Genomic DNA, 57671 nt, shown 5'->3' with positions numbered 1-57671 from the left:
GCGGTATCTTCCTCACCGGAATCCTCGATGCCGCTTTCATTATCACCGTCGTCATCGTCGGACTCGCTAACAGCCGACTCATTCTCTGCATCCGACTTGTCGCCGACGTTCGACTCATCATCCGCGTCCGACTCCTCGCCAGCTGATTCACCATCGGCGGATTCCACCCGCTGCGTGGTGGGTTTCTCGTCGGCACGGGAAGCAACAGAATCGTCCTGCTCAGCTTCACGCGAGCCACCACGCTCCGAACCGTTCACCTCACGAGGCGACGTACTCCTGCCTCGGCGTATGCCGATCACCGCCATCGTGATCACCCCCACGGCAAACATCCAGCCAGCAGCGACCGCGCCAGTTAGCCAGGGAGTTGGCCCAGACCACCCGTACGCGCCGACGACGCCGCTGTTCAGCCACGCGGCAACCATTGCAACGATCCCCGCCGACAGGGCAGCCACCCCAACAGTCCCATACGGGGAAACGACAACACGTCGCTGGCTCAGGAATCGTCGATAAACAAGAATGGCGACCGCAGCCGGAATGAAAAGTCCGAGCCATGCGCCAGGGAAAACATCGCCAGGCATCGCGGCAAGTACCGGCACCGGAGGCAGCTCCGCGCGCGTCGCCGTGAACAAGCTGACCTGCGCCGCACCGAAATTAGCCTCGGCACCCGCAAGAACACTCGCCGACGCTAGAGCCATGTTCGGGAAATAAGCAATCCACAGCAGGGTCAGGCCAATTTTGCCGCCGACGCCCGGCGCGATGGAATACGCGTCCGTAAAGGCCGACCAGTGGGCAATAAGGCTAACAATCACAACAAGCGCGCCGATACCGCCCATCGCCGCAAGGAAAGCCATGCCCAGGCGGAACGCGTCGACAGGCCACTGCGGCACGCCGTAAAAACGCAGCAACGCCCGCCACAAACGCTTGCCCATCCCAAAAATGATCGCCAGTGCGTTGAGAGCGAACGTCGACAAGACCGACATCCAGACCGACGGCACGTTCACTGGAAGGACCGGCTGCGCGTCCCACAGCATGGCCAGCGCGGTTAGCGTCAGCAAGATAGGAACGGCCAACGAACAGCCGACGAGCATGCGCACGTCGCTGACGCTGATTCGCTCTCGGACGACAGACCGGATTCGGAGCGCTATCCACAATGCGTAGCCCAGCGCGGGAAGCAGCGGTAGAAGGCCAAGATCGGCGCCGGACATCGAGAGCGGCGCGAGATTGAACGTCAACCACAGGGATGCAATGGTGGCCGGAGCTGCGACGAAGGAAAGGTCCAACGCCAATAAGATAATGAGCGCAACTGCGATGATGACGCCGATCACGGAGACATGGGTGGCGGCAATTCCCGGCAGGAATTTCCTCAACCGTGTAGTAAACGAGCCACCCGCGGCGCTGCGAGCCGCGCTACCGCTCCTCTGCCACCATTGAGTCCAGCGGTTGAGTCCGAAACGCCGTCCGCGGGGAGATGCCCCGGCGGCACCGCGGTCACTTCCCGACCCCCGACGGCCATCGTCCGGGCCGGCACTTGTGGTCCGAGCACCCCGAGTACCTCGCGCACCCGCATTTTTCTTTCCGGCGGCTGCTGCGTTGTCGAGATTCCCCGCGCCACGCCCCCGCGATGCTCGATCCTCATCTGTTCGACGTGAGCCACGCGTTGCACGAGCTTGTGGACGTTGCTCGCGAACATACTGTTCGGACGCGCGAGGCGCCTGGTTTGCGCGCGAATCGCCAGCGGTTGACCGCGGCCTGGAGGAATCACGATGCGCAACGTCGTCAAACGAAGGGCGACTGGATTGATGTGACGATCGCTCCGCACCCGTCTCCGACTGACGCGATGAGCGGTCGGGGCGATGCTGCCGTGAGGACGATGGGGAGTCCCACGTCAAGCGCTGCGCATCTGTGCCGCGGGATCGGCGGCCATTCTTCCGTGACCGCCCATCCCCCGGACGTCGAGAATTCGATGGGGTGGTATTTCTCACTTGTCTATCCTGACACCTTCCGCGCGTGGGGCACATGAGGCACTCCGGCTTTCGGGGCTATAAACCCAAAAAGTCCAGGCCAGCTGAGACAACTGTAGTCGCCTGTGATTAATGTTCCCACCCGTACCAAATCTGTGACACATCACATAATTCGCCCGTGGTACGAATCCGTGTTCCGGCGCTCACACCTCGGTGAGAAAAAGATGGAAAACAGCTTGCCGCGACGCTAGCCGTTCGTTACTATTTCGTTCGGAGATTACAAAACGATTACGCTTACCTGTTAAAACAGTTAAGCAGTAGGGTCGATGTGAAACACACAGGAGCCAGCCGAGTGCGTGGTGCGGCTGGCCACCATTTTTGCTTGAGAGGTGTACACGTGCGGACGAATCGAGGCAGCCATTATGTCGGGACGCATCGCCGCCAGACAACTCCTAAGGCCAGCCGGGTAGCCTCGGTCGCCGTTGCAGCCGGTGCGTTGGGCACCGCGGGAGCTGTCGGCGCAGGAGCCGCCACCATTGGCCATAGCGATGGTGTCCGGTTGGTCGCCAAGGACGCCGACGCTACACCTTCTGAGGCAACTGCTTCAGAGTCCTCGCCTCAGATTCTTCAGCTTCCTCAAGCTAAGCCGGTTGCGAATCTGCACGACCAGATCGCGAAGACCGTTGAATTCAATAAGCAACGCCTTGCTGCCGATGCTGCTGCGCGAACACCTGAGCCCGCTGCACAACCTGCTTCAGCGGGTCCCGTTAGCAACGCCATCATGAATGCTCTCGGGATTGTTAAGCCTGCTCAGGGCATTCTGACCACCGGTTTCGAGATGCGGTGGGGAGCCTTCCACAAGGGCATTGACATCGCCAATGTGCTGGGCACCCCCGAGTACGCCGTCATGGATTCCACCGTTATCTCTGCAGGCCCTGCTTCTGGGTTCGGACAGTGGGTTCGTCTTCGTGCCGACGACGGCACCGTGTTCGTGTACGGCCACATGGAAACAATCAACGTCACCGTCGGACAGCGCGTCAAGGCTGGCGACGTTATCGCCGGGATGGGTTCGCGCGGGTTCTCCACCGGATCACACTGCCACTTCGAGGTCCACCCCAATGGTGGCGAGGCTATCGATCCGCTGCCATGGTTGGCCGCGCACGGAATTAACCTCGGCCCGATTCAGCGCTAACGCTAGCTTCCTTCACTCATCGCTGGTCCCCTTGCGGATCAGCGATTTTTTCGTCGCGGAGCCGATGTATTCGGGCCTCCCCCGGCCGGCCGGTGCAAAATCCCCCTCCCTGTAAGAGCGCCACACAGACGCTCTTAAAGCTTCTCCATGGGAACGTTGCCGATCAGCATGAGCCGGACAGTGCCTTCCTTCCCGAAATTGATCACCACGCTGGTGTGCTTCCCCAAGCCCGAGACTGATTCCACAGTCCCCAACCCGTATTTATCGTGATTGACTTGGTCGCCGACCTCGAGATGAAGCGCCGACGCAGGCGTGCCCGAACGACGATCCGAAGACGAGCTCACTCCACGCCCCGCACCCCGGCGGCCACTAGCACCATGACCCGACGACCCGGCGCCGCCATATTGAGAGCGATACCGAGAGTTGCCCCGCCGATACCCGGAAGCCGATTTATCTGGCCATCCCAAGGACCAGTCGCCGCTATCCCAGCTTTGCTGAGGTTCCTCACGTTCCCAGTGGATCAGTTCCTCAGGAATCTCCGCAATAAACCTCGATGCGGGGTTATTCACCGGCTGACCCCAAGATCCCCTGGTCACAGCTCGAGAAATATACAACCGACGCTGCGCACGCGTAATACCCACATAGGCCAATCGCCGTTCTTCTGATAACTCTGACGGATCACCCAGTGCTCTCATGTGCGGGAACTGCCCGTCCTCCCAACCAGTGAGGAATACGACCGGGAATTCAAGACCCTTCGCCGTGTGGAGCGTCATGAGGGTGATAACGCCGTTATCTTCATCAGGAATCTGATCCGCATCAGAGACTAAGGAAACACGCTCCAAGAACGCTTGCAAACTCCCTGGCTGAGGTTCGCCCTCCTCTAGAAAACCTTCGTCACCTGCAGCAGGATCTATTCCTCCGCTGCTACCGACGCCATCACTGCCGACGCTGGAACCATCCACCGCGTGAGCTACTGGGGCACTCTCCGATGCGGTAGCGCTAGGCATGCGTTCATAAGCCAACTGATGCGCGGCTTCGGACGCGAACTCACGCGCAACAGAGACGAGCTCCCGGAGGTTATCCAAGCGGGCACCGTCCTGCGGATCATTCGAGCCCTCCAGGCTTTCCAGATAACCGCTACGTTCAATGACGTCATTCACAATCGCGCCCAAATCCGGGATACCCAGATCGTCACCGTCATGGGATACCAGCTGGTTATCGGCGGTATCGTCGCGCAATCCGTCCATCATCTCGACAAAACGGCCCACTGCCTTGTTCCCGCGCGACCCTAACGCCGGAATGTCCCCGTCGGCAGCTGCCCGCAATGCAGCACCCATACTGACGCCGTGATCTTCCGCGTACAGAGAGAGCAAAGACAAAGCTCGATTACCAATTCCTCGACGCGGAGTGTTTATTATCCGTCGCAAGCTGACCGAATCGTCCGGATTATCCAGAACCTTCAGATAAGCAATGATGTCTCGAATTTCTTTGCGCTCATAGAATCGCGTTCCACCGACCACCTTATACGGAAGACCATTGCGAATAAAAATATCTTCCAATGCTCGCGAGGCGTTATTTGTGCGGTAGAAAACAGCGATATCACCATAGTTAATGGTGGAGTTATCAACTAACTGATCAATCTCACGTGCCACAAATCGGGCTTCATCGTGCTCATTGTCGGCCACATATCCGACAATTCTTTCGCCCTCCCCCAGTGCCGTCCATAGGGTCTTTTCGCGACGCCCAGAGTTTTGGGAAATCACAGCGTTAGCAGCAGAAAGAATCGTTTGGGTGGAGCGGTAATTCTGTTCGAGCAAAATCGTTTCTGCGTGGGGATAATCGCGTTCAAACTCTTCAATGTTGCGGATCGTAGCCCCACGGAAGGCATAAATTGACTGGTCAGCATCGCCTACGACACATAACTCGCTCGGCGGAATCGCATCCCCATCGGAGCGCTCGTCCCCCACTAGCGTCGAGACCAACACATACTGAGCGTGGTTCGTATCCTGGTACTCATCCACCAACACATGGCGGAACCGTCGTCGGTAATAAAGTGCCACTTCCGGATACTCTCGGAAAATACGAACAACTTCGCCGATTAAATCATCGAAATCAACCGCGTTTGATGCACGCAGACGCTTCTGATACTCGGCGAAGATCTGCGCCACGGTCTCATTAAACGGATTCTTATCGTCTTCGGCGTCGGCGAGTGCTTCTTCGGGAGTGCGTAATTCATTCTTGAGATTGGAAATCGCCGACGACACTGTCCGCGCCGCAAAACGCTTCAGGTCCAAATTCATATCGCGGGCGATCATCGTGAGCAGCCGTCGCGAATCATCACTGTCATAAATAGTGAAGTTAGTATTCAAACCAGGAATAAGATTGGCTTGCGCACGAAGAATACGGACGCACATGGAATGGAAGGTCGACACCCACATACGTTCCGCAATCGGACCAATAAGATCAGCAACGCGTTCCTTCATTTCCGTCGCCGCTTTATTAGTAAAGGTGATAGCCACGATATTCCACGGCGCTACCCGACGAACACCAATAAGGTAAGCAATCCGACGGGTAAGAACCGCTGTCTTTCCCGAACCAGCCCCCGCGACGACGAGCAACGGAGAACCCTCATGCTCGACCGCCTGCCGCTGCTGCGGATTAAGTCCTTCCAATAGCTGCTGTGGAGTCAATGGCCCACCATCCGGCAAGCGAGTGGAAAGGCTATCGTTCATAGTGCGTATCTCTTCCTAATAAAATCTGTCTAGCTCACGGCGAGTTTCAAAGCGAGTCGTGCTCGTGAAGTACGGGACAACCAGCTTCACGCGCTCGCACTCCAACCTACAACCCAGGTATGACACAATAAGACCCATGACTGAGCCTCGCGATTCTCTGTCTACGTCCAGCGAGGTCACTAGCGGAACTAGTGATCCGTTATCGAACGAACGTATCCAGGAACTAAGAAAAGAAATAAATCAGCTGGATAACACGATTATTTCTGCTATCAAACGCCGCACGGAGATCTCGCATCTCATCGGACAATCGCGAATGGGGTCGGGCGGAACTCGCCTCGTACACACGCGCGAAGTCGCGATCATCAACGAGTTCCGAGAGGAGTTGGGGACAGAAGGCCCTGCCATCGCGTCAGCACTTCTTCGCATGGGGCGGGGACGGCTGGGCTAAATCCCGGCATCGAGGCTGATTATCATGGCCACCTATCATGGCCGATTATCCAGCCCGCAGCATGTCAACCGCTTGCCCGTGGAATTGCCGATTCGCGACTAGCATGGCTCAGGGGGCGCACACGACCTCAATGCGCCACAGTTATCGTCGATAAGAAGGATTTTTAATGAATTCACCATTGCCAGATATCACCGCGACCGACGAATGGTCCGCACTGAAGGACAACGCGAAATCAATCGAGTCAACGACGTTGCGCGATTTGTTCGCCAATGACCAGGATCGCGCGAAGAAACTCAGCTTTTCCGTAGCTGACCTGCACGTTGACTTGTCCAAAAACCTTATTAACGACGACACCCTCAAGGCATTGATCGCTCTCGCGAAGAAGGCGGACCTTGAGGACCATCGCGACGCTATGTTCAGCGGGCGGCATATCAACTCGACGGAAGACCGAGCAGTGCTGCACACCGCGCTACGCCTTCCTGCCGAAGAGTCCTTGCACGTGGATGAGCAGAACGTAGCGGCCGACGTACACGACGTCCTGGCGCGGATGCGTGATTTTGCGCATGCCTTGCGTTCCGGCGAATGGCTGGGCGTCACCGGCCACACGATTAAAACTGTGGTGAATATCGGCATCGGCGGGTCTGACCTCGGCCCGGCTATGGCAACGCAGGCTCTCCGCAGCTTCGCCACCGCGGGAATCTCGGGACGCTTCGTCTCCAACGTTGATCCGGCTGACTTCACCTCAAAGGTCGCTGACCTTGATCCCGCAGAGACGCTCTTCGTCGTCGCGTCGAAAACCTTTACGACGCAGGAAACGCTGGCCAATGCGCATGCGGCGCGTCGCTGGTTCCTCGAGAGCCTCCACCTGGAGGACGGGACCGATGAAGCAAATGATGCCATCGCCAAGCACTTCGTTGCGGTTTCGACGAACGCTGAAAAGGTTTCCGAATTCGGCATCGATACCAACAACATGTTCGGATTCTGGGACTGGGTTGGTGGCCGCTACTCGGTAGACTCCGCCATCGGGCTCTCGCTCATGGCCGTGATCGGGCCCCAGAACTTCATGAGCTTCTTGGAGGGCTTCCACGCCGTGGACGAGCACTTCCGGAACACCCCGCTGGAGAAGAACGTCCCCGTTCTGATGGGTCTCCTCGGTGTCTGGTACGACGATTTCTTGGGCGCGCAATCCCACGCGGTACTGCCATACTCCCAGGACTTGGCACGTTTCCCTGCCTACCTCCAGCAGCTGACGATGGAGTCGAACGGCAAGTCCGTCCGTATCGACGGCACCCCGGTCACCGCACCAACGGGCGAGATCTACTGGGGCGAGCCCGGAACGAATGGCCAGCACGCCTTCTTCCAATTGCTCCACCAGGGCACTCAGCTGGTACCAGCTGACTTCATTGGGTTCGCTACACCCAACGACGATCTCCCCACGGCGGACGGCACGGGCAGTATGCATGATCTGCTCATGTCGAACTTCTTCGCGCAAACGAAGGTTCTGGCTTTCGGAAAGACTGCCGACGAAATTGCCGCGGAAGGCGTGGATCCCAGCATCGTTCCTCACAAGGTCATGCCGGGCAACCGCCCCACGACGACGATCTTGGCTCCTGCTCTCACACCGTCTGTGCTTGGCCAGCTGATCGCTTTGTACGAGCACATCGTCTTCACCGAAGGCACGATCTGGTCTATCAACTCCTTCGACCAGTGGGGCGTCGAGTTGGGCAAGAAGCAGGCCGGCGAGCTTCTCCCCGCAGTCACCGGAGAGAAGGGCGTCGATACCGGGGATGCCAGCACAGACTCTCTGATCTCCTGGTACCGGGAAAATCGAAAGTAGATTCCGCCATATCATAAGCTAGGGCTAAGCTATGTGGGCACTCAGGTTAGGCTATGGCCTGATACTGTGCATAGAGATATCGCATAGACATCTCGCGACTGACCACTGATGTTCACACTTGACTGATTTGCGCCCTAACTTATGACTGTTACTCATTCACCGGCGGCCTCGCCGACGCCGACGTCCGCCGATGGCTCACCCCAGCCACCTGGTAGCAGCAAGGCAGGCCGACGCCTCTATGTGCGTCGGATTACCGGCCTGGTTGTTTTACTCGTGCTGCTTGCAGTGTGTTTATGCGCTGCGATGGCACTGGGGTCACGCAGTATTCCCTTACCCAAGGTATGGGATGTCCTCAGCCATTTCTCGTCATCATCCGATGCCTCAAATAGTGATACCGATACGCGGGTGATCATTGACCTCCGCATTCCCCGCGCCCTTCTTGGGGTCATTGTTGGGATGGCACTTGGATGCGCCGGGGCATTGATTCAGGGACATACACGCAATCCGCTTGCAGATCCCGGCATTTTGGGGGTTTCGGCCGGAGCGGCCTTCGCGGTGGTCACGAGTTTCGCATTCTTCGGAGTAACCGGAAATGTCGCGACGACGCTCTGGGCGTTCGGTGGAGCAATCACTGCCACAGCCTTGGTGTTCGGCTTGGCCTCTGTGGGCAAGGCGACGGCGAGCCCCTTGAACTTGGTTCTCGGCGGGGCCGCGCTGGCCGCCGTCTTGTCGTCATTAACCAGCGGTTTGGTGTTAACCAACAACGACAACCTGAATCGCATGCGTTTTTGGACGGTGGGTGCGATTGCCGGCCGCGATATGAACGTCGTGATGGTGTCCGCCCCGGTGATCATCGTGGCGCTCATTGCGGCCTTCGCCACCGGCCCTACTCTCAATCTTCTTAACTTGGGTGACGACGCTGCGACCTCGTTGGGAGTTCATGTCGGGCGGTCCCGAATCGTCGGCGTCGTACTTATCGCGTTGCTGGCCGGAGCAGCGACGGCTGCGGCGGGACCCATCGGCTTCGTCGGATTGGTGGTGCCCCATGTTGTCCGTTCCATCACGGGTCCGGATTATCGCTGGATATTGCCCTATTCGGCGCTGACGGGGGCTGTTCTTGTGCTGGTGGCCGATATTGTGGGTCGCCTCATCGCACGTCCGGGCGAAGTGGAGGTCGGCATCGTCCTCGCGTTCGTCGGTGCACCGTTCTTCATTTATCTCATCAGCCGTAACAAGGTGGTGGAAGTATGACGACACCGCAGCAGAGCAAGGTTCGTTTACCGCACCACCGGAGGGCGTTTCGGTGGGGTCCCGTGTCCGGCGTGCTGTCCCCTCGCCCATTACTGGTGTGCCTCGCGCTCGTCATAGCTGGGGTATTCCTCTTCGCTGTGGCGATTGGTATCGGCGATTTCCCCATCGCCCCCATGGACGTCTTGTCCGTCGTTTTTACGGGTGGCGGCTCACGCATTGAACAACTGGTTGTGTTCGAGTGGCGAATGCCCCGCGCACTATCCGCCGTAATTGTTGGTGCAGCCCTGGCACTCTCTGGTGCGCTCACGCAGTCAGTGACCCGCAACGCCCTGGCCAGCCCTGATATTTTGGGCGTGACATCCGGTGCCTCTGCAGCTGCCGTGACGGTCATTGTGCTGGGTTCGGGTAGTGGCTTCGCCGGGTGGCTTGCCGGAGCAGGCATCCCGGCCGCTGCATTAATGGGTGCCCTAGGCACGACTGTTCTCATGTGGCTCATCGGATTCCGTGGCCGTCAGATGGATATTTATCGGTTGGTTCTGTTGGGCATTGTGGTCACTGCGCTGCTCAATTCGTATATCCACTTCCTCATGATTCGTGCCGAAACAAGCGACGCGGCAGCTGCCAAATTCTGGCTGACGGGCTCCCTTTCTTCGGTGACCTGGAACCGTTTGCGGCCGGTGATGGTCGTCCTTGGAGTTTGCATCATTATCTGCGTCTGGATTTCTTTTGAGCTTCGCGCATCACAATTAGGTCCCGACCTGGCTTCCTCCTTGGGCCAGCCCCGACGGCTGGTTGATGCAGCGATCCTCGTCGTGTCGGTGGTGTTAGCTGCCTTTGCGGTGTCCGCCGGTGGTCCAATTGATTTCATCGCCTTCGTCGCGCCCCAAGTGGCGATGCGTTTAGCCGGCACTTCTGCCCCACCGTTGTTTACCTCAGTCCTCACGGGCTCGGTGCTTTTGCTCCTGGCCGATATTGCTACCCAAACGATTCTTCCCACGGAGCTTCCCGTCGGTTTGCTCACCTCAGCGATCGGTGGCGTATTCCTTATCTACCTCCTTGTCCGCACGTCACGAAAGGCCACGGTATGAGCCACACCATGAATTCATCATCCAGTGCGTCAGGCTCCACACCCGCGCAGCCCGCAGAAAACTCGACGCCGCGACACGAGGGTGTCCCATACTTCGTCGATGCTGCCCCGGCAGGCTCGCTGACCTTGTCTGGTCTGAGGGTCTCGTACGGGGATCGCAACGTTATTCCCAACTTGGATGCGTCCATTCCGGGTGGAGCCGTCACCACCATTATTGGACCCAATGGTTGTGGTAAATCCACTCTGTTGAGGGCTGCAGCTCAGCTGATTTCCTCCTCGGGGTCAATCATGCTTGACGACGTCGACGTCCGGTCGCTGCGTCGAAAAGAGTTAGCACAGCGGATTGGTGTGCTACCCCAGTCACCCATCGCTCCCCCAGGCGTCGTGGTCAGCGACCTGGTCGCCCGAGGACGGCACCCCCACCAATCCTGGTTCCGGCAATGGTCGTCGGATGATGAAGAAGAAGTAGCGCGGGCACTTGAACTCACCCACGTCGCCGATTTGGCGGACCGGCCGGTGTCGTCGCTATCAGGCGGGCAGCGACAACGAGTGTGGATCTCTATGGTGTTGGCTCAGGACACCGAGGTGTTGTTCCTGGACGAGCCGACAACCTACCTTGACCTCTCCCACTCGATTGAAGTGCTGAATCTGGTCACCGAGCTGAAGCACCGCTTGGGTCGGACCGTGGTGATGGTGCTGCATGATTTGAACTTGGCCGCGCGCTATTCCGACTACGTGATCGTGATGGCCGACGGGCAGGTGACAGCAGCCGGTAAGCCATCCGAGGTTCTTACCGAGGAGCTTTTGGAATCATCATTTGGGCTCGACGCGAGAGTCATTGAGGATCCGGAATGTACTGACGCACCGCTGGTGGTGCCCCGGAAACCCAAGGTGCTGAATTCTGCACAGAAATAAACCGCCGTAGTTTTTACTCCACGGCGGTTTTACTTCACCGTCTTTTTGAGCTCATCCAAAATGTAATTAGCTGCAACCACCGATGCATTGAGGAACCACGGGTCGGGATCCACCCCGACAGCGTGGCCCTTTTTCACGACGTCCAAATTCCCCCACAAAGCGTCTTTCGTGAGCTTTTCACCTTTGGTATTGAACCCATAGAACAGATAATCCGCATCAAGCTGGTCAAGGTTCTCCGACGAAATAGGGTGCGACACCTTATCCTCAAAACGCTGGGACGTCGGCCGGGAACATCCCCCACCTTTCAATACCTGGCCAGCCAGCGATAAAGGCCCAAGCATCAGGTAGTCGGTGCCCTTGTTCCTAATCAGCGATACGGAGGGCGACGTCCCGCGGTCCTTCTTCCATTCAGCGACGGCATCTTCATGGTCATCAATGAGCCGCTGCGCGTCATCACGCTTACCCACGGCATCCGCAATGGTCCGGAAATCATCCTTCCAGTTCTCCGCCCCACCCTTGCCCGTCACCACGGGAGCAATCGATTTCAGCTGGTCAAGGACATCATCGCTCGTCCTGTCGTTCGCCAAAATAAGAGTGGGGTGAAGCGTGGCTACTTTCTCCATGTCAGGCTGCGTCCGCTGCCCGACGATCGTGATGGAGTCAAGATCGTATTTTTCCCCGAATTTGTCCTTGATGTATTGGGGGATGCTCTCCGACGACGACGCCTGAGCATTAGCGACTCCCATCCCCACTGGGGTTATGCCCAACGCCAAGAGCCCGTCGATCTGCCCAGTGTTCAGAGCAATAATTCTCGACGTATCGTGCTTGCCGGCACTTTTATCCGACGATTTCTGGGACGACTCTGCCTCGGCGTTTTCACCGTCGCTGCTGGACGATGAACATGCCGCCAAGCCTAAGGCCACGCCGGCTCCCATTCCGGCGACGAGGAATGAACGTCGCGAGAGCCGCCGCTCGTGGGCTCGGGACGCTCGTGATAACGAGCGGTGATCCCGTCGTAACGAATAATGGTGTGAGAACAGCTTCTCCCGTGAGGTGTGCTGCTGATGCACGTTAACCGACGATTCCCGCTGGTTCTGCAGCGTTTCGTCACCGCGTTGGCTATCTGGGGAGCTACTGGATACCTCTCGAGGATTCTCAACCATGAATTTAGGTTAGCCTAGGCGTTGGCTTCTGCGAAAGAGGTGTCTTTCGACGATCCATCGTGGCCGCGTCGGCCTTTCCACCGAATCACGAACCCGATCACGATATCCAGAGCAAGGAAAGCGAGAGCGCTGATCGCGAAGAGCGGGGCTAACAGGCCGTACCCGATGAGCAGAATCGCCGCTACCGCGAACCCGATGATCGAGGACCTTCTCCATGCACCTCGGCGGGGTGCCCGTCCGAAGTTGGACCGGAAACCGTTCCGGTTCCGCGTCGGGCGTCGCTGCCACCACATCATGTAGCCGCGGACGACGATGATGCAGATCATGATGGCTAGGGCTCCGAGCGCGATCTGGCTCACAATGCCGAAGAGAATGCCCATGTGGAGCTGAATCCCCCACTCAGCCAGTTTCGCAGCGAAGGGCCAGTCTTTAAACCACACGGTATCGACAACTCGCCCTGTTTCCCCGTCGACAGAGACGGAATCATGGCTGAAGTACCACGGTACTCGCAGGTCAGTGACGGTCCAGGCTTCGCCCGGCGCGGCAGGAGCCGTCGCCTCAAAGCTGGCTTTAATGCCGGCGTGCTTGGCTGAGGACATGACCGTGTCGACGTGGTTTTGTGCTTCGAGAACCGAATCGTGAGGCGTCAGCGCGGGTGAGTCAGAGCTCATGCCGCCGTGGCCGCTGTGGCCTCCGTGTCCGCCGTGGTGACTGTGATCCATGGACGCATCAGGGGAACCGACGCTCTGCGAGACGGTGGTGTCGGGGGTGGGTTTGGCCCAGTTGAGCTGGACTCGCCAGTCTGCGATTTGTGCGCCTGCGTACTTTGACCAGGTCAAGCCGGTGGCAGTGAGGAACAGCATTCCTAAGCACGCCCATGTTCCGATGATCGCGTGCCGACGCATACTCTTCGGACGCCCGGTTAGCGGTTTCGACGATGAGTGAGACTCTGATCCCGTGGCGCGCTTTTTCTTGTTCTTGTCATAGACTTTCCGCCACCACATGACGAGCCCGGAAACAGTCAGCACACCCAACCAAGCGGCAGCGGTTTCAGCGTAGATACGCCCTGGTTCCCCGAGAAAAAGGTTGCGGTGTGCGCGGTCAGTCCATTCACGGAATCGGAGTGAGGAGGAACTGCCGAACTGGACGGTGTCACCGACGACTTCCCCGGTATAGGGATTGACCATGACCACTCGGCGGTAACTCTTCGAGGGCAATGAGGGGTCATTGAAAAGGACGCGGGTGGTGGCGCGGTCGTCGTTGCGGATCTGCACCCCGCTGAACGTGAGGTCTGGGTGGCGCTCCGCTGCCGTGCGTATTTGATCTTTGACGTCTACCCGCTGATGACTATGAACATCCGAGGCCGGGACGTACATTTTGTCGTGGTCGATGGTGGACTCAATGCTCGGTGCGGCTGCGTACAACAGGCCGGTCACGGCTGCAATGAGGATGAAGGGGCCCACAAAAACGCCGGCGTAGAAGTGGATCCGGTGGATCATGGCCCGCACGCTGCCACCGCGATGCGGGAAGCGTGCTCCGCGACGGCGGCTTCGCTGGCCGTCGTTCACGTCGTCGTGGTTTTCACTCTGTTGTTCGGGATGAAAATCGCTTTGCGTTGTCAGGGTCACGTATTAATTAGTCGAGGGTTATGGTCTGATAGTTCCTTGCGAAGACGAATCAAGTTCCCATCGCTGCCTCTACTACCCCCGTCGGCCGCTGTAATCTGTTCTTTTTTCATCATTAACGGGGGTAATTACCAAGACGACACGTGACGACGAGACGCCCTTCCTAGACGACGTGCCCACGTCGTCAGTCCAGCGCGATCAGTCCAGCAAGTCCTGACGTGGGGACTGATCCCGCCCCCGTGGTGGAGACAAACGACTGACAACGGCTAAAGTCGTCTACGTGAGTGCTTACGTTGACGATGCCACCCTTGCCCTGCGCCTTGCGACGGGAACTAGTGAGATCCTGAAGGGCGTCCGTTCCGTCGGTTTGCTTGAAGGACCTGGCCTCGGCGCGGCGGGTGATGACTTAGCCCAGACGTGGATTGAGCGCGTACTCTCCCGTCACCGCCCCGATGATGGTTTTTTGTCAGAGGAAGCCGCGGATAACTTAGAGCGGCTGAAGAAAAACCGCGTGTGGATCGTCGACCCCCTCGACGGCACCAAGGAGTTTGCCGGCGGGCGCCAGGACTGGGCAATCCATGTTGCACTCGTAGAAAATGGCATTCCGACGCATGCCGCGGTGGGACTTCCCGACGCTGGCCAGGTCTTCCACACTGGTTCGGCCAAGGCTGTGATGGGCCCGCGGGCTAACAAGATCGTTGTGTCGCACAACCGTCAGCCTGAGGTCGCGCAGGTCATTGCCGACAAGCTCGATAGTGAAGTTGTTCGCATGGGCTCTGCTGGTGCGAAAGCCATGCACGTGTTGCTCGGCGACTATGACGCCTATGTCCATGCTGGTGGCCAGTACGAGTGGGACTCTGCAGCCCCGATCGGCGTGTGCACCGACGCTGGCCTGCACTGCTCGCGTCTTGATGGTTCGCCGCTGCGGTACAACAACGAGGATGTTTACCTCCCCGATGTTGTTATTTGCCGCCCGGAGTTGAAGGACACCATTTTGGAGGCTGCCGCCGAGTTCAAGAAAGAGCATGGACACTACTAAGCCCCACGTCGGTAATTAGTCGCAGCCTCGGTGACCAGGGGTTTGTGGGCACCCGGCCAATGAAATTAAAAAAGCGCTACCATGACTGGCATGTCCGCGAGCGAGAGTACTGCTATTCCGACGCCATATGAAGATCTTCTCCGTGAGATTCTGAAAGACGGCAACCACCGGGATGACCGCACCGGCACGGGAACAACGAGCCTCTTCGGGAAACAGATGCGGTTCGATCTCTCCGAGTACTTCCCTCTTCTCACGACCAAGAAGATCTTCATGCGGGGGCTTTCGGAGGAGCTGTTTTGGTTCCTCCGGGGTGAATCCAATATCCACTCATTACTCGAAAAGAATGTCCACATCTGGGATGAGTGGGCCGATGAGGACGGAAATCTCGGGCCGATTTATGGGGTGCAGTGGCGGTCATGGCCGACACCCGACGGGAACACCATCGACCAGATTTCGCAAGCCCTGGACATGATTAAGAACAACCCGACGTCGCGCCGGATTATCGTATCTGCCTGGAATGTTGCGGATGTTCCATCGATGGCGCTGCCTCCGTGCCATCTTCTTTTCCAGTTCTATGTCGCCGACGGGAAACTCTCCTGCCAGCTCTATCAACGCAGCGCCGACATGTTCTTGGGCGTACCTTTCAACATCGCGTCGTATTCGCTCTTGACCCATATGATGGCCCAACAGGCAGGTCTTGACGTCGGAGAGTTCATTTGGACCGGCGGCGATTGCCACATTTATGACAACCACCGCGACCAGATTGACCTTCAATTATCTCGGGATCCGCGCCCCTATCCGACGCTCTCGTTAACCAAGGCTGCAGATTTATTCTCGTACACCTGGGATGATGTCGATATCCTGAACTATTACCCGCACCCAGCCATCAAAGCACCGGTCGCGGTGTAGCCAATTCCACTCCACAGGCGGTGAGCTCAATGTCTACTTCATCCTCCACAGGCGTTCACTCGCCCACTAGTGGCGACGCTTCCCCGTCCCCGCGTCGAACAGTAGAGCCGGAACAACCGCTCATCGGGGTTATCTGGGCCTCCGATAGGGACGGGGTCATTGGCGACGGCACACGAATGCCGTGGCACGTCCCCGAGGACATGGCACACTTCAAGCAGTTGACGTGGGGTGTGCCCGTGATCATGGGCAGCGCAACCTGGTCAAGTATTCCCTCGCGTTTCACGCCACTGCCTGGGCGTACCAATATCGTTCTTTCCCGACACTGGAGTGACGAGGACACGCCCGAGGGCGTCATCCTTCACCATTCGTTAGAAGCAGCGTTTAAGGATATTCCCCACCCGGTATTCACCCGGCGCGTCGCACCGGAAAATGTGGACGCATGGGTCATCGGTGGGGGCGAAGTCTACCGCGAGGCCCTCGCCCGCCCCGAGGTCCGGCTTGCCGTTCTCACGGAAATCGACGCGGCTGTCGGGCACTATTTCGACAGTCCCGTTACTGCCCGGTTGTCGTCGGAGTGGGTGCCGTCGTCGCGCAGTGAGTGGAAAACGTCCCGCAATGGAACGATCATCGGTGATGGCAACGATGGCCGCGACACGCAGCCACTTCGCTATCGGTTCTGCTATTTCAGCAAGTAAACCATGCCAATCAATCCACTGTGACGCTATAGTGGGGCGTTATGAGTGAAGTTATTCAGAAAAATAACCCATCCGGAAACGAAACCGCAGCCACGATCTACTACGCAACGTGGTGCCCGTTCTGCAAGAAACTCATCGAGAATTTGGATCGCACCGAAACGCCGTATTCTCTTATCGACATTGACCAGTCGGAAGAGGCTGGCCAGTGGGTGGAAAGCGTCAATGACGGCAACCGCGTTGTTCCAACTGTGAAGTATTCCGACGACACCACCGCGACTAATCCGCCGGCGGGCGACGTGCGTCGCAAAGTTGAAGAGCTTTCTTCCTAAGGCTTTTAACGAAGCTAAACCCAGCCTCTACGTCATAAGCGTTTCTGGCTGATCGTCGCCGTCGGGATCGAAGTACCGCAACAGGTACGTATCCATAATCCACCCGTGTTCCGCACGTAATTCCGCTTTAGTCCGTGCAACCTCGTCGGCGATGTCACCAACCCACCCTTTGCGTAGTACCTGCTTATCCGTACTGACGTAGGCACCCCACCACATGTAGGTGTGGTCGCGGTCGATGCCGGGGTGGGTCCACGCAGTTTTACCGTCGAGCATGACTACGGTGTTTGCCACGGCCTTGATCCTGGACGTCGTATCGGAGGTATCCAGGTCTTTCTGTAATTGCCGTCCTGTGGTGACCATGATCGGCTCACCAATCCGGTTAATGAGGATACGATGAGCTGCAGTAAGCGCCTGAACAGCGGTAATGCCGGGGTACACCTCGGTGCGGCACTCCAACCCCAGGTTCTGCATCCGCTCGATGATGCGCAAGGTGGAGTCATACAACGAGGGATCGCCCCACACGAGAAATGCCGCCGTCTGGCCGTCGCTCAGAGAGGACGTAATCGTGTCGGCCAGCAGGCGGGCGCGTTCTTGGTGCCAGCGCTGAACCTCCCGGTGATACTCGGGGGCTCCTGCGGGGTGGCGGTCACGCGACGGATCGTCGACAGTGAGTAACGGAAGATCTGGCGCGTGAGCAGCCAATATACGGCGGCGCAGCTCAAGGAGATCCGCCTTCGTGTCCCCTTTATCCAAGGCGACAACGGCATCCGAGGACGCCAACGCCGCGGCAGCATCGTGGCTAATATGCCCGGGGCTTCCTGCTCCCATACCAATGACACGGAGTAAACGCATATACCCTGTTTACTCCATGTTTAGTCCGCGGCTCTAGCTCTCGGCTCGTGTGCTCAGGAAGGACTAGCTTTTGTGCAGGTCGTCGTCGGGGTTGGTCTCGGGGTCCTCGATCGCGTCGATCTCGTTTTGGTAAATGTTCATCCGGTCTTCGGCGGTGAGCATGCTGTCCACGGTGGCGAAGGAGACGGAGAACTGTTGCCGCAGGTACACCTCGCACACCGCGGCCATTTGCTTGGCGTCGTACTTGTTCAGCACGAGGGAACGCTTCACCGTTCCATCTGGCTGAGAGGTCCCGATAATCAGTTGCGGGCCGTTCTCGCCCTCCTCAATCTTGGCGTACACTTCCCGTCCATTGACGTCAGTGAAGCTCGGTTTCTCTGTCATGGTCGTGTCATCCTCCAGTGTTTGTGGTGCACGCACGGGGTTCAGCCACCTGTCACCGTGCGCGGTGTATTAGTCACACGGTCTCAGCCAACCGCGTAACCATTTCCTTTCAGGCTATTCCGTTTGACCCCCCGATGCTCGTGTTATCAACCCGGAACGTGTCCGGCCTCACCCCCATACGGAGGTCGGCTCCCCTCCCCCGCTACTGCCACGCGCGAAAGCACCTACCCTGGCCTGTATGACTTCTCCACACAATTCTGACGACAACACATTCTCCGACGTCGATACGAGCTTGTTTAATCCCGACGATTTTCGCCGGCGGGTGTCTGTCACCATCGACGCCACTCCCGACGAGGTCTATGACGTCGTGTCGGATATCTCGCGGACGGGTGAATGGTCCCCGGTGTGCAAAGCTACGTGGTGGAAAGAGCGTGACGACGGCACAACCCCCACGGAACCCGAGGTCGGGGCGTGGTTCGTCGGCCATAATGAAACGCCGAAACGCACCTGGGAAACGGAGTCCGTCGTGACTGCGGCAGAACGACCCAAGGTTTTCTCGTGGGCCGTCAACGGTGGCGTCGTCGAATGGGGTTATGAAATTGAACCCGCCGACGATGGCGGGTCCACCTTGACGGAGACCTGGGAGGTTACTCAAGAAGGATTCCGGTTCTTCATCAACAAGTACGGCGACGATGCGGAGGCGGAGCTCAATGAGCGACGTGACGCCGCGCTGGAAGGTATTCCGGCGACGGTGAAAACGATCAAATCCCTCGTGGAAAAGGAGGCGTCGCACGACGCGAGCTAGGAGTCTGCGCTGGAGCCGGTAGAATACCTACGCACGATTTCTATAGAGCGCCAAGGACTGATTGCTAATGCCGAACCGCGACAGTGACCCCCGTTACAACAACGCGAACGACGAAACCGAGATTTTCCCCAGTAGCTATTCTGACCGTTATTCGGGTTCAGGGAGCCAGTATTCAGGCGGGAATTCGGATTACCGCGATGACGGGTATTCGACGGGTGGCTACACCCGCGAATATAACTCTGGCGGATATAGCGCGCCCAGCAATCGGGGATATAACGACGCCGGCTATAACTCTGACCAGCAGTATCAGAGCTATCAGCAGGCGCCCGCGCAATCGCCGGCGCCTCAACCGTCGCGTCCGCAGAAGAGTGGCCCCTCGATCAGCGACCAGTTCGATATCCCGAAATTTATCGGCTCGGTGGTGGCAGTTGCCATCGTGGCCTCCATTACCGCTTATGTGGTGGCCTGGATTCTTGAACTCGTCATGGAGCGCATCGCCACCTACGTGAACTGGACGTATCCGCCGATCGACCGGACGTATTACGCGATCTTCGCCGCCCTCGTGGCCATTTTCGCCGCGTTATTGTGGTGGGTGCTCAATATCGGAACGACACTGCCGTCGCTGTTTTACAGTTGGATCGTCGGAGTTGTTCTGGTCGCGGCAGTCGTTCTTCCACTCTTATTAACGACGCCGTTCTACAACGGCATTATCGAATCCGTGATGAACCTCGTGGTCGGGCTGCCGGTGGTGTACCTGATCGCACCAATCGGTAATTCTGCTCGGAAGAATTAGTGGCGCTACTGGGCCGCGATTTTACTTTGCGGCGCTACTGCCCCGCGGCCCTGTTTCCGAGCCATCGGGGGAATCGCTCCAAGGGGCCGCGCCCGATGAACGCCATCCAGCCATTTGCAAAGGTCACCGAACCGATCACAAGTGACCAGTACAGCGGATTAGAGACCACTGTCCCTGCCGGGCCACCCAGAACAAACACGACGATGACGTGCGCGGTGTAAATGGTCAACGGCATGGCGCCCGTGACGGCGATAGGTACGAACCAACGCCGCGCACGTGACACGGTGAGCTGACACAACGCCACGACGATAAGGGCGAACCCGCCGGACCCGACGAATTCTGCAGTGCCCCCGCTGTGTGGTGCTGAATCCACAACAGACTTCTTAATCGAATCTTTCAGTTGCTTCGAACTGCCCAGCCCGTCTAGATACTGACCCCATCGGCTTTCAATTCCTTCGTCTGACGACGCTTCCCCCGATGATTCCGACGCGGGACTTCCGGTCTGCATGCCATCAGCCTGCTTGGCTTTTTGCTTCTTTAACTTGGAGATCACCGCCGACCAATCGGGCTGGGAACTGCCATTCCCATTATCTTGATTGATCCACCCGTTTTTCGGTTCCTCGTCGCTGCCCCACATGGCTCCCACACTGTAACCCACTGCACTGGCACAAACCCCGACAGCAACAAGGCCGGCCAACACTCGGGTGCTCTGCAGGTGAAGCCGGCCTAGCGCCATCCCCAACAGAAGAATGCCCCAGAACACAGGGAGCGGATAGACTCCGCCCAGCACCAGTCCAATCGTTGGGCTGACGTTCCCTTTAGGCAACAGGTACTGAATAACTGCCAACAAAGATGGTCCAACAAGCCCCAGACAGATGGCCACAATGACGAGTGTCCGAGTTCTCGCCCACACAAAAGGTAGAGCGACGAAGTACAGAACACCGTAAAAGGTCAAAATGACCGCAATTCCGGTACCGAGCTGCTCTAACAGCAGGCCGATCAGGAAAATAGCTAGAGCCCGCCCGATGAGTTTCAGCCTTGTTCCCCGCACATCGCTGACCGACGCTGGCCGTTCACCGCGTCCCGTCATCAAACTGATAGACACACCAGCTAGCAGAGCAAATAACACGGCTGGTCGACCGTGGACAAGAGCTGGATACGTCGACGGGTCCATAATGCTTACCGACGACGGTCCCGACGCAACATGAGCTGCGATCATCCCGAAAATCGCCAGCGCCCGGGCAACATCGATCCCCGGCAGCCGTGGCGATTGAACGCTCCCCCTCAACCGCTCGATGGGGTGAATAGGTTGTTTCATGAGAGAAGACTAACCCGGCTTACCCTCAATTGAAAATAAATTTAATGAACCTGAACCTTATGCTTCTGGGGACCAATTCCCGAGTATTACTACGTTCCACATAGAAACGAACAAGCGAAAAGCTACAAACACGTCCCGCGCGCCATTGTTAGGCAACCTTGGCCATCACGACCGCGGATGCCTGACCATCACTATTGTTCGCTCCATCGCCATCGAAGAACCAGAAGACCCAAACCCTAAAGCGTCGAGAAGTAGCTTCTCAGAATCCTTATCGACGTGTTCGGTTGGTTCGTCCAAAAGAAGAATTGAAGAATCACTGAGAAGAGCACGCGCAACGATGAGCCGTCGACGCTGACCACCAGATAACGACTCCTCACCATCATGGAGCACCGTGTTTAACCCTTGGGGCAAATGCTCAACCCACTCTGTCAAACCCACGTGATCAAGTGCCGCCCGCATTGCATTCTCGCTTGCGGCAGGAGAAGCAACCGCCAGGTTATCACGAACCGTCGTCGCGAAAATATGCTCATCCTCAGCAATAAATCGAGCGCCATCCGCAGAATATGCTCCTCCCCAAGGGGGTATCAGGCCTGCCAATGTCATGAGAACAGTGGTCTTCCCCGTGCCTGATGGGGCGATAATCTCATATCGACCTCCTGCAGGAACCTCAAAATTCACCTCCCACACTGGATGGTCCCAACCAACAACCAAATGATGAGCACTCACCGCACCGGCACGTGTAGTAGTCGCTACGACTCCAGAACCTTTTTGTAAACCATCAAAAGACGCCTGCTGACTCAATTGACCACGAGGAGAATCACCGCTGGGGCCATCAGTGCTGAGTACACTACTCAATCGTTCCTCTGCAGCTCGGGAACGGATAACCGTGCACGAAGCCTCCCCAAGTGGTAACACGGCTTCAAATGCAGATAATGGCATCAATGCCACAGCAGCCAGCCATTGAGGGCTGTGCTCTGGGCTAGCAAGAACTGCGACAAGGACAACGACGACAAGGGTGAAACCTGACGTCAAAACTGACGTGGCAGAGGAAAATGCTGACCACGGGTGTGCTCGTCTACGAATTGTCGATATCCTGTGGTCTGCGTCATCGGCCTCACGGAGGGCTTCCTCTAGCTCACCACGAACACTCAGTGCAGGAGCATGATTCACAATGTGATCAACCGCAGTGACATAATCCTCTACTGCCTGGGCCGTCGATGCTTTCTTCTCACCTTGAGCCGCCATCCAAGGAACAACGACGCCAGCAATTATCAGACCAATTGCCAAGATAATTGCAGCTACAAGGGATAATATCGCTGTCAAACCGACAGCGATAACACCGGTATAGGCAGCGATTCTGCGTGGGATGGTGGCACGGACAATTCTGTCAGTAAGGGCATCGACATCGGGCCCGATGAAACTGAGTAAACGTCCTCTCGACATCCCCATGACCGTAGAAGTAGGCGCAGATACGAGGTTACGGTAGATCTGGCTGCGAGCGCTCGCTGCGGCCGTTAAAGCAACATCGTGGCTGGCAAGCCTGTCAACGTATCGAAAAACCGCCCGAGAAATACCCAGAGCACGTACCGATGTAATGGCAATGGTTAAGTCCATGACTGGGGGCATTTGCCATGCACGGGTAATTAACCAAGCCGATACCAACGTCAGTGCGATCGACGATATCAACGTCACCACACCTGCTAATACCGCTCGCTCTCGAGCCCACACATTAACTTTCATCGCGTATCGCCCCCACGTCATACACACGGTCGGCAGCGCAACGCACTAATGGATCATGGCTTGCTACCAACACGGTCGCTCCTCCAGCGGACAAGTCACGCAATTCGTGAATCATTTCTTTGGCCGATTGTTCATCGAGATGTGCAGTAGGTTCGTCGAGAACGACTAGTGTTTTACCGGGAACCAATCGGCGGAAGGATTCTTTCTGGCGTTGTCCGAGGGAAAGGTGGCTAGTGTCGCCAATACTTCCTTCTGTGATAACAGGACGTTGGGGCAAGAAAGCAGTGCGCTTCCAGACTTCTTCACGCGAAAGAGCACCATTTGCGTCACGTACTCCCGCCGTTCCACTGCCACTCCCCAACCCTAAAACCGCCATCAGTGCGGTCGACTTACCCGAACCATTCTGGCCAACAAGAACCGTGATTTCTCCTGGTCGTGCCTTCGCGGAAAGATCGTGAGGGTGAATCCCATCACGGCCTTCACAAGAATAATGGTCAAGTACAACTTCTAAGCCACTATCAGGTCCATGCCCCTGATCAGGAACAGTTGGACGTGGCGGTGGTGACGATTCCAGTTCCGATCGAATCGCCGCCAGGGCGGATACACCGTCTTGAGCTGCATGGAAACGTGCGCCCACTTCACGCAGTGGGGCGTAGACCTCGGGAACGATGATGAGGATAGCTAGACCCTTCGCCAAGGAAATATGCCCACCTAAAAGCCGAAAGCCGATGTTAACAGCAACAAGGGCAACCGACAGTGTGGCTATAAACTCGAGAACAAATGTAGAGAGGAAGGCCAACTTCAAAACGTCCATCGTTGACCGCTTGTGAGTGGTGGCGAGGCGACGAACCTCCTTTTCAGGATCGTATTGCCGACCATGAGCGACTAACGTTGGCAACCCCGCCACGAGATCCACCAGTTGGTCGTTGAGGCGCGATAAATCCTTAAGTTTACGTTCAGTCCGAGACTGAGTGAGCGTACCGACCAGCCACATGAAAAAAGGAATAAGCGGAATAGTGCCACCTGCCCACAAAGCAGAGGGAACATCGAGCCACGCCACTGCCCCTAAAGCTATAGGCGTCGATAACGCAGATGCCATCGCTGCAGGGAGAAAACCAGTTACATAAGGCCGAAAAGAATCCAACCCGTGGGTCAAAATAGTGTGCCAATACGACCGGTTAATTCGATGCGGATCCTGGTGAACAAGGTGCCTCAGTGTCTGAGCCCTCAGCGTGGACACCACGGAATCCGCGGCCGCATCACCCAATCGCGTCTTTGTCCAGCTGACCAGAGCACGCACCACAACAACAAGAACCAGCCACCAAAACAATCTATAGGGATACTCGGATGGGAGCTGATGGGATAAAAACTCGCTCCGATTCGCCGGCTCCACCGCGCGCGCTATCAACGTCCCCACTAATACTCCGCTGGCCACTGTCAGCATAGTATCGACAGCGCTGAGAATGGCCGACACACATACCCACCACCGTGCCCGCGCATTCATATGAGCCAATTGGAATATGTGCATAGCACTACCGATCGATTTCCCTATAGATGATCTATAACTCTTTTTAAAGCACCAATAACGGAAGAATTACTCAGAAGAAGCTGGCTTCGCCGTAATTCTTTTTCTAAATACCCAATACGTCCATGCTTGATACATCACAACAAAAGGCATTCCGAAGGCTGCACACCACGTCAAAACAGACAGCGTGTACCTACCAGAAGCAGCTTCCCACACATCAAGCCCGTTCCACACGCTGGGGAACATCGCACTAAAAGCAAGCCCCGTGACAGAAATAATTGAGATACAGGTGAGGAAAAATGCCCAACCATCGCGGTCGCGAAGCGCAAAAACTAAGCCAAGGGCGAGTCCCGCAACGGCGAACCCGGTCCATATCCAGGTCACTGTTTTTCCGTACGAGAATTGCGTCCACAGAACGAAAGCCCCACCAAAAACAATCGCTAAACTCGCAAAAATAGTTGTGAGTTTTCTAGCTTGAGACCGCAAAACACCTGCGGTTTTTAGCCGAATAAAAAGAGCTCCGTGGAATAGAAACACAAAAACAAAAGCCAGCGCTCCCACTATCCCGTAAAAGTTAAAAAGCGGATAAACTCTGGAAGCATCGTCGGGTACACCCCGTATCATGTTGGCTATAGCCACACCCCAAATCGCAGGTGGCAACCATGAACCGAGCACGATGCCTCGGTCACACCATTGACGCCATGTCTCGGTATTGACTTTTTCTCTCCATTCAATGCTCACTACTCGTACAATAAGAGCAAGAAGGATCAAGAATAACGGAATGTAATAGCCTGAAAATATGTCTGCATACCACATCGGAAAAGCAGCAAATATGGAACCGCCGGCGGTGATGAGCCATACTTCATTACCATCCCAGACTGGCCCGATAGTCGACATCATCGCCGATCGTTTAGGTTCATCGGTTCCCAAAAAGGGTAAAAGCATCCCTACGCCGAAATCAAAGCCTTCAAGTAAAAAATACCCGGCGAACAAAAACCCAATGAGGATAAACCACAGAGTGGGTAAATCGAAGTTCAACATCGCCTTAATCCCCCTTGGTACCGGTCACAGCAGTCTGGGAAAACCTCACGGTTCCTACCTCGTCTGCTGAATTAGAGTCGCGTTCCTGGTCTGACCTGTCGGGAGTTTCGTGCTCGTCAACGGAAGGATGATCATCTTCTGGTGGTCCAGCAAGAACGGCACGCTTCGTTAGCCATAACCAAACGAAGAATAAAGCCAGGTAGGTTAGCGTGAAACCGGTCAATGTCAGGATCACGTTCCACGCGGCATGGTCTGTCACGCCCATGTCAACAATCATTCGGATATCTTCAGTGCGAGGATCACCAACAGAATCCGGATTAGGATGAACAATCCACGGTTGACGTCCCATTTCCGTAAAGATCCATCCCGATGAATTCGCTAGGAATGGAAAGGCCAGTGCCGCGATGCTGCCGACACTAAAAATCTTCTGCCATTTACCTTGCGGTGTACGTCCATGCCGAGTAAAGAACCAAGCAAAGAACGCTAAAGCGATTGACCCAAGCATCAAACCGATCATCGCGCGGAAAGACCAATAAGTGACAAAGAGATTCGGCGAATAATTACCTGGTCCATATAAATTCTCCGCTTCTTTTTGTAATTCAAAAACGCCCTTCAACGTGACACCAGTGAACTGTCCTTTAGCCAGAAAAGGAAGGACCCACGGGACTTCAATCAAGTGGATAACTGACTCGCAATTGTTATGGGTTCCGATTGTCAGGATGGAAAACATCGGATTTTCCTGCGTGTGGCACAAGGACTCAGCTGAAGCCATTTTCATAGGCTGCTGCCGGAACATCATTTTCGCTTGAGTATCACCAGTGATCGCTAACGCAATCGACGATAAGGCAACAACCCAGATCCCGAAGCGAATGAGCGGCCGATACATTGTATGAGGGTTACTGGACTCGACACTGCTCTCGTGAGAATCAGTACCTTCGTTCGGTAGCTTCCCCGCTCGATCAGCGCGAACAAGCCACCAGCAGGAAATACCTAAAACGAAGGTTCCTGCAGTAAGGAATCCACCTAACACGGTGTGGGGAAATGCAGCAAGAGCTGTGGGATTTGTCAGAAGCTTGCCAAAGTCGGCTAATTCAGCCCGATGGGTACTCGGGTTATATTCGGCGCCAACAGGATGCTGCATAAAAGAATTTGCGACAATAATAAAATATGCTGAAATATTGACGCCAAACGCTACCATCCAAATGGCCCCGGTATGCATCCAAAGAGGTAGTTTTCCCCACCCAAAAATCCACATTCCGAGGAATACCGACTCCATAAAGAAAGCAATAAGCCCCTCGAGCGCCAAGGGCCCGCCGAATACATCTCCTACCATACGAGAGTATTCAGACCAGTTCATTCCGAATTGAAACTCCTGAACGATGCCAGTCGCAACCCCCATGGCAAAGTTAACAAGTAAAATATTGCCAAAAAAACGAGTCGCGCGATACCAGTGAGGTTTCGACGTAAAAGCCCACATGGTCTGCATAATGGCCACCAACGGCGCCATGCCGAGTGTCAGCGGGACAAAAATAAAATGGTAGACCGTGGTAATCCCGAACTGCCACCGCGAAATATCCACGACATCCATTGCCGCCTCCAATACTGAAAACTTGAAAGCACCCGGGATTTCGCCGCACCCCAATATAAGCGGCCAAACTATAACGAGCCCCGGGCTTCCCATCAGGTACAAGGGCGTATCAATATAGAAAACTACGAAATCTACGTTTCCGTAGGTACCGCCCTTCAGTCATACAGTCGTACTGGACCTGCCGATAGTTCCCACCCACACCAATATTCTGAATCACTAACTATTTTGGGGGCAATAGCATTCGATTCCCCAAAACGACATCTACGTAGCAGACAGGATTGTGCCCCAGAGAGGAATCGAACCTCCGACACCGGCTTTAGGAGAGCCGTGCTCTATCCACTGAGCTACTAGGGCAAGAACACATCGGTTACCGTTCCTGCTGGCAAAAGCCCGTCTACACGGATTCTCGACCACCAGGAACGAGAACTAAAAGCAAAACTAGGATAGCCGACAACCACCGAGACCAGAAAACCGCGTTACAGTTTCCTCTTGTCCTTGGGCTGAAGCGCAGCAGCAATGAGTGGGAAGACCAGAACCGTCACCGCACCACCAGCGACAAGAAGAGACGCCGCTGATTCATCTAACAAATGCGCATTCGTCGCCACTTCAGTCACCGCGACAATGATTGGCAGACCCGTCGCGGCATAGCAGGCAAGCTGAAGCTTCTGATTGGTCGTCGTCAACTTCGAACCTGTCTTGGTGAACATTTCCCGCAAGAACACTGGAAGACCACGAGCCACCAGAATGACGCCGACAACGGCAAAGAGTTGCCCAATGTTGGCCCCGACGGTTTTCACATCGATATTGATACCTGAACAAACGAAGAAGACGGGGATAAAAAAGCCATAGCCCACGACATCCAACCGTTCCTCAATAAGGCCGTGAGCACGCTCTGGAACCAGACCGCGCAAAACAATACCGGCGGCGAAAGCTCCCAAAACGACATCGAGGTCGAATACTGCCGCGACTGTCATTAGTATTGCCAGCATCAGCTCCACCATGCGAACGATCGACTGATTCGTCGCCGAGGCGCCGTCGATAATCGCACGACCTACCCATGGAACGAGAGCGGCTACAGTCCGTGGCACGATCGCTACCATGGCTGCGATGGCAAAGAAAGCGAGCAGAATCAGGAATGTCACGCCCATTGACCTCGCGGATAACAACAGAGCGATGGCCATAATGGGCATCAATTCGCCAACAGCACCATGGAGCATGACAGATTTACCGACGTTGGTCCGCAATAAATCCGACTGCTTCAAAATGGGCAGCAACGTACCCAAAGCGGTGGATGTCACAGCGATGGCTAGTGTTACCGCAGTCAGTACTCCGTTTCCTTTGAGGAAAACCAGGGCTCCAATAAATGCCAACACTAGGCACATAACCCACGTCAATGCGGCATTACCGCCCTCTTTGCTGCGTAACGAGTCCGTGTCCAACTCGTAACCTGCCAGCAGAAACAACATCCCCAAGCCCAACTGACGCAGGATTGAAATACCGGAATCGATCTCCGCAATCCCCCACACGCTTGGTCCGATAATGACGCCTAAGACGATGAGGAACACCACGGCTGGAATACGCTTACCCGTCATGAAGGACAGGATGGGAGCCAACAGTGCCACCGCCAGAATTGCAGTGAGCGAAATCATGGTGTCGGTATTTGCCTGGCCCGACGCCAGCACCGTCTGAGAGACCGCCATTGTGTCGGCTACTGGGACTGAAGTCATGGATGACAACCCTACTGATTGGTTGATCGTGAATCGAATGAGCCTGACCACAACGTACAGCTAATTGACCCTGACCACTCGCTCCACGGGATTAATACTTGAACACGCCCTCGGCCTCTGAGTGATCCCACAACTGCGCATCGCCACGCTTCGTGTGGCTAATCCACCACGCGATTTCGATAGCAACACATCCGATCGCGCCGACAATGAGCGCCTGGGACATCAGCCCAAGGTTCGTCGGATCCAGCAACAAAATGTGAGCAATCCACGGAACCGAGAAAATCACGACATAAGCCAGGGCCGATACGACCAGCAGCACGATCTTCCACAGCTTGTACGGGCGAGCAACCACAATGAGCACCCACAGCGCCATCGTGATCATCACCGTCAGCGTCGCCGTCGATGCTTGCGATCGGTCAAAGTTGTCGCCTCGTGTGACCCACAACCAGAACCCGACTGTCACGGCACCGATCAGAACTCCCGACGGGACCGCCAACCGCAGGACACGGCCCACGAAGCCGGACTTTGCCCGTTCGTGGTTCGGGGCCAGCGACAAAATGAACGCCGGAATTCCGATGGTGAACCAGCCGGTCATGGTCACGTGGATGGGTTGGAAGGGGTAGCTCATCCCGAAGATGCCGACGATCAGCGCCAGCAACACCGAGTACACGGTCTTCGTCAAGAAGAGGTTGGCTACGCGCTCGATGTTGCCGATAACCCTGCGGCCTTCGGCAACAACATGTGGCAGCGTCGCAAAGGAATTATTCAACAACACCAGCTGGGCAACCGATCGCGTCGCCGGGGACCCTGCTCCCATCGCCACACCGATATTGGCATCCTTCAAGGCCAACACGTCGTTCACCCCGTCACCCGTCATCGCGACGGTGTGATCGTTCCGTTGCAGCGCGCCCACCATCGCGCGCTTCTGCTCGGGTGTCACGCGCCCAAACACCGTGGACTCTTCCACGACCTCGTCGAATTTATCCTGGTCGGACTCGAAATCGGGAAGCTCGCGGGCATCGATGGTCTTCGAACTATCAATACCCACCGACGACGCCACAGCCCCCACGGACTCCGCATTGTCGCCGGAAATAACCTTGACGTGCATTTTCTCGCGGTCGAAGTACTCGATCGTCTCGGGCGCATCGTCGCGCACTTTCTGCTCAAGGACGATCAGCCCCCGCGGGGTGAGGTCATCATCGCCGGGGTCTTTGGGCGTCGCAGTGATGTCATCGAGCTTTTTCGACGTCTGGGCCAAGAGCAAAACGCGCAGACCACGCCGGCCTATCTCATCGGCTGCTTCAGCCGCCTCCGACCCCGGTAGCGCAATAACATCTGGGGCGCCCATCACCCACGTCGTCTCACCAAAGCTGGCTCCCGACCATTTTCGTGCCGACGAAAACGCCTTGGTATCCGTGGGATCCATGACTTCGGTGTCCGAGTCGAGATCGTGGATTCCTTCGGCGATGGCTTCCGAGGTGTCGTTCTTGTCGTCGTCCGCCGCGATTAACGACGCCAACGCGCCCAGGACTTCCTGGTCGACGCGAGCCCATCCCTCGTCTGATTCTGACAACGGTTGATCAACCGATGAATCGCTGGTGGAACCTGATTTCTGCTCCGAGTTCACCTCCACGACGTCGTTGAGGACCATTCTGTTTTCCGTCAGCGTGCCAGTTTTATCAGTACAGACAACGTCGACACGGGCCAGCCCCTCGATGGCGGGCAGCTCATTAACCAGCGCTTTAAACTTGCCCAGGCGGACAACCCCGACGGCGAACGCGATCGACGTCATCAAGACCAGCCCCTCGGGGACCATCGGAACGAGCGCGGCGACCATGGCCAACACTGCGTCGCGAAGTGAATCCCCGGACCGGAACAGCTGAGTCCAAATGGTCAAAATACCGGTCGGGATCAACAGCCACGTAATGATGCGGAGGATTTTGTTGATGCCCGACATCAACTCAGAATCGGTGAGTTCGAATTTATTCGCGGCCGCGGTCAGTTTCCCGGCGTACGAGTCCGCCCCGACCTTCGTCGCCTGGTAGAGCCCATGGCCGGACTGCACAAAGGACCCGGATAGAACCTCATCCCCCGGCGATTTTTCCACCGGGTCCGATTCCCCGGTGAGCATCGATTCGTCGATATCGACGTGCTCAGACTCGACGACGACACCGTCGACAACGACCTGGACCCCCGACTTCAGGATGATGAGGTCATCCAGCACAACCTCATCGCGGGAAATCTCGTGGTCCTCCCCGTCCCTTCGGACAGTTGGCCGCGCTTCACCGACGATGGTGAGCTTGTCTAGCGTCCGCTTGGCGCGAAGTTCCTGGATGATCCCGATGCCCGAGTTTGCGATGATCAACAGCCCGAACATCGCGTTAATGAGCGATCCCGTTGCCAGAACAATGACAAGGAGGACGCCGAGCATCGCGTTGATGCGGGTAAAAACATTCGCCTTGATAATCGACCAGGTTGAGCGGCCGGACCGTTCAGGCAGTGTATTGCCTTTACCGTCGCGACGACGTTCCTCGACCTCCTGCGAGGTCAATCCCACCGACGGATCCGTGTGGAAAGTACGGTCATCATCAGCAGAAGAGTGGGACGACTCCGCCGAGTCGTGAGACGGCGAAGCGTCGGACTGTTGTTGAGCCATGTGCTCATTGTAGAGAACGCCTTATTAACACGACTCGGCTATCGACGCTCAACTCCCGACGCTCGACTAACGAGGCCGGGTCGGCGACGCCCGGCTTACCGTGTCGATGCTTATTTGCCCTTGAACACCGGAGACCGCTCCTCAGACCGCGCAGCTCTTGCCTCGGCGGCATCCTCGGAATCCCAACACTCTGTGCGCAAGTGCTCATGAACAGCGGTGAGGTCAGTGCCGTCATCTCCAATCGCTTCGGTGGGACTGCCCTCGAACGCCCCCGTCGGAACTACCTGATTAAAGACGGCTTTGAGATACCTAAAGGTCAACGGGGCATTTGTGGCTTGATCGACGGCTACTTGCCAGGCGTGGTCGTGGTTTCCTCGTGACGACGCCAACCCTGCTGTTACCGCAGCGTCGGGCCCGAGTCGTTCGGCGGTGTAGAGGAATGACCGCGCCCGGGCACCACCGAGCAATTCGACGGCGCGATGAATCGTCCACGGATCGACGGCAATACCGAGGCGGACGACTGGAACGCTGAACCAGCCACTCTCCCCCACGACGCGAAGGTCACATGCCATGGCCAACTGGGTGCCAGCGCCGACTGCCGGACCGTGGACGTCGGCAATGACGGGGAGAGGCGAATGAGTAATAGAGGTCAGCATTGCATCAAGATTGTGATGGAAAGCGGAGGTGTACACGCCACCAGCGAGGTCTGCTCCAGCGCAAAAAGCCTTCCCCTCCCCGCGGAGAAGGATGGCGCGAACGGACTCCGTATTTTCCGCCTCGTGAACATAGGACGTGATCTGGCCGCAGACGTCCGCGTTCAGCGAGTTTCTCTTGTGGTCGCGGCGGATTGTAATGACTGCCACCTGTGGCTGCGACACGTCGTCGGTTGGAGCGTCGTTATCCGTGGGCAGGATGTCTAGAGTGACCTCGCCGTCGGGTGATGCGGATGTGACATTGTTCTCATTCGTCATAAATACAGGCTATGCGCCGGGCAAGCCCCCCGCGGCGTTTTCGCCAACGCGCCCGTGCCACGCTCGCATGCCACGCCCGCATGTCACACGGGCTGCGCGAAGGATCATTCAAAGTTAGCGGTGCTGGGATCAGCACCAATGCGCCCGTCTTCACGGTCCAACGCAGTGATCTGCTCAACTTCGTCCGTCGTCAAGGAAAAGTCCAGAATATCGAAGTTGGATTCCACATGTTCTTTGGACTTGGAGCGGGTTAAGACAGGGAGCCCCATATCAAGGTGCCAGCGAAGAACGATTTGTGCTGGTGTCTTTCCATACTTAGCAGCCAAATCTTTAATAACTGGCTCATCAAAGTACTTACCCTGGGCCAACGGAGACCACGATTCCGTTAAAATGGAGTGCTGGTCATCAAAGGAACGCATCGCTGCCTGCGAGAACCCGGGGTGGAGTTCGATCTGGTTAATAGTCGGCGTCTTGTTACTTTCCGCAACAAGTTCATCCATTGCTTCTGGATAAAAATTGCACACCGCCAGGGAACGAATACGGCCTTGGTTCTGTAGCTCAATCATCGCCCTAAAAGATTCTTTATATTGATTCTTTTCAGGGTACGGCCAGTGAATGAAATAGATGTCGACGTAATCGAGTCCCAACTTTTCCATGCTGGTGTTGAATGCCTCAAAGGTGGATTCATATCCCTGGTCGGAATTCCACAGTTTGGTTGAGACCGTGAGTTCCTCGCGGGTGACATCGCCATTCTCGATAGCATCGCGAATAGCTTTGCCCGTTGATTCCTCATTCTTGTAAATCATTGCGGTATCGATGCGCCGGAATCCGGCCGCAATTGCAGTGCGCACCGAGGAATATGCCTCCTCTTGAGACAATTCCCATGTTCCAAATCCCAAGCGCGGGATCACGGTCCCGTCGCTCAGCGTGGCCGTCGGGCCCGCATCGTTTCGTCGTGTCGTATCTGCTTTCGAAGTGTTGTTAGCCATACGAGCCATTGAACACGCTATGGCTCAGTCCTGCAGAACCCCAGCTCACGGGGCTAAGCACGCACTCCATCACCCACCACATATCCCCCACACCCGGCCTGCACACCATTTCACTAAAGCCTCCTCGCGGACGACATGTGAGAGTTACGCTAGAAAAATGGTGTCACATTCCGGTTCGTCCACTCCGACTTCTTCCCCCTCCTCTCCGTCCGCTCCTCAACCCGAGCGCCTGTCCGCCCATGACCTCATCAATGACATTCTCGATACTGATTCATGGGATAGCTGGGACACTAAGCCTGATTATGGAGATATTTCCGATGATTACGCAGCGTCATTAGCTCGTGCGCGGGAAAAGTCGGGGGTTGATGAAGCTGTGATCACCGGGGCCGGAACGATTGATGGCCACCGCGTTGCTGTGGTTGCATCGGAGTTCTCTTTTCTCGGTGGGTCCATCGGGGCTGCGACATCACGACGAATTATCGACGCCATCCACCGCGCCACGGCAGAAAGTTTGCCCCTTCTCATTTCGCCCGCGTCTGGCGGCACGCGAATGCAAGAGGGAACGCCGGCCTTTGCGCTGATGATTTCGATCACCGCCGCAATTCATCGGCATAAAGATCAGCACCTGCCCTACCTGGTGTATCTCCGCCACCCAACGACGGGCGGGGCTATGGCGTCCTGGGGTTCCGCGGGCCACCTCACCTTCGCTCAGCCCGGCGCCACGCTGGGGTTCCTGGGCCCCCGCGTCGTCGAACTCACGACGGGTAAGCCTCTCTCACCTGGGGTTCAGACCGGCGAGTATCTCTCCCGCCACGGGGTCATCGATGGAGTTATCGATCCCGCGGGCCTTCGTCGGCAATTTACGAAACTTTTCGACGTTCTTATCCGCCCGGATCATGCGACCGAACCGGCCGAACCGACGCCGCCGTCTGGTGAGGTGAGGTCAGCGTGGGACGCCATTACGCGAACCCGGAATCCACAGCGGACCGGCGCTGCTGACCTCGTGAATGCTCTGTCTGACCACTGGATTCAGCTCTCTGGCACAGGGGACGGGCGAATGTCTGAGGCTGTGATCGTGGGGTTAACCAGGATCAACGATCAATCCCTCGTGTTTGTCGGAATGGATCGGACCGCGCAAGAACCATTGGGCGAGTGGCCGTTGAGCACAGAGGCCATGCGCTTCGCCCGGCGCGGCATCACATTGGCCCACGAGCTGGGAATTCCGCTGGTCAGCGTCATCGATACGCCTGGTGGTGAGCTGTCCGACCGGGCGGAGCGGACTGGGATGGCTGGTTCCATTGCGCGTACGCTGGCTGAAATTCTCGATATCGACGTGCCGACGGTGTCGGTCATTATCGGCCAGGGGTGTGGCGGTGCCGCGCTATCGATGATTCCTGCCGATCAGGTTCTGGCGTGTGAAGATGCGTGGTTGGCTCCTCTTCCCCCGGAGGGAGCCAGCGCGATTATTTATCGGGACGTCGATCATGCACCGGCGATGATGGAAAACCAGTCCGTTGCGGCCGATAAGCTTCACGAACGCGGAATTGTCGATCGCCTGATCCCCGCATTGGACAGCACCGATGCCGAGGCCGACAGCAAGGTGGTCATTGACTCGATTGCTCACGCGTTGTGGGAGATTAAGCTGAATTCCACTTGGCGACGTGGACGTGAGCAGCGCCTGGCGCATTATGAACGGCTCGCCACCATCGTGTGAGAGCCGTCTGCGTCGAAGAACCACGGTCGCGTAGGCGCCGCGTAGTCCCTCTTACTTCACGTCCACGAGATCGATAACGAATACGAGGGTACGGCCGCCCAGCGGGTGGCCGGTGCCGGCAGGCCCATACGCCATGTCCGGCGGAATCGTGAGCTTACGGCGTCCCCCGACGCGCATGCCTGGAATGCCTTCCTGCCAGCCGGCAATCAGGCCGGTGAGCGGGAACGTGATGGTTTGTCCGCGATCCCATGAGGAATCGAACTCTTCACCGGTTTCGAAGTCCACACCGACGTAATGGACCTCAACGTTGGACCCCGCTTGTGCTTCAGGGCCGTCCCCTACCGTGATGTCTTCAATGAGGAGATCCTGCGGGGCCGGCCCCGATTGGACCTCGATAGTTGGCTTACTCATGAGATTTTCTCCTTTTGTTACAGACTCGCTGGTATAGGGGAACTGACGAAGCAATGAGCCAAGCTCGGCTCACCAGAGTAGCTGGTAATGACGAACTTGGCTCATGGCGGGGTGCCTAGTGGCACCGGAACATCATGTGTGGCGCTCGTTATTTAGCGTTCTTTACGCGGGATGACGTGGCGCTCATCGTATCCCGTGTACACCTGACGCGGGCGGTTGATGCGGGACGACTTGTCGTTCACGAGCTCGAGGTGCTGAGCAATCCAACCCGGCAGGCGGCCCATCCCGAACAGAACGGTGAAGAAGTTGGTCGGGAAGCCCATGGCCCGGTAAATGAGGCCAGTGTAGAAGTCGACGTTCGGGTACAGCTTGCGGTCGATGAAGTAGTCGTCCTTGAGGGCGATTTCTTCCAGGTTCACGGCGATTTCGAGGAGATCGTCGTTAACGCCAAGGTGGTTGAGCACGCGGTCTGCGGTCTTCTTCACAATTGCAGCGCGCGGATCGTAGCTCTTGTAGACGCGGTGGCCGAAGCCCATCAGCTTCACGCCGTCTTCCTTGTTCTTCACCTTGTTCATGAACTCGGTCGCGTCACCACCGTTGTCCTTGATTTCCTGGAGCATTTCCAGAACTGCCTGGTTAGCGCCACCGTGAAGCGGGCCGGACAGGGCATTGAAGCCGGCGGCGATAGACACGAACATGTTGGCCTGCGCGGAGGACACCATGCGAACCGTCGACGTGGAGCAGTTCTGCTCGTGGTCCGCGTGGAGAATAAGGAGCTGATCCAGAGCCTTCGTCAGGACGGGGTCAACTTCATAGTCCTCCGTCGGGTAGCCGAACATCATGCGCATGAAGTTCTGGCGAGCGTTCAGGCCGTTATCCGGGTACATGAACGGCTGGCCTCGACGTGCACGATGGGAATAAGCAGCCAGCACGGGAACCTTCGCCATCAGGCGATAGGTGTTGAGTTTCTGCATATTTGGGTCGAGCGGGTCGAGCGAATCCTGGTAGTAGGTGGACAACACGTTCAACGCAGAAGCGATAACGGCCATGGGGTGTGATGACCGCGGGAAAATGGAGAAGTGATCTTTGAAATCTTCATCAACCAACGTGTGCCGGCGAATATTGCGGTTAAATTCGTCAAGCTGTTCTTGGTTGGGAAGCTCACCGTTAATCAATAAGTAAGAGACTTCATTGAAGGTTGCTTTTTCAGCCAATTCTTCGATGGGATATCCGCGATAGCGAAGAATCCCATTTGCACCATCAATATAGGTGATATTGGACAGCGTGGAACCTGTATTTACATACCCCGGATCGAGGGTAACGTAGCCAGTTTCCTGGAGCAGCTTTCCTAGGGCAATGCCGTCGTTCCCATCGGTTGCTTTAACGATCGGCATTTCATAGCTGCCTCCCGGGTAGGTAAGTACAGCCTTGTCCTTGGCCTCTGCAGCATTGTTGTCAGCCATGTTTTCCCTTTCTCCGAAAGCAGTGGTTATGCCGTATGGAGCTGATGCTCGCTTAAGTTTTCCCTGCACTCATACACTTTCGAGGGCGGTCTTCTCTTTGCTGGTCGATGTTCACCGATTCACGGCATCCATCATGTGGACGACAAGACAAATACTGAAGACCTGCCCTCTTCACGATCTAGTGTAGAACCTCACTCACGTGGGGGCGACAGCAGACATACCCGAGTAATGGTATGCCGCACAGTTTAACAAAGGTTGTGACGTGCACGACAGTTACCAATCAATGGCCAGAAATCCACCCTCTTTCAGGGTTACTTGCCACGCGAACCGAGGCCAATGTACGCATTTTAACCAGTTTTGTGGTTTTTATTCGCTTATTCACGGCCGCGTCACTATGATCCCCACCAACGCCCTCTCCCTGGAGATAGGGGAAATACGCACAGTCCCTAGTGATAGACGAGTCCTACATGACACCCACCGCATCATCAACTCCCTCCGACGCACCCCGCCTCCCTGAGGAACTCCTCCCCCACGACGGTCGCTTTGGTTGCGGCCCCTCCAAAATTCGCCCCGAGCAAATAAAGGCCATTGACCAGGGCGCGACCACCATTATGGGAACGTCGCACCGCAAGCCTGGGGTCAAAAACATCGTCGCCTCTATTCAAGAAGGCCTGACGTCACTCTTTCAGCTTCCCGACGGTTACGAGATCGTGGCCTCATTGGGCGGGGCGACCGCGTTTTGGGACGCTGCGACCTTCGGCCTCATTGAGCGCCGTTCCGCACATCTGAAATACGGGGAGTTTTCCGGCAAATTCGCGGCCGCATCCGAGCGTGCCCCCTGGCTGGACGCTCCGATTATCCGCGAAAGCGATCCAGGCACAGCCCCTTCGCCGTCGGAACTTAACAATGTCGACGCGGACGTTGTTGCGTGGGCACACAACGAAACGTCAACTGGGGCGATGGTTCCCGTCGAGCGGCCATCGGGTGACGCGCTCGTTCTTATCGACGCGACCTCGGGCGCTGGCGGCTTACCCGTCGATATTCGGAATGCGGATGCTTATTACTTTTCGCCACAGAAATGCTTCGCGTCCGATGGTGGCCTGTGGTTCGCCGCGATGAGTCCAGCAGCGCTGGAAAAGATTGAGCGGATTTCGCAATCGGATCGTTTTATTCCCGCGTTCCTGGATTTGCAGACCGCTGTGAATAATTCGCGGAAGAACCAAACATATAACACGCCCGCAGTAGCGACGCTGCTCATGATAGATCAGCAAGTGGAGTGGATGAATAACAACGGTGGGCTCGACGGGATGGTCCAGCGCACGTCTGCCTCATCGCGCGTCATTTACGACTGGGCTGAAAAGCGCTCCGAGACGCAACCGTTCGTCGCTGATCCGCTGGGGCGGTCCCTCGTCGTCACGACTGTTGATTTCGACGACGCCATCGACGCGGCGCGAATCGCGGCCATCTTGCGTGCCAACGGTGTGCTGGATACGGAGCCTTACCGCAAGCTTGGAAGAAACCAGCTGCGTATTGGCACATTTCCGGCTATCGATACCGCGGATGTAGAGAAATTAGTATCTGCCATTGATTACATTCTGGACAATGAACTAGCCAAGAAGTGAGCGTAGTAGCAGTTACTCCGGGGCGTAGCGAGCCAGATATGTGCGCACTATCCAGCGCGTATATCACCGCTATTTGCTTAATCCAGCTAAGGTAAAGGGGTATCTGAGAAAAGTCGGGGCATGTATGGCTTGCCATTCACGGCCATTCATTGCCATTCGTTCTCTGAAGCCTTCACATAAGCGTAAAACGGTGAACGAGAATAAAAGGCAGTGAACGACGGTGACGCCGGCATAAGGAATGAAACTTCCACCCCGGCTTCTGTAACCAGGAGGTAGTAATGCAGACAGTTTCCCTCGTCCCCGAGGAATGCACCGACGACTACCTGGTTTTTGCTGCCTCGGAACCACTCAGTCCCGACGCTTCCTCCGCGACGGATTCAGCTGAGGTTTCCTCGACGGATACTGTGGCGGATTCCTCGCAGGAGGACACCACCGCTCCGGCGCACTTCAGGCTGCCACTCACTGCGGACACGAGATCTGCCCTCCGCCAGGTGCTGGGCACCGACGCCTCCAACGCCTCCGGTTCCACCGACTCGGCTGATTCCATCAGCACCGATACCTCGGCAGAGTCCGCACCACAATCCGACGACTCCGATTCGTCACCCGCGGACAACGGTTCCGTCGTCGACAATGACAAAGATGCCGATGGCGACACCACAGCGGACACAGCAGGATCTGACACTGTTACAACAGAACACATCGAATCACTGACGGCTCCGGCGACACCGACCGTCGTCCTTACCCCGCGAGAAATCCAGGCGCGCATCCGCGGCGGTGAATCCATCGAAGACCTCGCCCGCTCCTCCGGGATGTCGCAAGGCAAAATCGAGCCCTTCGCGCACCCCATCCTCGCCGAGCGCGAGCGCATGACCACCGTCGCCCGCCAATCGCACCCCGTTCGGCAAGACGGCCCGTCCACACTGACTCTCGACGACGTCCTCGCCACCGCATTCACGGCGCGCGGAATGGACCTCTCGGAAGCCACGTGGGACGCGTACCGCAACGACGCCCGACTGTGGATCATCACTCTGACCTGGACATCTGGCATGTCCGACGTCACCGCGGAATGGAGTTACCACTCCGACGGGCTCTCCGCCACGACCGTGGCACGCAATGAAGCCGCCACGGAACTTGTCGACCCCGACTTCGGCCGCCCATCGCCCGGCCGCCCCCGGTCTCGCACCAGGGGCCAGGGAGGATCCTCGCGTTTCTCGTCGGCAATGGGTTCCGACGATCGCAGTCAGGAATCAGGGCAGATCCACGGCCTGCACACCGACGGCGACCCCGACTTCGATTACGACGAAACCGCCGAGGACCTCGACGACGCTACCTCCGCTACCCCTTCGTCGCCCGAGGACGAAGCACCCCGCGGCGAAGAACAGCCCGGCGCGGACGCAGACGTGCAGCCCCACCACCCCTCTCGAGCAGGTGGGGGTCGTGGTCGGCGGACGCAACGTCGTCGCACAGGACGCATGGAAATCGTCGGACTCGATGACCACCGGTCACGGCGGGCGAACAAATCCTCGGCCACAGGATCGTCGGCCGGTGACGATCCCCAACACCACGATGGTGGAACCAGCAGAAACGATGGCCACAACGACTCGGGCCAGGATCAGACATCCGATGGGCACGCTGAATCCTCCGACAATGAAGACGCATTCTTACAACACCCGGACAATGAACCCCGGCCTCGTCGTCGTCGGAAAGCTGTGACTCCTCACTGGGAGGATGTGTTGTTGGGAGTGCGAACGAACCGGTCGGATCCGCCGCGCAACCGGGGCAACCACACCCGCGACCACGACTAAGCTGGACACTGTCCACACAGAAACTGCCCACCCCTGTGTGAGACGGCATATCTGTGAGTAACGGAGGGACGACATGGCTCACGCGTCGGATTCATCTGGATCACGTTCCAGTGACGGCTTCACTCCCCACGGGTCCGTGCCTATCGTGAAATACCCGTTTCCCTCGGCCACGGTCACCATTTGGTGCGTCAGCACTGCTCACCCGCGGGATGTGTTCGCCAATGATCCCGCCCCCGATCGCGGTTTTGGCCGAAAGCTGCTTGCCCAGCTCAACCCGCAATGGCCCGTCACCCACATGGGAGACTTCCCGCTTAACCGGTCAACATCGGCCGGTCATGGTGAAATCTATATCGGCGGGTTCGACGGTGTGGCCATTATCCAGTACGTGCCGGCATCGTTCCCTGGCTACGAGTTTGATGTGTCGCACTTGTCCGCGTTGCCCATGAAATTGATTGAGTCGATCCCGGCCTCCGATATCTATGCTTTCGCCGCCGACGATCACAGCCAGCTGGGCGGGTTCGCGCACTGGCACGAGGGCAAACTGGAGCGGTCGTTCTGTTCTAATCGGGTCTCGATTTTCGAGGACACCGGGCTGCCGGAGCCTTTCGAAACGCCATTTTGGGCGGGGGAACGCTCGCATGGCGCTCACCGGGGGATCGAGCTGCCCTTCCTCCCCGCAGAGTTGGCCATGGAGGCACTGCATTCCTGGCTGGGCCTGTCCCTGACGTCAACCTCCATGGACGTTCCCGTCGCGGCTTTCGCCATCGACGGTCGCCCCGCGTCCCGCCTGCCCCTTGATCGTGCTTCGGGGTCTTCTTCCCGACGGGGACACTCTGCTTTCCGACGACACGCTAACGCGGCCGACGGCACAGCGTCCCCTGACAATGCGCACGCACGATCGGCGGATGACGAGAAATGGATTGGTGACGACCTCCCGGCCGATCACGATTCTGATTATGACGACTACGCCCACGTCCCGCCGTTTTCCGTACGTGAATGGGCCGACATTGACCGCTCTGATGTCTCCGCGTTCATGAAACGCGGTGCTGCTCGGGCTGGTCGCGCGGCTCTCCGGGGAGGGCGAGCGTTAGCATCACTTCCTCACGCTGTGGGTGATCGCGTTCGTGCACGGGCGCGGAAGACTGGGCGTCGGGAACCGCGCGACTAAGTCCGTCGTCGCTGGTGTGGCTACCGCCACGGTCCCGCCGGATGTGGCTACCGCCCCACTATCGATGTCCGGGCACGCTCATAAAACCCCATCGCCGCTGCCGTCGCCACATTCAACGAGTCCGTCCCCGGTGCCATCGGGATGCGAGCCCTCACATCGCTAGCCCGCATAGCGTGTTCGGTTAGCCCCGGACCTTCGGCCCCCACCATTAACGCCGCCCGCTGCGCGCCATCCAGGGCCTCAGGCAACATGACCGCATCGTCAGACGGCGTCAATGCCACACATCGGTACCCGCGCTGTTGCAGTTCCGACAATCCACGCTGCCACGTCGAACGGTTGCCATCGAAATAAGCGAACGGAACACGCAGCACATGCCCCATTGATACGCGCACAACACGCCGGTACAGCGGATCCGCGCAACCGGCACCAAAGAACACGGCATCCACACCCAGCCCCGCAGCATTGCGGAACAAGGCGCCGATATTCTCATGGTCGCCCACGCCTTCCAGCACGGCGATCGTTCCGCTCACAGGTGGCTGGTCCGGGTGGTCCCGTCGAGCATCCAGCTCATCAAGAACATCACTGATCGACGGCACGTCCACGCGGTTCGCCGACGCCAACAAACCGCGGTGCATGTCAAAGCCGACGACCTCGGCCATGACCTCGCGGGATACGCACCACACGGGGATGGCGGCCTTCGCGATAGTCGCCGCGAGGGTAGCGTCGGCAAGAAGAGAATGAAGCTTTGCTTCGGTCCCCATAATGGCCCGCACGGGGAAACGCGAGCGGATCAAGCGGGGAATGACCAGAAGGCCCTCCGCGATCACTAGCCCCTTCCCACCAGGCATATCGGGGCGCTTATCTGAGTGGTTGAGGTTTCGGAAATCGTCGAGCCTCGGATCTGATGGGGCGTCGATATAGACGACATCACACTCGTTCATTGCTACCTCCGCTGAGTCACAGCCACTCATTGACGCGTTATTCATCTAACTCACAGCGTCCCGAATGGGGTCGATGCCGAAGTACACGACGAACAGGATCGCCACAATCCACATCAGCGGGTGTACTTTCCTTGCCCGCCCGGCTGCGGTTTCCATCACGGCGTAAGTAATAAAACCTATCCCAATACCGTTAGCAATGGAATACGTAAAGGGCATAACCACGATCGTTAAAAACGCCGGCAGGGCCGTCGTGAATTGTGAAAAATCAATCTCGCGAATTTGCCCCACCATCAACGCGCCCACGATAACCAGCACCGGAGCAGCCGCCTCCGTGGGAACAACCTCGTACAGCGGGGTCAGGAACATAGCAACGAGGAATAAAACACCAGTCACGACATTCGCCATGCCTGTGCGAGCACCGTCGGCAATACCTGCAGCAGAATCCACGAATACCGTGTTCGACGACGAGGACACCGCACCGCCGACAATCGCGCCGGTTCCCTCCACCACCAGCGCCTGCTTCATGTCCGGCAAGACACCGGTCTCATCGACCAAACCGGCTTGCTTGCCTAAACCAGTCATCGTCCCCATGGCATCAAAGAAGTTGGCCAGCACAAGGGTGAACACCAAAAGGGTGGCCGTTAGCACGCCCACTTCAGTAAACGCGCCAACGAGGTCCACCTTGCCCACCAACGACAGGTCCGGGGCACCCGCCCACGAATCGGGAATACCGGGGACCGCCAAGTTCCAGCCCTTCGGGTTGGGCTGACCATTCTTCACCGACGCACCAGAGTGAGTGAGTGCCTCGACGATCATCGCGATAATCGTGTTCGCCACGATGCCGATGAAGAGCCCGCCGCGGACGTTGCGGGCCACCAGCACACCGCAAATCAACAAGCCCACCAGGAAAACGGCCGTCGGCCATGAAGCGATGGACCCGCCGATGCCGAGTTCAACAGGAACGGTGGTGTGGGCGGAATCGGGAATACGACGGACGAAACCACCGTCGACAAACCCGATGATGGCAATAAAAAGACCGATGCCGACAGTCATTGCTGTCTTCATCGGTGCAGGGATGGCGTTGAAAACCGCGACACGGAACCCGGTGACGGCCAGTATCACGATGATGATGCCGTCGATAACAATAAGCCCCATTGCTTGTGGCCATGTGAGTCCTTCGGACGACACCAGGGTGACCGCCACCAGCGTGTTAATTCCCAGGCCCGTCGCGATGCCGAAGGGGTACCGGGCGATCAGGCCGAATACGATGGTCATCACACCGGCGGCGAGGGCGGTGACGGCCGCGACTCGGGGAATACCCAGCTCCGTCCCGGTGTGATCGGGGACGCTCCCCAGGATGAGCGGGTTCAGAAGCACGATGTACGCCATCGCGAAAAAGGTCACAACACCGGCACGAACTTCCGTGCTCAAGGTGGATCCTCGGTCAGAAATGTGGAAATAGTTGTCCAGCGCGGATCGTCTTTTCTTCTTTGACGACGGTGCCGTCGCCGTGTCCGTGGAGGAAGCATTGTTGGACATCGGAACTCCTGCACATAAGTGAAGCCGCACCCAGGAGGGCTTGGTACGGGTGAGATTTGGGACGGGTGGGGAGGAAAACCCCACAAGGGTAAGTTGGCACGTGTGAGCCCTAAATTCCAATTCCACTCCAAACCGCTGCAGGACGTCACCCTTCCCCGCCTGCCCCGTGCCCTCGAAGATCCGCGGCCCGCTCTCATCGTGGGAATCATCGTATGGGTGCTGGGTGCGGTGTGTTTTGGGCTCACTCGTGGGTGGACTGACCAGTTGGTGTGGACAAGCATTATCGGTGCCGTCACGGGTGTTTTAGGTTACGGGGTTTATATGTGGCAGCGGGAGGCTGTCCGCCGTGGAGCACAATGGGTTCAAGACGGTTTAGATTAACCTTCATCACGGTGCTCGTCGGCATCATCCTCATTGCGGTGTGCGGACTGATCATTGTCGCGTCATGGTCGGAACGCTCCCACACGTCAACGGCTTCTGGCAACGGGCCTGGCCCGAGTTCCGACGGGGCCTCGGACGCACCATACAGGTCATCGTTGGCCACTCGTGGGGCGGTTCCAACCCGGTCGATCACAGTTCTTGACACGCTCCCCTGGCCCCAAGATGCGTTTACTGAAGGATTAGACCGCCTTCCACAGGGGCAGAGCCTGGTCAGCACTGGCCGTTACGGCAGTTCAGAGGTTTATTTTCTTGACGACGATGGCCACCGCGCCCATGTTCAGCACCTACTCCGCAAGTATTTCGGCGAAGGAATCGCGGCAACGCCGACCTCGGTGTGGCAATTAACGTGGAAATCGGGCCACGCTATCCGACGCGACCGCCAGTCCTTGGTGGAAACAGACTCTGCCCACTACGAGGGCGAGGGGTGGGGACTCTGTTACGACGGACATAACCTCGTCATGAGCGATGGGAGCAGTCGGCTGACCCGGCGCGACCCCGACACGTTCCAAGAGCACTCCTCGCTATCGGTGACACTGGACGGTCGCCCCGTCGGCAATATCAATGAATTAGATTGCGCCCACGACCGAATCGTGGCCAATGTCTGGCACAGCGATGAGCTCATCGTCATCGACCCCGCGAGTGGCCGTGTGACCAGCGTGATCGACGCGTCAGAATTGACCCCGGCGCGGGAAGCTACAGGTGAGAATGTGTTGAATGGCGTGGCCAGCGATCCGGAGGATCCTGCCGTTCTCTATCTGACTGGCAAATTGTGGCCGTACATGTATCGGGTTCGTGTCGACGGCCTGGGTAGCTAGCGTGAATGCATGCTCACCCGGCGATGGTGCAAGAATGGGTTCGTGAACAACCATGGAGAGCCGCCCACCACTGGCGAGCTACACGAATCACCGGCCGATGACACAACGCCACGGCCGTCTCGTGTTCGCCGTGTGTTGTCAGCCCCTGGCCGCCTAGTCGGCAGCTGGATCGAGGCCGACGGTGCGAAAGCGTCGGGACTGTCGTCGCTGACGTACACGACCATCTGCAATTCAGGTGTCGATGCAGCGCTCGCGGTTGCTCTGGCAGGCACACTGTTTTTCTCCGCGACGACGGGTGAATCGCGCGAAGGCGTCGCTCTGTATTTGCTTGTGACTATCGCCCCCTTCGCGGTCATTGCTCCGCTGATTGGCCCTGCGTTAGACCGCGTGTATACCGGGCGTCGTTTTGCGTTATCGCTGACGTTCGCTGCGCGCATCGTATTGACGGTGTGGCTGCTCACGAATTTCCACTCGTGGGTCCTCTACCCCGCTGCGCTGGGCATGATGGTGATGAGTAAATCGTTCGGTGTGCTGAAGTCGTCGGTCACTCCACGGCTCATGCCGCCGGATATTGATCTGGTTCGCACGAATGCGCGGCTCACGATCTTGGGGCACATTGTGGGTTCGGGTGGAGTCGGAGCCATCGCTGCTGGTGTGTCGTTCCTGTTCACGCCTCGCGAAGCGTTGTGGGTCATTATTGTCATTGCACTGATGGGGTTGTATTCCTGCGTTCTCATTCCGCGGAAAGCAGAGTCATCTCCCGACGAATGGGCTACCACGTCCCCGCTGTCCGTGCCGGAATCACCTCTCACCGAGGACTCTTCTCTTGACGACGGTCCGACGGCCGACGCGACTACTGCCACCGAGGCTGCCCCAACACAACAATTGCCGCCGCAGACTTCCCCACGTCGGCGAGCCGTCCGCCAGCGCGTCACTCGTGCAGCCCAGCAGCTTCACATCGTTCCTTTCCCTCACGATGCAAAGACGTGTTTGTGGTCCGTCATGACCAGCCGGTCGGGCACCGGATTCCTCACGATTTTCGTCGCTTTTGCAGCTAAATCGACCCACGGCCTGAGCGCGTGGGAGCAGCTAGCAATGCTGGCCGTCGCGGGCGCTGCAGGAAGCGTCGGCACGTTCTCGGGGAATTTGCTGGGAGCGCGGATCCCTCTCGGTGCCCCGCGAGTGACTGTGCTCACGATTGCAGGTATCGCGTGGGCGGGAGTGATCTGCGCAGCCGTCTGGCCTGGGCTGATCTGGACCGCAGTCGCGACCTTCGCGTTGTCGCTCTCTAGTTCACTGTGCAAAGTAAGCCTTGACGCCACCATCCAGGAAGGCCTCCCCGAAGAAGCGCGATCCAGCGCATTTGGCCGCAGCGAAACGTTCGGGCAACTCGCGTGGGTGTTCGGCGGCACGATGGGAATTGTCCTTCCGCCGCAACTTGGCACAGGGTTCATCGCGCTATCCATCATCATCGGCGTCGGCTACTTGCGTACCCTTTTCCTCGCTGTCAAGGTCCCGCATTTACGACGTCAATAGGGCCTCGCTATTGTGGACGCCATGACCGATCCGGGTTCGTCCTCCAGCTCAGAACCATCACCCCAGGCCCCGCGTCGTCGCGGCCGTCGAAAGACAAAGGCAGAGCGACGTCGGGAACGACGCACCATGATCATTGTGGGATCTGTGATGGCTGTCATCGTGCTCGTCGCGATTGTCGGCGGAATTGCGTTCACCTATTGGGAGCAACGACGCAACTCGGTGGACCCCACCACGGTCACGTTGTCGATCACTGATTCCAAGGGGAAGAGCGTCACGGCGGATCCATATCAGGCGTGTGCCCTGGGTTCGACGGACTGCGCGGAAAAGTCGATGACAAAGATTTCTCTTCCCAAGGATGGGAAGGCCACTATCGACGTCCCCTCGACGGTGTCCGATACTCAATGGTCGTTGCTGACGATCTATGAGGACAACGCGAAGAATGACGAATCCGTGTACAAGGCGAAAGACAAAAAGTCGGTCACCATCGACGGAAGTAAAGATGGTTCCCGACTGAAAGTCGCTGAGGTTCATGCCGTTCTTTTGGGCGATAAATCTCACGGTTCTGATTCGTCTGATGACGAGGATGCCTACACCATGGTGTGGGCTATTTCCCCGGAGTAGCGCCTGGATAAGTGACCGCTTGGAGAAATAGCACGGCGCACGACCCGCGCTATGGCTGCGCTACGCCCCAGGCATCGAACTTATTAAGCATCAAGTTCCCGGGCCACGGCGCGGAGGACCTCGGCCACCTGACGGCTTTCTTTCCGCCCTGGGTAGCGGCCCGTTTGGAGGCTCGGCTGAACATGTCCTTCTAACAGCGTCATCAAGTCCTGAATCATGCTTTGCAGCTGATCTGGCTTGTACTTATGGGAAGGGCGACGCCGAGGCCGACCGGTCTCCTGAATATCCGTAATCCTGAGCACCTGCGGACCTTTCCGGCCTGCAGCGAACTCATACTCTATTTTCTGCCCTTGGTGTAGTTCTTCCACACCGTCGGGCAATACTTGGGTGCCGACGAAGACGTCGTCATCGCCCGGGTTGGTGACGAACCCAAATCCCTTATCGGGATCAAACCATTTGACTCTTCCGATTGGCATGAGGGTTTTCCTTTCTCTGTATTTCATAAGCTGGGTATGTCTACATCTGACTCTGCAACCCTGTGTCGGGTTAACCGTGTATCGAGCGGTGAGCTTGCGACTATCCCAGAGTGATGGGCGAAACTCGTTATTCTAAACGATCCACAACTTTTAGCCCATCCCGATGTTTCGTATGTAGGTTTTACGTTTTTACTCGTTAATAAACGCGCAGTACTACCTGCCGCACGCACAAATAATAGTGTTCTTAATCACATTTTAACGGCACTTTTCGTCAATAATTCGGTCAAAATATAGCTTTACGCTGCACTGTTACCCATGTTACTCGCTCGGGACCGACCCCAAGTCGCTACCGGAATGTGACCTTTTCGTAACCTTCATGTAGCGTGGCCGTCCAGTACGTCAAGAAGCGGTCCGCCAAGGACGCCGATTATCGCACAGAGAGGTTATACCCCTTTATGGGACAGCACTCCAAGAACACCAACCGTATTTCTACCGGCGCCAAGGTTGCCCTGTCAGGCTTGGCCATCACGGCTAGCGGCATTGCTGTCGCTCCGTCAGCGTCGGCAGCGCCAGATTCCGATTGGGATCGTTTAGCTCAGTGCGAATCTGGTGGCAACTGGGGCATCAACACTGGCAACGGCTTCCAGGGTGGCCTGCAGTTCGCACCGTCCACCTGGTCTGCATACGGCGGAACCGAATACGCTGCTACCGCTAACCAGGCAACCCGTGAACAGCAGATCACGGTCGGCGAGCGCGTACTCGCTGAGCAGGGCTGGAACGCTTGGCCGGCTTGCTCCGCGCAGCTCGGGTTGAGCAGTGCCCCTTCTCAGCGCGATAACGCCTACGCTAATGGTGCTCAGGCTGCCGTTCAACCCGCAGCCGCTCCTGTTGAGGAGGCTGCACCTGCCCAGAACGCTGCACCCGCAGCTCAGGCTCCTGCCGACGTAGCCGAAGAGGCTCCGACTCCGCAGAAGGCCGTGACGGACTTGGCCGCGACGCAGAGCATCGCTAGCTTGGACCAGATCTTCGACACCATCCAGGCTGCCTTCAACAAAGCTGGCATTCCGATGCCCGCCGTGATCACGGATTACTACCACGCTCATCACGACGAGCTCGTTGGTGCTTACAATCAAGCCATTGGCGCAGCTGTGAACGGTTACGCCGAGGCCACCGCCCAGGCTACGAAGATTTACGACGCCGTGGAGAAGAACTTCCACTCGTCACGCAGCGCTGCATAAATAACGCGTTTTATAACGAGCACCCCTCGGGATACACCATCATTGATGGGCATCTCCCGAGGGGTTCGTTCTATGTGGCCAGGCTATGGGAGCCCGGCATTAGGCACGCTGGACCTTAAGACACGTTGGCAAGCAACCAGTGCGCAGTTGAGGCACGCTCGAGCACTCGACCGCGCAGCTAGGCAGCAATTAGCGCTTAAAAGGCCTGTTCACAGGGGTGTACGGGTGAACGTAATTAAGCTCGCTGGAATCGACAGGGAACTTCGTGTCCTCACCGTAGGGGCTCGTCGCGCCCGGCACGTGGGAGACCACCTCTGTCACGGGGTGCTCGCCCTCCTCTAAATGCTGAGGCCAACCTGGATCAACATATTGTTCTTTATCTTTCGCCATGGCTCCATCTTTTCAGATCAGTACGTATTAGTCACCCTACTAAGAACGATTGCCCCCGGTTAGAATGGGGGTTTATGTCTTCTCCCGGTTCCGTTCCCGATCGCTTATCTGAGTGGCTCTCACAGATTAGCGACGATCAACTCTCGCTGATTCTTCGCGAGCGCCTGGAGAATCTCTTCCCGATGCCCGCCGGCAGTAGCCAACTAGCTGCGCGGCTGACCAGCCCTTTTACGGTCACGCAAACTGTGGAAGCACTCGATATGCTGTCGTCGGCCTGCCTCGAGGCCATGGCCAATCTGACGGATCACGGCCGGAACAGCGGCCCACTCACTGTGTCGGATCTCTACGACCGCCTCACGAAGTCATTGGCCCAGGTCGGTGTCGATGAATCATCCATGCCGACGAAACATCATGTTCTCTCCGCCTTGGAATACTTGTCAGAGCATGGGCTTGTCTGGGGCCTCCCCTTCCCCGATACCGCGGATCACGCCACAGTGAACTCCCAGTTCCGGGTGGTACCCGACGCGGTACGGTCGCTGACCTCGCAAATTGCGTTCATCGAACCCCCCTTGCCGACAGGTGAGGACTGGACAGCTTTACTGGACACGGTAACTCCCCAAGAACGTCGTGTGCTACAGCGTCTCCACGACGCAGGTGGCCGAGGAGTCCATTCCCCCGCAAAAAACTCGGATCCTTCTGCCCCCGTTCCTCACCTCATTTCACTAGGTTTGCTGGAGGTGTACGACACCGTTCAATCGGCTGGGCGTCCCTCGTCGGCACACAAAGGCCGCACACCAAGCGGCACTCAGCGTTCCGACGCGAGCGGATCCGCACCGCATCCACCTGCCGACGTCTATGTCCGGCTTCCCCTCCGCGTCCATAACTACCTCGCAGGACGACACGACAATTTCGTGCCGACGTCCCTCCGCCCGCCGGAAGGCTTTCATTTCCCGCCGTCGCCCATTCCGATGAAGGAGACGCCCGATGACATTATCGGAACCGTCTCCCCGGCACGCGCGCAGTTATCGTCGGCAGCCGCTGCAGAAGTGTCCCTGACCTTGTTCCATATGCGGGAGCTCTTGCGGTTCGCCGCACGCACACCGTTTAAGGCGCTGCGCAATTCGGAAATCGGCGTCCGCGAACTGCGGCGAGCGGAAAAAGAATTGTCGGATATCGGGCTTACCCGCATGAGGCTCATTACCCTCCTTGAGCTGGCCCGTGACCTCGGCTTTCTCGACTGGGGCGATCCGGAAGCTCTCTACGATGAGGCGGATTACGGGTGGTGGGGCCCGACGCGTCTGGCCGAAGAGTGGATCCACGCCGATGCCGGCACGCAGTGGGCGCTGCTGGCGATGGGATGGTTTGGGTCTCTGGCACAGACGTGGGTCGTCGGCAAGGATGAAGACGGCAAGAATATCAATGTCTTCGACGAGGAGACGGTGTCGCCGGGTGCTCTCGTTTTGCGTCGGCACCTCTTGTCCGCGGCGCGTGGTTTTGATCCTTCCGCAACCGGGAAAACGGAGGATGTGTACTCGGCGTACGGGTACATGTATCCGCAGCATGTGGTGTACATGGATCCGCAGGCTGTCCCAAGTATGGTTGCGAATGCGGAGGCGTTCGGGCTTATCTCCGGGAGGGCAACCACTGGGGTTACGGACATTCTCCTCCCCCTGTTCCGCGACATTCCCCCAAATCGCGAGACACATTCCACGCCGATGGCCGATTACGTGCTACGCCTGTCGCGCACCTACGCTTCTCAGCCGACGTCCCAGCCAACGTCGGTGGGGAGCGATTCGGTGGAGAGCAAAGAGGACATCGGTAGCTCTCAGTCAAACACAACAGGTTCGTCGACGGCAGATTTGTCGCTCTACGACGCGTATGTCGTCGCTTTGATCCGGCACTGCCAGGCCTCGTTTCCTGCACCGTCGTCGACACTGATTGCTCAAGGCGATATGACCGTTCTTGCTCCTAGTCCTCTTGATGACACGACAACGAGCATGATGGATCGTATTGCCGACGTGGAAAGCCCCGGGCTGGCAACGCTGTACAGAGTGTCGGAGGACAGTCTCCGCCGCGGGATGGCGTCGGGCCTCACGCCTGAGGATATTTCGTCGTTTCTGTCGCTTCGGGTGCTCAATGGTGTTCCCCAGGGGCTCACTTTCCTCATTAACGACGTGGGCCGCTTCTATGGATCGGTGCGCGGTGGCGAGGCCTCGTGTTATTTGCGCATTGATGACCCGCAGGTCGTCGAGGATGTTCTGGCTTCTCCTGCAGCGTCGTCGGCAGGTTTACGAAAAATCGTGCCGACGGTGTTGGTGGGCTCTGTACCGCTGGCGACGGCGTTGAGGGATGTGGCTGCCGAAGGGTTCCAGGTTGTCCAGGAAGACGCTGGTGGCATGGCGGTACAGTCGGATTCGGTTGCCCGGTTTGATAGCCGCTTTGATCTCTCACCAGCGGATGAGTCCGAGACGCTGACTCGGTATTCGGTGAACGTGACGCCCACTCCTGAGGGCGGCATTGCTGGTGCGATTGCCGCGGTTCGTCGGGAGGATGCCGATGACGTTGAGGGCCGAGTTCTCACTCACCCGCAGGATTGGGTTCCGCAGCTTTCTCATTATGCGCGGTCGGGAATGCAGGTCATTGTGACGTACGTTGAGAAGAATGGCGCAACCAAGCGATACCGCATGGAGCCGTTGACCGTGACATCGGGCTATTTCGATGGATTCGACGTTCATTCGTCGGAAGTTCGACGTATTGCGTTCCACCATGTCACAAGCATTACGCTCATGGACCGCTGAGCACAGGCATGGAGCGCTAATCGCAGTGATGGGCCGGTGAACGCGGCTCATGGACCGCTGAGCACGAAAGGAAAGGGTTTGTATGGCGCAGGGCACTAACGCCTTCGATGGGCCTCTTATTGTTCAATCAGATAAGACAGTTCTGCTTGAAATTGATCATCCGAAGGCCGAGGAGGCCCGTGCTGCTTTGGCCCCGTTTGCTGAGCTTGAGCGAGCACCTGAGCACATCCACACGTACCGGATTACGCCGCTGGCGTTGTGGAATGCGCGCGCTGCCGGGCACGATGCTGAACAGGTTGTCGACGTGCTGGAGAATTATTCTCGCTTCCCTGTTCCGCAGCCGCTGTTGGTGGACATTGCCGACACGATGGGCCGCTATGGCCGCCTGACGTTGCACAAAGATCCGATTCACGGGTTGGTTCTGCACGCGACGGATAAGGCCGTGCTGGCGGAGGTGATTCGCCATAAGAAGATCAAGCCCATGTTGGGGTCTGCCATTGCGGATGACGCATGGACTGTCCACCCCTCCGAGCGCGGGCGCTTGAAGCAGGAGCTGTTGAAGGTCGGGTGGCCTGCCGATGACCAGGCGGGCTATGTCGATGGTGAGGCTCACGCTATTTCCTTGTCGACGGAGAACGTGAACTGGCAGCTTCGTGATTATCAAAAACTCGCGGCGGATTCGTTTTGGGATGGTGGCTCCGGCGTCGTCGTTTTGCCATGTGGAGCAGGTAAAACGATGGTCGGCGCAGCTGCCATGGCGAAGTCCAAGACAACAACGCTGATCCTGGTGACGAATACGGTGTCGGGGCGTCAGTGGCGGGACGAGTTGATCCGGCGCACCACCCTCACTGAAGACGAGATCGGCGAGTACTCCGGCGAAAAGAAGGAAATTCGCCCGGTGACGATCGCCACGTACCAGGTTGTCACCCGAAAGACCCGCGGCGAGTATCGGGCGCTGGAGCTCTTTGATTCGCGCGATTGGGGCCTCATTATTTATGACGAGGTGCACCTGTTGCCTGCCCCAGTGTTTCGCTTGACCTCTGATCTGCAGTCTCGTCGTCGTTTGGGTTTGACGGCGACGCTGGTGCGTGAGGATGGCCATGAGGGCGATGTGTTCAGCTTGATTGGGCCCAAGCGCTATGACGCACCGTGGAAGGATATCGAGGCTCAGGGCTGGATTGCGCCGGCGGAATGCGTTGAGGTGCGGTCCATGATGACCGAGTCCGAGCGCATGGTGTACGCCACCGCGGAAAAGTCGGACAAGTACCGGTTGTCAGCGTGCTCGGGAACAAAGATCCGCGTGGTGCGGAAGATCATGGCCCAGCACCCCAACGAACCGACGTTGATCATTGGCGCGTACATCGATCAGTTGGAGGAGCTGAGCGAGAAGCTCGACGCTCCCCTCATCGACGGCAAGACGCGGAATAAGAAGCGCGAGGAGCTTTTCGAACAGTTCCGCTCCGGAGAGATTTCGACGCTCGTCGTCAGTAAAGTAGCGAACTTCTCTATTGATTTACCTGAAGCGTCGTTGGCTATTCAGGTGTCCGGGACGTTCGGTTCGCGGCAGGAAGAAGCGCAGCGTCTGGGCCGGCTGATGCGCCCCAAGCGAGACGGCGGGAGTGCGCATTTCTACACAGTGGTGTCGCGCGATACGATCGACGCCGAGTATGCGGCCCATCGTCAGCGTTTCTTGGCTGAGCAGGGGTATGCGTACCGGATTGTGAACTCGGCGGATTTACCGGACCTTGAGGATGACTAACACCATGAGCACTTTTCAGTTCACCGTGGACGAGGCTTTTAACCGCCAACATAATGAGTTTGTGCGAGATTCCCGCCGGCTCCAGGTGAGTGCCGGCGTCCTCGGCGGGATCCTCGTTGTTGCAGCTGTCCTCATTTTTATCTTTGCGGGCCACGACGGCGCCTTCGTGTTGTTCGCTATAGTTCTGGGGCTTTTCGGGCTGTTTAGCCTGGTGATGGTCCAGGTCATTCCCCGCATGGTGGGTTCGGGACAGTCGTTGTATGACCGATATGAGCTGGCGCCGGCGATGGTTGCTCGCGTGAATCCTCACGACGTTGAGATCATGGCGTTGGTGAATACGTCAGTGAATGCGGATGATGAGCCACGGTGGGCGCTGTCTGCGCGAACGGTGGCACGAGTTCCGGGTACGGTTCGTGAGGTCGGCGAACGTATTCCGTCGGTAGCTGTCACGGCGACGCGGTCGGTCCAGCATAAGGATCGGTGGGATGAGATTAATCCCATGCCGATTGGGTGGGCGACGAAGAACCAGAACGTTGTGCGCGATGCCGAGGCTGCTATTGCACCCCAACAGTGGAAAATGCTGGCCGACAATCTTGATCGCATTGACGACGTGATGGGCGCGAAACGGAACCTCCTGCCGCTTTAGCTGACGGCGTGGGCGACAACCCCTTGGTGCCAAACCTCAGTGAAACGATCCTTAGCGAACAGACCCGTTCTGGAGGAAGTTGGCGGCTTCCTGGGCGCACTCTCTTTGTACCGCCGGAGTAGCCAACACGTGGTAGCCAAGGTGCTCGGTCACTGTTGTGCTTGCTCCTAGCTCTTCAAGGTTATGAGCAATCGCTTCTGGATCGACGGCGATGGTGTCACACGTGGCTTTCTGAACAAGAATTTGGGTCTGGCTGAAATCGTGGTTCCGCCATGTTTCGTTCTCTGGGTTGGTCTGGAATAGCCGAGGATGCTGCAGAACAATGCGCTCGCTGTTCCACTTGGCTGCGAGCTCCAGCCCAGCCGATGTACCGCTACCGAAGGCCACTATGTCGTAGCCTCGGGCCTCGTCGTGCGTAGAGGTGGTGCTGTCTGATTCGTGTGTATCGCTCGGGATATTGCTGAGCACCTCCTCTGCCGCGTCGACTGCCGTAAGCGCATCACGGATGATTCCTTCTGTTCCCTCGGCGTGATCGCTGTACACAGCGTTCCCTTGCGCATCGTCAGAAAGACGCCGTCGTATGAGGGGAAGCTGATAGTCGACGTCGACAATTGTTGTGCCGGAGAGCTCTGCTACGGCGGCGATGGTTGGCCGCCAGAAAATCTCGAGTTCCTGTCCTGATCCGTGCCACCCCGGGCCACCATGTAGCGATACTGCTATCCGCCCTGTGGGGGTGGAGGGGACGAAGACTGCGGTGTTGCCATCGACGGTGTGTATGTCCGGACCGTTCGACGTGAATGCCACGCCCGGGATGGAGTGGTCGAGGCCCACCCCGAGAACAAGCTGCGAGGTATGCGTCACGATGTCGTTGAGCCGCCCCACTGCCTGCTCGGCGTCCTCTTGCAACTGGCGTTGCTCCCCGGGTGCTTGCTGCTCGTGCTCGGTGGAGAAATCCCCCGGGGAAGAAATAATGTCCCACACCTCTTTGTAGTGGACCGAGATAAAGCTCGCGATCTGGTCAAGCTGTTGTTCCGGAGTGAGGATCGGGTTCCCCGCAAGCACATCATCCTGCCGACCCACCGAGGTGTTACCCGCAGAAGAACCGGCCGAGCCAGAGGTACCGGCAGAGGTGCCGGCCGATGCGGAAGACGGTGTAGTGGTTGGGGACGCAGAAGACGATGAAGATCCAGAGGTGGGTTTGTTGGCCATGCGGCTATTTTATATACCCGGCTAGTTCATACGGCCGTTGTGTTTACAGAGCCGGCGTGTTTCCCGGAGCCGCCGGCCACTCATGACCAGCCCTGTCTGCGGTGTCATCCGCGATGGTGTTTACAATGGCTCCATGACTGAACAGAGCGGTTCACTTTTATCTTCACCGATCGTGTCGCGCCTCCGTGACATCCCTGAGACGATCTTTTCGCGCATCACCCGGTTAGCAGTAGAGAACAATGCTATTAACTTGGGCCAGGGTTTTCCGGACAGCGACGGCCCACGAAGGATGCTGGAGATCGCCTCTGAGCAGATTTTGTCGGGCAATAACCAGTACGCCCCAGGTCGAGGCGTGCCGGAGCTGCGCAAAGCAATATCCGCCAATCGCGAGCAGAGCTACGGTCAAGTATTTGATCCGGATACCGAGGTTGCCGTGACCGTCGGTGCTACGGAAGGTATAGCAGCGTCCATTTTGGCGTTAGTCGAGCCCGGCTCTGAAGTGGTCCTTATCGAACCGTATTACGACGCTTATGCAGCTGCGGTGAGGTTGGCGGGCGGCCACCATGTAGCGGTCCCGCTGCTCCCAACGACTGACGAGCAGGGGCCCCGCGCTGGGCATTAGATGTTGAGGCACTGCGCCGCACTGTCTCGGATAACACGAGGATGATTGTTGTCAACACTCCTCACAATCCGACAGGGCACGTATTTACGACCAACGAAATACTGGCAATCAGCGAAGTTGCCGAAGCTCACGACTGCCTTGTGCTTTCCGACGAAGTCTATGAGCACCTGGTGTTTAGTGGAGCGCGCCACGTACCTGTAGCGTCCGTGGGAAGTTTGCGCGAGCGAACTGTGACGGTCTCCTCGACGGCGAAGTCCTTTAATGCGACGGGCTGGAAGACCGGCTGGGTCATGGGACCTGCCCCGCTCGTTGATGCGGCGATCACAGCGAAGCAATATATGTCGTTTGTGGGGGCCACTCCTTTTCAACCGGCCGTCGCGTACGCGTTACGCGAGGAAGCTGATTGGGTCGAAGGACTCAGCCAGCGGTTGGAAAGCAACTATAAAAAGATGGCGAAGGTGTGTGGGGACATCGGCATGACCGTGTACCCCAGTGACGGGTCATATTTCGTGGTTACCGACATCTCAACGTGCGAGGCGACGAAGAACATGACCGCAGATGACTTCTGTCTTGCTCTTCCGAAGGATGCTGGCGTTGCAGCTATTCCAGTCACCGCGTTTGTTGACGATGAAGAACAGTATCGGACCCTGGTTCGGTGGGCTTTTTGTAAAAAGGCGAACGTCATTGACGATGCCGTTGACAAGTTGACCGCGTGGGCAGAAGCAAAATAGTGCCGACGCGAACGAAAACGTAGTGGACGCTGGCGTGGGGATTGTTTAGCCCGAGTATCGGGCTCCCCCGCGTCGAGCAAATCCGGATTGACTACTAGATACAGGTGTGCCCGCCCGACCCTCGGGTGTGCCTATACAAAAAATGTGTGTGGTG

Annotated in this window: 46 protein-coding genes, 1 tRNA gene and 1 pseudogene (1 of these 48 running past the window's edge); 25 read left to right on the top strand and 23 right to left on the bottom strand. The window is 57.4% G+C overall.

Annotation, left to right across the window (positions count from 1 at the left end):
* Positions 1–1982, bottom strand: partial view of a cell division protein PerM gene (locus tag JMN36_RS10890; RefSeq protein WP_221923993.1) — the 5' portion only. 268 nt of this gene lie to the left of the window's left edge; only the first 1982 of its 2250 coding nucleotides appear in the window; it begins with the start codon at positions 1980–1982; its stop codon lies beyond the left edge, outside the window.
* A gap of 376 nt (positions 1983–2358) precedes the next feature.
* Between JMN36_RS10890 and JMN36_RS05455 the strand changes: the two genes are divergently transcribed.
* Entirely contained in the window at positions 2359–3153 is a 795-nt protein-coding gene (locus tag JMN36_RS05455) for a M23 family metallopeptidase (RefSeq protein ID WP_221923992.1), read from the top strand.
* Positions 3154–3287: 134 nt separating this feature from the next.
* Here JMN36_RS05455 and JMN36_RS05450 read toward each other — a convergent pair whose 3' ends face one another.
* On the bottom strand, positions 3288–5885 hold the full coding sequence (locus tag JMN36_RS05450; RefSeq protein ID WP_204088143.1) for a UvrD-helicase domain-containing protein: 2598 nt from the start codon (positions 5883–5885) through the stop codon (positions 3288–3290).
* 136 nt (positions 5886–6021) lie between these two features.
* On the opposite strand from JMN36_RS05450, the gene JMN36_RS05445 reads away from it, so the two are divergent.
* From JMN36_RS05445 to JMN36_RS05425, 5 genes are all read left to right on the top strand, one after another.
* Complete coding sequence (locus tag JMN36_RS05445; RefSeq protein ID WP_012731134.1) at positions 6022–6333, top strand: chorismate mutase; 312 nt, start codon at positions 6022–6024, stop codon at positions 6331–6333.
* A 166-nt stretch (positions 6334–6499) separates the two neighbouring features.
* Positions 6500–8170, top strand: coding sequence for a glucose-6-phosphate isomerase (gene pgi / locus JMN36_RS05440; RefSeq protein WP_204088142.1), 1671 nt, complete (start codon positions 6500–6502; stop codon positions 8168–8170).
* A gap of 141 nt (positions 8171–8311) precedes the next feature.
* The gene (locus tag JMN36_RS05435) at positions 8312–9421 is read left to right on the top strand and encodes a FecCD family ABC transporter permease (protein ID WP_236881611.1); all 1110 of its coding nucleotides are present in this window, start codon (positions 8312–8314) and stop codon (positions 9419–9421) included.
* Positions 9418–10509 (top strand): FecCD family ABC transporter permease, encoded by a 1092-nt coding sequence (locus JMN36_RS05430; RefSeq protein WP_221923991.1) that lies wholly within the window; start codon positions 9418–9420, stop codon positions 10507–10509. The genes JMN36_RS05435 and JMN36_RS05430 overlap by 4 nt, the downstream gene beginning before the upstream one ends.
* An 8-nt stretch (positions 10510–10517) precedes the next feature.
* A complete protein-coding gene (locus tag JMN36_RS05425; RefSeq protein WP_236881610.1) occupies positions 10518–11423 on the top strand; it encodes an ABC transporter ATP-binding protein in 906 nt (301 codons plus the stop codon).
* A gap of 29 nt (positions 11424–11452) precedes the next feature.
* On the opposite strand, the gene JMN36_RS05420 is transcribed toward JMN36_RS05425, so the two are convergent.
* Positions 11453–12586 carry an ABC transporter substrate-binding protein gene (locus tag JMN36_RS05420; RefSeq protein ID WP_236881609.1) on the bottom strand — a complete coding sequence of 378 codons (1134 nt, stop codon included), beginning with the start codon at positions 12584–12586 and terminating at the stop codon, positions 11453–11455.
* A 14-nt stretch (positions 12587–12600) separates the two neighbouring features.
* Positions 12601–14214: a PepSY-associated TM helix domain-containing protein gene (locus JMN36_RS05415; protein ID WP_204088139.1), complete on the bottom strand. Its 1614-nt coding sequence runs from the start codon at positions 14212–14214 to the stop codon at positions 12601–12603.
* A 277-nt stretch (positions 14215–14491) separates the two neighbouring features.
* Between JMN36_RS05415 and JMN36_RS05410 the strand changes: the two genes are divergently transcribed.
* From JMN36_RS05410 to JMN36_RS05395, 4 genes are all read left to right on the top strand, one after another.
* Entirely contained in the window at positions 14492–15250 is a 759-nt protein-coding gene (locus tag JMN36_RS05410; protein WP_204088138.1) for a 3'(2'),5'-bisphosphate nucleotidase CysQ, read from the top strand.
* 90 nt (positions 15251–15340) lie between these two features.
* Positions 15341–16159 (top strand): thymidylate synthase, encoded by an 819-nt coding sequence (locus tag JMN36_RS05405; protein WP_204088137.1) that lies wholly within the window; start codon positions 15341–15343, stop codon positions 16157–16159.
* 29 nt (positions 16160–16188) lie between these two features.
* Positions 16189–16854 (top strand): dihydrofolate reductase, encoded by a 666-nt coding sequence (locus JMN36_RS05400; RefSeq protein WP_204088136.1) that lies wholly within the window; start codon positions 16189–16191, stop codon positions 16852–16854.
* Positions 16855–16895: 41 nt separating this feature from the next.
* The gene (locus JMN36_RS05395) at positions 16896–17183 is read left to right on the top strand and encodes a mycoredoxin (protein WP_012731124.1); all 288 of its coding nucleotides are present in this window, start codon (positions 16896–16898) and stop codon (positions 17181–17183) included.
* A 27-nt stretch (positions 17184–17210) separates the two neighbouring features.
* On the opposite strand, the gene cobF is transcribed toward JMN36_RS05395, so the two are convergent.
* Together cobF and JMN36_RS05385 are read right to left on the bottom strand one after the other, a co-directional pair.
* A complete protein-coding gene (cobF, locus tag JMN36_RS05390; protein WP_204088135.1) occupies positions 17211–18035 on the bottom strand; it encodes a precorrin-6A synthase (deacetylating) in 825 nt (274 codons plus the stop codon).
* Between the two features lie 63 nt (positions 18036–18098).
* On the bottom strand, positions 18099–18419 hold the full coding sequence (locus JMN36_RS05385) for a cg0963 family protein (protein WP_148209622.1): 321 nt from the start codon (positions 18417–18419) through the stop codon (positions 18099–18101).
* Positions 18420–18657: 238 nt separating this feature from the next.
* Here JMN36_RS05385 and JMN36_RS05380 point away from each other — a divergent pair, with 238 nt between their 5' ends.
* Together JMN36_RS05380 and JMN36_RS05375 are read left to right on the top strand one after the other, a co-directional pair.
* Entirely contained in the window at positions 18658–19224 is a 567-nt protein-coding gene (locus JMN36_RS05380) for an SRPBCC family protein (RefSeq protein WP_204088134.1), read from the top strand.
* A gap of 67 nt (positions 19225–19291) precedes the next feature.
* Positions 19292–20017 carry a hypothetical protein gene (locus tag JMN36_RS05375; RefSeq protein ID WP_204088133.1) on the top strand — a complete coding sequence of 242 codons (726 nt, stop codon included), beginning with the start codon at positions 19292–19294 and terminating at the stop codon, positions 20015–20017.
* 34 nt (positions 20018–20051) lie between these two features.
* Here JMN36_RS05375 and JMN36_RS05370 read toward each other — a convergent pair whose 3' ends face one another.
* The 10 genes from JMN36_RS05370 to JMN36_RS05325 all read right to left on the bottom strand — a co-directional run bounded on the left by JMN36_RS05370 (position 20052) and on the right by JMN36_RS05325 (position 33572).
* On the bottom strand, positions 20052–21335 hold the full coding sequence (locus JMN36_RS05370; RefSeq protein ID WP_221923990.1) for a heparan-alpha-glucosaminide N-acetyltransferase domain-containing protein: 1284 nt from the start codon (positions 21333–21335) through the stop codon (positions 20052–20054).
* Between the two features lie 165 nt (positions 21336–21500).
* Positions 21501–23075, bottom strand: a complete 1575-nt coding sequence (gene cydC, locus JMN36_RS05365; RefSeq protein ID WP_204088131.1) for a thiol reductant ABC exporter subunit CydC — start codon at positions 23073–23075, stop codon at positions 21501–21503.
* On the bottom strand, positions 23065–24579 hold the full coding sequence (locus JMN36_RS05360; protein WP_269091299.1) for an ABC transporter ATP-binding protein/permease: 1515 nt from the start codon (positions 24577–24579) through the stop codon (positions 23065–23067). The genes cydC and JMN36_RS05360 overlap by 11 nt, the downstream gene beginning before the upstream one ends.
* Positions 24580–24669: 90 nt before the next feature.
* A complete protein-coding gene (gene cydB / locus JMN36_RS05355) occupies positions 24670–25641 on the bottom strand; it encodes a cytochrome d ubiquinol oxidase subunit II (RefSeq protein WP_221923989.1) in 972 nt (323 codons plus the stop codon).
* A gap of 4 nt (positions 25642–25645) precedes the next feature.
* Entirely contained in the window at positions 25646–27229 is a 1584-nt protein-coding gene (locus JMN36_RS05350; protein ID WP_204088128.1) for a cytochrome ubiquinol oxidase subunit I, read from the bottom strand.
* 281 nt (positions 27230–27510) lie between these two features.
* Positions 27511–27583 (bottom strand) — tRNA-Arg (locus JMN36_RS05345).
* Positions 27584–27705: 122 nt separating this feature from the next.
* Positions 27706–28929, bottom strand: a complete 1224-nt coding sequence (locus tag JMN36_RS05340) for a cation:proton antiporter (RefSeq protein WP_204088644.1) — start codon at positions 28927–28929, stop codon at positions 27706–27708.
* Between the two features lie 118 nt (positions 28930–29047).
* On the bottom strand, positions 29048–31612 hold the full coding sequence (locus JMN36_RS05335) for an HAD-IC family P-type ATPase (RefSeq protein WP_221923988.1): 2565 nt from the start codon (positions 31610–31612) through the stop codon (positions 29048–29050).
* A 110-nt stretch (positions 31613–31722) separates the two neighbouring features.
* A complete protein-coding gene (locus tag JMN36_RS05330) occupies positions 31723–32583 on the bottom strand; it encodes an enoyl-CoA hydratase (protein ID WP_204088126.1) in 861 nt (286 codons plus the stop codon).
* A 104-nt stretch (positions 32584–32687) separates the two neighbouring features.
* Positions 32688–33572: an aldo/keto reductase gene (locus tag JMN36_RS05325; protein WP_306421599.1), complete on the bottom strand. Its 885-nt coding sequence runs from the start codon at positions 33570–33572 to the stop codon at positions 32688–32690.
* Between the two features lie 157 nt (positions 33573–33729).
* On the opposite strand from JMN36_RS05325, the gene JMN36_RS05320 reads away from it, so the two are divergent.
* Positions 33730–35286: a carboxyl transferase domain-containing protein gene (locus JMN36_RS05320; RefSeq protein WP_236881608.1), complete on the top strand. Its 1557-nt coding sequence runs from the start codon at positions 33730–33732 to the stop codon at positions 35284–35286.
* Positions 35287–35337: 51 nt separating this feature from the next.
* Here JMN36_RS05320 and JMN36_RS05315 read toward each other — a convergent pair whose 3' ends face one another.
* A complete protein-coding gene (locus JMN36_RS05315) occupies positions 35338–35697 on the bottom strand; it encodes an FKBP-type peptidyl-prolyl cis-trans isomerase (RefSeq protein WP_012731110.1) in 360 nt (119 codons plus the stop codon).
* Positions 35698–35849: 152 nt separating this feature from the next.
* A complete protein-coding gene (locus JMN36_RS05310) occupies positions 35850–37160 on the bottom strand; it encodes a citrate synthase (RefSeq protein ID WP_012731109.1) in 1311 nt (436 codons plus the stop codon).
* A gap of 467 nt (positions 37161–37627) precedes the next feature.
* Here JMN36_RS05310 and serC point away from each other — a divergent pair, with 467 nt between their 5' ends.
* From serC to JMN36_RS05295, 3 genes are all read left to right on the top strand, one after another.
* The gene (serC, locus tag JMN36_RS05305) at positions 37628–38782 is read left to right on the top strand and encodes a phosphoserine transaminase (protein WP_204088124.1); all 1155 of its coding nucleotides are present in this window, start codon (positions 37628–37630) and stop codon (positions 38780–38782) included.
* 278 nt (positions 38783–39060) lie between these two features.
* Positions 39061–40587: a septation protein SepH gene (gene sepH / locus JMN36_RS05300; RefSeq protein WP_204088123.1), complete on the top strand. Its 1527-nt coding sequence runs from the start codon at positions 39061–39063 to the stop codon at positions 40585–40587.
* Between the two features lie 73 nt (positions 40588–40660).
* A complete protein-coding gene (locus JMN36_RS05295) occupies positions 40661–41755 on the top strand; it encodes a DUF6928 family protein (protein ID WP_236881607.1) in 1095 nt (364 codons plus the stop codon).
* Positions 41756–41802: 47 nt separating this feature from the next.
* Here JMN36_RS05295 and JMN36_RS05290 read toward each other — a convergent pair whose 3' ends face one another.
* Complete coding sequence (locus JMN36_RS05290; protein WP_204088122.1) at positions 41803–42696, bottom strand: TrmH family RNA methyltransferase; 894 nt, start codon at positions 42694–42696, stop codon at positions 41803–41805.
* 45 nt (positions 42697–42741) lie between these two features.
* Positions 42742–44235: an NCS2 family permease gene (locus tag JMN36_RS05285; protein ID WP_204088121.1), complete on the bottom strand. Its 1494-nt coding sequence runs from the start codon at positions 44233–44235 to the stop codon at positions 42742–42744.
* A 102-nt stretch (positions 44236–44337) separates the two neighbouring features.
* Here JMN36_RS05285 and JMN36_RS05280 point away from each other — a divergent pair, with 102 nt between their 5' ends.
* Genes JMN36_RS05280 through JMN36_RS05265 form a run of 4 tightly spaced genes read left to right on the top strand, consistent with a single transcriptional unit; the run spans position 44338 to position 47648 of the window.
* Positions 44338–44616 carry a DUF2530 domain-containing protein gene (locus JMN36_RS05280; protein ID WP_204088120.1) on the top strand — a complete coding sequence of 93 codons (279 nt, stop codon included), beginning with the start codon at positions 44338–44340 and terminating at the stop codon, positions 44614–44616.
* A complete protein-coding gene (locus tag JMN36_RS05275) occupies positions 44592–45491 on the top strand; it encodes a glutaminyl-peptide cyclotransferase (protein ID WP_204088119.1) in 900 nt (299 codons plus the stop codon). The genes JMN36_RS05280 and JMN36_RS05275 overlap by 25 nt, the downstream gene beginning before the upstream one ends.
* A 42-nt stretch (positions 45492–45533) precedes the next feature.
* A complete protein-coding gene (locus tag JMN36_RS05270) occupies positions 45534–47027 on the top strand; it encodes an MFS transporter (protein ID WP_236881606.1) in 1494 nt (497 codons plus the stop codon).
* A gap of 21 nt (positions 47028–47048) precedes the next feature.
* Positions 47049–47648, top strand: a complete 600-nt coding sequence (locus JMN36_RS05265) for a DUF2771 family protein (RefSeq protein WP_204088117.1) — start codon at positions 47049–47051, stop codon at positions 47646–47648.
* An 83-nt stretch (positions 47649–47731) separates the two neighbouring features.
* On the opposite strand, the gene JMN36_RS05260 is transcribed toward JMN36_RS05265, so the two are convergent.
* Complete coding sequence (locus JMN36_RS05260) at positions 47732–48124, bottom strand: cold-shock protein (RefSeq protein WP_204088116.1); 393 nt, start codon at positions 48122–48124, stop codon at positions 47732–47734.
* A gap of 455 nt (positions 48125–48579) precedes the next feature.
* Here JMN36_RS05260 and JMN36_RS05255 point away from each other — a divergent pair, with 455 nt between their 5' ends.
* Positions 48580–49362, top strand: coding sequence for a resuscitation-promoting factor Rpf1 domain-containing protein (locus tag JMN36_RS05255; protein ID WP_204088115.1), 783 nt, complete (start codon positions 48580–48582; stop codon positions 49360–49362).
* 189 nt (positions 49363–49551) lie between these two features.
* Here the strand turns inward: JMN36_RS05255 and JMN36_RS05250 are convergent, their stop codons facing one another.
* Positions 49552–49752, bottom strand: coding sequence for a hypothetical protein (locus tag JMN36_RS05250; protein WP_041628746.1), 201 nt, complete (start codon positions 49750–49752; stop codon positions 49552–49554).
* Positions 49753–49826: 74 nt separating this feature from the next.
* Between JMN36_RS05250 and JMN36_RS05245 the strand changes: the two genes are divergently transcribed.
* The 3 genes from JMN36_RS05245 to JMN36_RS05235 all read left to right on the top strand — a co-directional run bounded on the left by JMN36_RS05245 (position 49827) and on the right by JMN36_RS05235 (position 54955).
* Positions 49827–52550, top strand: a complete 2724-nt coding sequence (locus JMN36_RS05245) for a helicase-associated domain-containing protein (RefSeq protein WP_204088114.1) — start codon at positions 49827–49829, stop codon at positions 52548–52550.
* 82 nt (positions 52551–52632) lie between these two features.
* Positions 52633–54309, top strand: coding sequence for a DNA repair helicase XPB (locus JMN36_RS05240; protein ID WP_221923986.1), 1677 nt, complete (start codon positions 52633–52635; stop codon positions 54307–54309).
* A 4-nt stretch (positions 54310–54313) separates the two neighbouring features.
* Positions 54314–54955 carry a DUF3239 domain-containing protein gene (locus tag JMN36_RS05235; protein WP_204088112.1) on the top strand — a complete coding sequence of 214 codons (642 nt, stop codon included), beginning with the start codon at positions 54314–54316 and terminating at the stop codon, positions 54953–54955.
* A gap of 51 nt (positions 54956–55006) precedes the next feature.
* Here JMN36_RS05235 and JMN36_RS05230 read toward each other — a convergent pair whose 3' ends face one another.
* Positions 55007–56164: a hypothetical protein gene (locus tag JMN36_RS05230; protein ID WP_221923985.1), complete on the bottom strand. Its 1158-nt coding sequence runs from the start codon at positions 56162–56164 to the stop codon at positions 55007–55009.
* Positions 56165–56297: 133 nt separating this feature from the next.
* On the opposite strand from JMN36_RS05230, the pseudogene JMN36_RS05225 reads away from it, so the two are divergent.
* Positions 56298–57517: pseudogene (locus JMN36_RS05225) on the top strand (aminotransferase class I/II-fold pyridoxal phosphate-dependent enzyme).
* Positions 57518–57671: the final 154 nt, after the last annotated feature.

The organism is Corynebacterium pseudokroppenstedtii, from assembly GCF_019754945.1.
Lineage (GTDB): Bacteria > Actinomycetota > Actinomycetes > Mycobacteriales > Mycobacteriaceae > Corynebacterium > Corynebacterium pseudokroppenstedtii.
The sequence above is the reverse complement of the archived record's forward strand: the minus strand, read 5'-3'. Positions and strand labels throughout refer to the sequence as shown.

Bases quoted from the DNA above. Each gene is read 5' to 3' on its own strand.
- JMN36_RS05450 (WP_204088143.1), bottom strand. From the start codon at position 5,885: ATGAACGATAGCCTTTCCACTCGCTTGCCGGATGGTGGGCCATTGACT.
- JMN36_RS05445 (WP_012731134.1), top strand. From the start codon at position 6,022: ATGACTGAGCCTCGCGATTCTCTGTCTACGTCCAGCGAGGTCACTAGC.
- pgi (WP_204088142.1), top strand. From the start codon at position 6,500: ATGAATTCACCATTGCCAGATATCACCGCGACCGACGAATGGTCCGCA.
- JMN36_RS05435 (WP_236881611.1), top strand. From the start codon at position 8,312: ATGACTGTTACTCATTCACCGGCGGCCTCGCCGACGCCGACGTCCGCC.
- JMN36_RS05430 (WP_221923991.1), top strand. From the start codon at position 9,418: ATGACGACACCGCAGCAGAGCAAGGTTCGTTTACCGCACCACCGGAGG.
- JMN36_RS05425 (WP_236881610.1), top strand. From the start codon at position 10,518: ATGAATTCATCATCCAGTGCGTCAGGCTCCACACCCGCGCAGCCCGCA.
- JMN36_RS05420 (WP_236881609.1), bottom strand. From the start codon at position 12,586: ATGGTTGAGAATCCTCGAGAGGTATCCAGTAGCTCCCCAGATAGCCAA.
- JMN36_RS05405 (WP_204088137.1), top strand. From the start codon at position 15,341: ATGTCCGCGAGCGAGAGTACTGCTATTCCGACGCCATATGAAGATCTT.
- JMN36_RS05400 (WP_204088136.1), top strand. From the start codon at position 16,189: ATGTCTACTTCATCCTCCACAGGCGTTCACTCGCCCACTAGTGGCGAC.
- JMN36_RS05395 (WP_012731124.1), top strand. From the start codon at position 16,896: ATGAGTGAAGTTATTCAGAAAAATAACCCATCCGGAAACGAAACCGCA.
- cobF (WP_204088135.1), bottom strand. From the start codon at position 18,035: ATGCGTTTACTCCGTGTCATTGGTATGGGAGCAGGAAGCCCCGGGCAT.
- JMN36_RS05385 (WP_148209622.1), bottom strand. From the start codon at position 18,419: ATGACAGAGAAACCGAGCTTCACTGACGTCAATGGACGGGAAGTGTAC.
- JMN36_RS05380 (WP_204088134.1), top strand. From the start codon at position 18,658: ATGACTTCTCCACACAATTCTGACGACAACACATTCTCCGACGTCGAT.
- JMN36_RS05375 (WP_204088133.1), top strand. From the start codon at position 19,292: ATGCCGAACCGCGACAGTGACCCCCGTTACAACAACGCGAACGACGAA.
- JMN36_RS05370 (WP_221923990.1), bottom strand. From the start codon at position 21,335: ATGAAACAACCTATTCACCCCATCGAGCGGTTGAGGGGGAGCGTTCAA.
- cydC (WP_204088131.1), bottom strand. From the start codon at position 23,075: ATGAAAGTTAATGTGTGGGCTCGAGAGCGAGCGGTATTAGCAGGTGTG.
- JMN36_RS05360 (WP_269091299.1), bottom strand. From the start codon at position 24,579: ATGAATGCGCGGGCACGGTGGTGGGTATGTGTGTCGGCCATTCTCAGC.
- cydB (WP_221923989.1), bottom strand. From the start codon at position 25,641: ATGTTGAACTTCGATTTACCCACTCTGTGGTTTATCCTCATTGGGTTT.
- JMN36_RS05350 (WP_204088128.1), bottom strand. From the start codon at position 27,229: ATGGATGTCGTGGATATTTCGCGGTGGCAGTTCGGGATTACCACGGTC.
- JMN36_RS05340 (WP_204088644.1), bottom strand. From the start codon at position 28,929: ATGGCGGTCTCTCAGACGGTGCTGGCGTCGGGCCAGGCAAATACCGAC.
- JMN36_RS05335 (WP_221923988.1), bottom strand. From the start codon at position 31,612: ATGGCTCAACAACAGTCCGACGCTTCGCCGTCTCACGACTCGGCGGAG.
- JMN36_RS05330 (WP_204088126.1), bottom strand. From the start codon at position 32,583: ATGACGAATGAGAACAATGTCACATCCGCATCACCCGACGGCGAGGTC.
- JMN36_RS05325 (WP_306421599.1), bottom strand. From the start codon at position 33,572: ATGGCTAACAACACTTCGAAAGCAGATACGACACGACGAAACGATGCG.
- JMN36_RS05320 (WP_236881608.1), top strand. From the start codon at position 33,730: ATGGTGTCACATTCCGGTTCGTCCACTCCGACTTCTTCCCCCTCCTCT.
- JMN36_RS05315 (WP_012731110.1), bottom strand. From the start codon at position 35,697: ATGAGTAAGCCAACTATCGAGGTCCAATCGGGGCCGGCCCCGCAGGAT.
- JMN36_RS05310 (WP_012731109.1), bottom strand. From the start codon at position 37,160: ATGGCTGACAACAATGCTGCAGAGGCCAAGGACAAGGCTGTACTTACC.
- serC (WP_204088124.1), top strand. From the start codon at position 37,628: ATGACACCCACCGCATCATCAACTCCCTCCGACGCACCCCGCCTCCCT.
- sepH (WP_204088123.1), top strand. From the start codon at position 39,061: ATGCAGACAGTTTCCCTCGTCCCCGAGGAATGCACCGACGACTACCTG.
- JMN36_RS05295 (WP_236881607.1), top strand. From the start codon at position 40,661: ATGGCTCACGCGTCGGATTCATCTGGATCACGTTCCAGTGACGGCTTC.
- JMN36_RS05290 (WP_204088122.1), bottom strand. From the start codon at position 42,696: ATGAACGAGTGTGATGTCGTCTATATCGACGCCCCATCAGATCCGAGG.
- JMN36_RS05285 (WP_204088121.1), bottom strand. From the start codon at position 44,235: ATGTCCAACAATGCTTCCTCCACGGACACGGCGACGGCACCGTCGTCA.
- JMN36_RS05275 (WP_204088119.1), top strand. From the start codon at position 44,592: ATGGGTTCAAGACGGTTTAGATTAACCTTCATCACGGTGCTCGTCGGC.
- JMN36_RS05265 (WP_204088117.1), top strand. From the start codon at position 47,049: ATGACCGATCCGGGTTCGTCCTCCAGCTCAGAACCATCACCCCAGGCC.
- JMN36_RS05260 (WP_204088116.1), bottom strand. From the start codon at position 48,124: ATGCCAATCGGAAGAGTCAAATGGTTTGATCCCGATAAGGGATTTGGG.
- JMN36_RS05255 (WP_204088115.1), top strand. From the start codon at position 48,580: ATGGGACAGCACTCCAAGAACACCAACCGTATTTCTACCGGCGCCAAG.
- JMN36_RS05250 (WP_041628746.1), bottom strand. From the start codon at position 49,752: ATGGCGAAAGATAAAGAACAATATGTTGATCCAGGTTGGCCTCAGCAT.
- JMN36_RS05245 (WP_204088114.1), top strand. From the start codon at position 49,827: ATGTCTTCTCCCGGTTCCGTTCCCGATCGCTTATCTGAGTGGCTCTCA.
- JMN36_RS05240 (WP_221923986.1), top strand. From the start codon at position 52,633: ATGGCGCAGGGCACTAACGCCTTCGATGGGCCTCTTATTGTTCAATCA.
- JMN36_RS05235 (WP_204088112.1), top strand. From the start codon at position 54,314: ATGAGCACTTTTCAGTTCACCGTGGACGAGGCTTTTAACCGCCAACAT.
- JMN36_RS05230 (WP_221923985.1), bottom strand. From the start codon at position 56,164: ATGGCCAACAAACCCACCTCTGGATCTTCATCGTCTTCTGCGTCCCCA.